At 44.1% G+C, this 57,671-nt stretch carries 53 protein-coding genes and 1 pseudogene (2 of these 54 cut by a window edge); 38 read left to right on the top strand and 16 right to left on the bottom strand.

The genetic code is table 11. The features are described from left to right. On the top strand, positions 1 to 762 hold the 3' portion of the coding sequence (locus M3180_RS15020) for a DUF421 domain-containing protein (RefSeq protein WP_251668927.1). It extends 54 nt beyond the left edge of the window; only the last 762 of its 816 coding nucleotides appear in the window; its start codon lies off the left edge, out of view; its stop codon occupies positions 760 to 762. A 38-nt stretch (positions 763 to 800) separates the two neighbouring features. Here the strand turns inward: M3180_RS15020 and M3180_RS15015 are convergent, their stop codons facing one another. Then, the gene (locus tag M3180_RS15015; RefSeq protein WP_251668925.1) at positions 801 to 1,520 is read right to left on the bottom strand and encodes a hypothetical protein; all 720 of its coding nucleotides are present in this window, start codon (positions 1,518 to 1,520) and stop codon (positions 801 to 803) included. 362 nt (positions 1,521 to 1,882) lie between these two features. On the opposite strand from M3180_RS15015, the gene coxB reads away from it, so the two are divergent. The 13 genes from coxB (at position 1,883) to M3180_RS14950 (ending at position 12,648) form a co-directional block, all read left to right on the top strand. After that, entirely contained in the window at positions 1,883 to 2,935 is a 1,053-nt protein-coding gene (gene coxB, locus M3180_RS15010) for a cytochrome c oxidase subunit II (RefSeq protein ID WP_251668923.1), read from the top strand. 77 nt (positions 2,936 to 3,012) lie between these two features. Continuing rightward, positions 3,013 to 4,848, top strand: a complete 1,836-nt coding sequence (gene ctaD, locus M3180_RS15005; protein ID WP_251669056.1) for a cytochrome c oxidase subunit I — start codon at positions 3,013 to 3,015, stop codon at positions 4,846 to 4,848. Beyond that, on the top strand, positions 4,845 to 5,462 hold the full coding sequence (locus tag M3180_RS15000) for a cytochrome (ubi)quinol oxidase subunit III (protein ID WP_251668921.1): 618 nt from the start codon (positions 4,845 to 4,847) through the stop codon (positions 5,460 to 5,462). The genes ctaD and M3180_RS15000 overlap by 4 nt, the downstream gene beginning before the upstream one ends. Before the next feature lie 4 nt (positions 5,463 to 5,466). Then, positions 5,467 to 5,787 (top strand): cytochrome C oxidase subunit IV family protein, encoded by a 321-nt coding sequence (locus tag M3180_RS14995; RefSeq protein WP_251668919.1) that lies wholly within the window; start codon positions 5,467 to 5,469, stop codon positions 5,785 to 5,787. Positions 5,788 to 5,910: 123 nt separating this feature from the next. Next, positions 5,911 to 6,825 carry a cytochrome c oxidase assembly factor CtaG gene (ctaG, locus tag M3180_RS14990; RefSeq protein ID WP_251668917.1) on the top strand — a complete coding sequence of 305 codons (915 nt, stop codon included), beginning with the start codon at positions 5,911 to 5,913 and terminating at the stop codon, positions 6,823 to 6,825. Between the two features lie 26 nt (positions 6,826 to 6,851). Further along, positions 6,852 to 7,322, top strand: coding sequence for a DUF420 domain-containing protein (locus M3180_RS14985; RefSeq protein ID WP_251668915.1), 471 nt, complete (start codon positions 6,852 to 6,854; stop codon positions 7,320 to 7,322). Positions 7,323 to 7,521: 199 nt separating this feature from the next. Beyond that, complete coding sequence (locus M3180_RS14980; RefSeq protein ID WP_251668913.1) at positions 7,522 to 8,247, top strand: hypothetical protein; 726 nt, start codon at positions 7,522 to 7,524, stop codon at positions 8,245 to 8,247. 14 nt (positions 8,248 to 8,261) lie between these two features. Continuing rightward, entirely contained in the window at positions 8,262 to 8,648 is a 387-nt protein-coding gene (locus M3180_RS14975) for a GntR family transcriptional regulator (RefSeq protein WP_251668911.1), read from the top strand. 12 nt (positions 8,649 to 8,660) lie between these two features. Beyond that, positions 8,661 to 9,566 (top strand): ABC transporter ATP-binding protein, encoded by a 906-nt coding sequence (locus M3180_RS14970; RefSeq protein ID WP_251668909.1) that lies wholly within the window; start codon positions 8,661 to 8,663, stop codon positions 9,564 to 9,566. Between the two features lie 19 nt (positions 9,567 to 9,585). Beyond that, complete coding sequence (locus M3180_RS14965; RefSeq protein ID WP_251668907.1) at positions 9,586 to 10,488, top strand: ABC transporter ATP-binding protein; 903 nt, start codon at positions 9,586 to 9,588, stop codon at positions 10,486 to 10,488. Continuing rightward, complete coding sequence (locus M3180_RS14960; RefSeq protein WP_251668905.1) at positions 10,481 to 11,794, top strand: ABC transporter permease; 1,314 nt, start codon at positions 10,481 to 10,483, stop codon at positions 11,792 to 11,794. The genes M3180_RS14965 and M3180_RS14960 overlap by 8 nt, the downstream gene beginning before the upstream one ends. A gap of 77 nt (positions 11,795 to 11,871) precedes the next feature. Next, the gene (locus tag M3180_RS14955) at positions 11,872 to 12,048 is read left to right on the top strand and encodes a glycine zipper domain-containing protein (protein ID WP_251668903.1); all 177 of its coding nucleotides are present in this window, start codon (positions 11,872 to 11,874) and stop codon (positions 12,046 to 12,048) included. Between the two features lie 114 nt (positions 12,049 to 12,162). Further along, positions 12,163 to 12,648 (top strand): small multi-drug export protein, encoded by a 486-nt coding sequence (locus tag M3180_RS14950; protein WP_251668901.1) that lies wholly within the window; start codon positions 12,163 to 12,165, stop codon positions 12,646 to 12,648. Positions 12,649 to 12,743: 95 nt separating this feature from the next. Here the strand turns inward: M3180_RS14950 and M3180_RS14945 are convergent, their stop codons facing one another. Beyond that, positions 12,744 to 13,022, bottom strand: a complete 279-nt coding sequence (locus tag M3180_RS14945) for a hypothetical protein (RefSeq protein WP_251668900.1) — start codon at positions 13,020 to 13,022, stop codon at positions 12,744 to 12,746. 269 nt (positions 13,023 to 13,291) lie between these two features. Here M3180_RS14945 and M3180_RS14940 point away from each other — a divergent pair, with 269 nt between their 5' ends. Next, positions 13,292 to 13,741 (top strand): hypothetical protein, encoded by a 450-nt coding sequence (locus M3180_RS14940; RefSeq protein ID WP_251668898.1) that lies wholly within the window; start codon positions 13,292 to 13,294, stop codon positions 13,739 to 13,741. A 41-nt stretch (positions 13,742 to 13,782) separates the two neighbouring features. Here the strand turns inward: M3180_RS14940 and M3180_RS14935 are convergent, their stop codons facing one another. Next, entirely contained in the window at positions 13,783 to 14,100 is a 318-nt protein-coding gene (locus tag M3180_RS14935; RefSeq protein WP_251668896.1) for a hypothetical protein, read from the bottom strand. Positions 14,101 to 14,313: 213 nt separating this feature from the next. Here M3180_RS14935 and M3180_RS14930 point away from each other — a divergent pair, with 213 nt between their 5' ends. Beyond that, positions 14,314 to 15,198, top strand: coding sequence for an alpha/beta fold hydrolase (locus M3180_RS14930; RefSeq protein WP_251668894.1), 885 nt, complete (start codon positions 14,314 to 14,316; stop codon positions 15,196 to 15,198). A gap of 85 nt (positions 15,199 to 15,283) precedes the next feature. Here the strand turns inward: M3180_RS14930 and M3180_RS14925 are convergent, their stop codons facing one another. Beyond that, complete coding sequence (locus M3180_RS14925) at positions 15,284 to 16,234, bottom strand: helix-turn-helix domain-containing protein (RefSeq protein ID WP_251669054.1); 951 nt, start codon at positions 16,232 to 16,234, stop codon at positions 15,284 to 15,286. A gap of 78 nt (positions 16,235 to 16,312) precedes the next feature. Here M3180_RS14925 and M3180_RS14920 point away from each other — a divergent pair, with 78 nt between their 5' ends. The 4 genes from M3180_RS14920 to M3180_RS14905 all read left to right on the top strand — a co-directional run bounded on the left by M3180_RS14920 (position 16,313) and on the right by M3180_RS14905 (position 20,301). Continuing rightward, a complete protein-coding gene (locus M3180_RS14920; RefSeq protein WP_251668892.1) occupies positions 16,313 to 18,412 on the top strand; it encodes an alpha-L-rhamnosidase-related protein in 2,100 nt (699 codons plus the stop codon). Positions 18,413 to 18,587: 175 nt separating this feature from the next. Then, complete coding sequence (gene hxlA / locus M3180_RS14915; protein WP_251668890.1) at positions 18,588 to 19,220, top strand: 3-hexulose-6-phosphate synthase; 633 nt, start codon at positions 18,588 to 18,590, stop codon at positions 19,218 to 19,220. Between the two features lie 5 nt (positions 19,221 to 19,225). Further along, the gene (gene hxlB, locus M3180_RS14910; RefSeq protein ID WP_251668888.1) at positions 19,226 to 19,789 is read left to right on the top strand and encodes a 6-phospho-3-hexuloisomerase; all 564 of its coding nucleotides are present in this window, start codon (positions 19,226 to 19,228) and stop codon (positions 19,787 to 19,789) included. A gap of 155 nt (positions 19,790 to 19,944) precedes the next feature. Continuing rightward, positions 19,945 to 20,301: a winged helix-turn-helix transcriptional regulator gene (locus tag M3180_RS14905; protein WP_251668886.1), complete on the top strand. Its 357-nt coding sequence runs from the start codon at positions 19,945 to 19,947 to the stop codon at positions 20,299 to 20,301. Between the two features lie 15 nt (positions 20,302 to 20,316). On the opposite strand, the gene M3180_RS14900 is transcribed toward M3180_RS14905, so the two are convergent. Beyond that, on the bottom strand, positions 20,317 to 21,177 hold the full coding sequence (locus tag M3180_RS14900) for a helix-turn-helix transcriptional regulator (RefSeq protein WP_251668884.1): 861 nt from the start codon (positions 21,175 to 21,177) through the stop codon (positions 20,317 to 20,319). A gap of 129 nt (positions 21,178 to 21,306) precedes the next feature. Here M3180_RS14900 and M3180_RS14895 point away from each other — a divergent pair, with 129 nt between their 5' ends. The 7 genes and pseudogenes from M3180_RS14895 to M3180_RS14865 form a co-directional block, all read left to right on the top strand. Then, positions 21,307 to 22,161 carry an amidohydrolase family protein gene (locus M3180_RS14895; protein ID WP_251668882.1) on the top strand — a complete coding sequence of 285 codons (855 nt, stop codon included), beginning with the start codon at positions 21,307 to 21,309 and terminating at the stop codon, positions 22,159 to 22,161. 101 nt (positions 22,162 to 22,262) lie between these two features. After that, positions 22,263 to 23,195: an aldo/keto reductase gene (locus tag M3180_RS14890; protein ID WP_251668865.1), complete on the top strand. Its 933-nt coding sequence runs from the start codon at positions 22,263 to 22,265 to the stop codon at positions 23,193 to 23,195. 33 nt (positions 23,196 to 23,228) lie between these two features. Continuing rightward, a complete protein-coding gene (locus M3180_RS14885; RefSeq protein ID WP_251668863.1) occupies positions 23,229 to 24,275 on the top strand; it encodes a zinc-binding alcohol dehydrogenase family protein in 1,047 nt (348 codons plus the stop codon). Between the two features lie 29 nt (positions 24,276 to 24,304). Then, positions 24,305 to 26,695 carry a glycoside hydrolase family 95 protein gene (locus M3180_RS14880; protein WP_251668861.1) on the top strand — a complete coding sequence of 797 codons (2,391 nt, stop codon included), beginning with the start codon at positions 24,305 to 24,307 and terminating at the stop codon, positions 26,693 to 26,695. Positions 26,696 to 26,907: 212 nt separating this feature from the next. Beyond that, positions 26,908 to 29,214, top strand: a complete 2,307-nt coding sequence (locus M3180_RS14875; protein WP_251668859.1) for an AraC family transcriptional regulator — start codon at positions 26,908 to 26,910, stop codon at positions 29,212 to 29,214. A gap of 324 nt (positions 29,215 to 29,538) precedes the next feature. Further along, positions 29,539 to 30,540, top strand: a complete 1,002-nt coding sequence (locus M3180_RS14870) for an S-layer homology domain-containing protein (RefSeq protein ID WP_251668858.1) — start codon at positions 29,539 to 29,541, stop codon at positions 30,538 to 30,540. 33 nt (positions 30,541 to 30,573) lie between these two features. Beyond that, positions 30,574 to 35,433 (top strand): annotated as a pseudogene (locus M3180_RS14865) (rhamnogalacturonan lyase family protein); the annotation flags it as partial. Between the two features lie 125 nt (positions 35,434 to 35,558). Here M3180_RS14865 and M3180_RS23140 read toward each other — a convergent pair. Further along, positions 35,559 to 36,041, bottom strand: a complete 483-nt coding sequence (locus M3180_RS23140) for a hypothetical protein (RefSeq protein ID WP_490715381.1) — start codon at positions 36,039 to 36,041, stop codon at positions 35,559 to 35,561. Here M3180_RS23140 and M3180_RS23135 point away from each other — a divergent pair. Then, positions 36,040 to 36,906 (top strand): cohesin domain-containing protein, encoded by an 867-nt coding sequence (locus M3180_RS23135; protein WP_490715380.1) that lies wholly within the window; start codon positions 36,040 to 36,042, stop codon positions 36,904 to 36,906. The two genes, M3180_RS23140 and M3180_RS23135, sit on opposite strands and share 2 nt — an antisense overlap. Positions 36,907 to 37,017: 111 nt before the next feature. Here the strand turns inward: M3180_RS23135 and M3180_RS14860 are convergent, their stop codons facing one another. Beyond that, entirely contained in the window at positions 37,018 to 37,854 is an 837-nt protein-coding gene (locus M3180_RS14860) for a helix-turn-helix domain-containing protein (RefSeq protein ID WP_251668854.1), read from the bottom strand. Between the two features lie 118 nt (positions 37,855 to 37,972). Here M3180_RS14860 and M3180_RS14855 point away from each other — a divergent pair, with 118 nt between their 5' ends. Both M3180_RS14855 and M3180_RS14850 read left to right on the top strand, forming a co-directional pair. Then, on the top strand, positions 37,973 to 40,027 hold the full coding sequence (locus M3180_RS14855; protein ID WP_251668852.1) for a beta-galactosidase: 2,055 nt from the start codon (positions 37,973 to 37,975) through the stop codon (positions 40,025 to 40,027). 157 nt (positions 40,028 to 40,184) lie between these two features. Beyond that, complete coding sequence (locus M3180_RS14850; RefSeq protein ID WP_251668850.1) at positions 40,185 to 40,808, top strand: SGNH/GDSL hydrolase family protein; 624 nt, start codon at positions 40,185 to 40,187, stop codon at positions 40,806 to 40,808. 78 nt (positions 40,809 to 40,886) lie between these two features. Here the strand turns inward: M3180_RS14850 and M3180_RS14845 are convergent, their stop codons facing one another. Further along, positions 40,887 to 42,152: a copper amine oxidase N-terminal domain-containing protein gene (locus M3180_RS14845; RefSeq protein WP_251668848.1), complete on the bottom strand. Its 1,266-nt coding sequence runs from the start codon at positions 42,150 to 42,152 to the stop codon at positions 40,887 to 40,889. Between the two features lie 709 nt (positions 42,153 to 42,861). Here M3180_RS14845 and M3180_RS14840 point away from each other — a divergent pair. Together M3180_RS14840 and M3180_RS14835 are read left to right on the top strand one after the other, a co-directional pair. Then, complete coding sequence (locus M3180_RS14840; protein WP_251668846.1) at positions 42,862 to 43,575, top strand: hypothetical protein; 714 nt, start codon at positions 42,862 to 42,864, stop codon at positions 43,573 to 43,575. A 295-nt stretch (positions 43,576 to 43,870) separates the two neighbouring features. Continuing rightward, positions 43,871 to 44,671, top strand: coding sequence for a polysaccharide deacetylase family protein (locus M3180_RS14835; RefSeq protein WP_251668844.1), 801 nt, complete (start codon positions 43,871 to 43,873; stop codon positions 44,669 to 44,671). Positions 44,672 to 44,765: 94 nt separating this feature from the next. Here M3180_RS14835 and M3180_RS14830 read toward each other — a convergent pair whose 3' ends face one another. The 3 genes from M3180_RS14830 to M3180_RS14820 all read right to left on the bottom strand — a co-directional run bounded on the left by M3180_RS14830 (position 44,766) and on the right by M3180_RS14820 (position 46,972). Continuing rightward, positions 44,766 to 45,263: a hypothetical protein gene (locus M3180_RS14830; protein WP_251668842.1), complete on the bottom strand. Its 498-nt coding sequence runs from the start codon at positions 45,261 to 45,263 to the stop codon at positions 44,766 to 44,768. Between the two features lie 78 nt (positions 45,264 to 45,341). Then, the gene (locus tag M3180_RS14825; RefSeq protein ID WP_251668840.1) at positions 45,342 to 46,064 is read right to left on the bottom strand and encodes a rhamnogalacturonan acetylesterase; all 723 of its coding nucleotides are present in this window, start codon (positions 46,062 to 46,064) and stop codon (positions 45,342 to 45,344) included. Then, positions 46,061 to 46,972, bottom strand: coding sequence for an AraC family transcriptional regulator (locus tag M3180_RS14820; protein ID WP_251668838.1), 912 nt, complete (start codon positions 46,970 to 46,972; stop codon positions 46,061 to 46,063). Before M3180_RS14820 ends, M3180_RS14825 begins: the two co-directional genes overlap by 4 nt. 279 nt (positions 46,973 to 47,251) lie before the next feature. On the opposite strand from M3180_RS14820, the gene M3180_RS14815 reads away from it, so the two are divergent. The 6 genes from M3180_RS14815 to recD2 all read left to right on the top strand — a co-directional run bounded on the left by M3180_RS14815 (position 47,252) and on the right by recD2 (position 53,999). Further along, positions 47,252 to 47,572, top strand: a complete 321-nt coding sequence (locus tag M3180_RS14815) for a UxaA family hydrolase (RefSeq protein ID WP_251668836.1) — start codon at positions 47,252 to 47,254, stop codon at positions 47,570 to 47,572. Positions 47,573 to 47,576: 4 nt separating this feature from the next. After that, positions 47,577 to 48,746: a UxaA family hydrolase gene (locus tag M3180_RS14810; RefSeq protein WP_251668834.1), complete on the top strand. Its 1,170-nt coding sequence runs from the start codon at positions 47,577 to 47,579 to the stop codon at positions 48,744 to 48,746. 22 nt (positions 48,747 to 48,768) lie between these two features. After that, positions 48,769 to 49,560: an SDR family NAD(P)-dependent oxidoreductase gene (locus M3180_RS14805; protein ID WP_251668832.1), complete on the top strand. Its 792-nt coding sequence runs from the start codon at positions 48,769 to 48,771 to the stop codon at positions 49,558 to 49,560. Between the two features lie 35 nt (positions 49,561 to 49,595). Next, positions 49,596 to 50,369: an SDR family NAD(P)-dependent oxidoreductase gene (locus M3180_RS14800; protein ID WP_251668830.1), complete on the top strand. Its 774-nt coding sequence runs from the start codon at positions 49,596 to 49,598 to the stop codon at positions 50,367 to 50,369. A gap of 87 nt (positions 50,370 to 50,456) precedes the next feature. Continuing rightward, positions 50,457 to 51,389, top strand: coding sequence for a fumarylacetoacetate hydrolase family protein (locus M3180_RS14795; protein ID WP_251668828.1), 933 nt, complete (start codon positions 50,457 to 50,459; stop codon positions 51,387 to 51,389). Between the two features lie 243 nt (positions 51,390 to 51,632). Further along, positions 51,633 to 53,999 carry an SF1B family DNA helicase RecD2 gene (gene recD2, locus M3180_RS14790; protein ID WP_251668826.1) on the top strand — a complete coding sequence of 789 codons (2,367 nt, stop codon included), beginning with the start codon at positions 51,633 to 51,635 and terminating at the stop codon, positions 53,997 to 53,999. Between the two features lie 49 nt (positions 54,000 to 54,048). Here the strand turns inward: recD2 and M3180_RS14785 are convergent, their stop codons facing one another. The 5 genes from M3180_RS14785 to M3180_RS14765 all read right to left on the bottom strand — a co-directional run. Further along, positions 54,049 to 54,978, bottom strand: a complete 930-nt coding sequence (locus tag M3180_RS14785) for a metallophosphoesterase family protein (RefSeq protein ID WP_251668823.1) — start codon at positions 54,976 to 54,978, stop codon at positions 54,049 to 54,051. A 97-nt stretch (positions 54,979 to 55,075) separates the two neighbouring features. Then, positions 55,076 to 55,399 (bottom strand): DMT family transporter, encoded by a 324-nt coding sequence (locus tag M3180_RS14780; RefSeq protein ID WP_251668821.1) that lies wholly within the window; start codon positions 55,397 to 55,399, stop codon positions 55,076 to 55,078. 27 nt (positions 55,400 to 55,426) lie between these two features. Next, positions 55,427 to 56,197: an HAD family hydrolase gene (locus M3180_RS14775; RefSeq protein ID WP_251668819.1), complete on the bottom strand. Its 771-nt coding sequence runs from the start codon at positions 56,195 to 56,197 to the stop codon at positions 55,427 to 55,429. Between the two features lie 22 nt (positions 56,198 to 56,219). After that, complete coding sequence (locus M3180_RS14770; RefSeq protein WP_251668818.1) at positions 56,220 to 57,575, bottom strand: ABC transporter substrate-binding protein; 1,356 nt, start codon at positions 57,573 to 57,575, stop codon at positions 56,220 to 56,222. Positions 57,576 to 57,669: 94 nt separating this feature from the next. Then, positions 57,670 to 57,671 carry a 2-nt sliver of a carbohydrate ABC transporter permease gene (locus tag M3180_RS14765; protein ID WP_251668816.1) on the bottom strand. Its footprint extends 841 nt past the window's final position, so a 2-nt sliver of its 843-nt coding sequence is all that appears in the window; its start codon lies off the right edge, out of view; its stop codon straddles the right edge of the window (only 2 of its three bases are visible, at positions 57,670 to 57,671).

The following is a 57,671-nucleotide window of genomic DNA, read 5'->3' as shown; positions in this document are numbered from 1 at the left end:
CTTATGTTTTTTTTGACAAAGCTGCTAGGAAAAAGGCAATTATCTGAGATGTCGTTGTTCGGTTACATATCGGGGATTAGTGTCGGGAATATCGCAGCTTATATTGCACTTGAGAAGAATGAAATGTGGCTGCTTGCATCCGTTTCGCTCTGCATATGGGTCCTTATCGTTATTATTCTGGAGAAATTCACGCTAAAAAGTAAAAAGATGCGTAAAGTCGTTGATGGTGATCGACGCATTCTAATCTCAAATGGAAACGTCATAAAGGAAGCATTGAGAAAAGAGAATATGACGGTAGAAGAATTACTTGAGAAACTGCGAGATAAGGATGTATTTCGAATTGCAGACGTCGAAATGGTTTCAATGGAGCCGAACGGGGAGATCAGCATATTTCTGAAGGCTGAGCACAATCCGTTAACTCCATCGATGATTGGCTATCCGATTGAAAAGGAAGAAGAACCGATAACTATTATCATTGATGGCTCCTATGAGTTTGATGCCATGAAAAATAACGGATTAGACCAGAACTGGGTTGAAAAGCAGCTTGCAAAGGTTAGTGTCGCTCCGAATCAAGTATTTATCGCACAGTATACGAAGGACAAAAGCTTGTCTATCCATACGATGGATCAACGCACACTCGAGGTAAACCTAGAAAAGCAGCAAAATAATGCTTTGAATAAGACAGAGATGGAGCAGATCAAAAAAAGCTTATTGCAGGCGATCGCAATCATCGAGCAGCAAACGAATAAACCATCAGGATAGTCGTATACATTTATATAGTAGAAATACTATCGCAATCATTAACGATTGCGATAGTATTTTAAGGATGTGGGCATCACTTTTCCATCAAAGAATTGGTGGTTAATAAGAATATTGAATTGATCCATATACGGATCTAAGGACTCTCCACCCCATACGACCTGTGCGAATTCATCGAGATAATACATGAACTCCTTGTTTGCGGAGAGATGCACCTCACGAATGGCGTGCTGTTGATTTCTAACCGTATCGATAACGGTTTGTACAAAAACTGGAGAGAGCTGCGAGTTATCGTTTACCGTCAAGTAGCTTTGAAAAGGATTGTTGTGTATGGACATTGGCGCTTGAATCGGTTCATTAAATACGGATGAGTCTCGCTCACCACTCGGCTTTGAACGAATAAGTCCTTGAGCAGTATTGTCGAGAACTACACCAATAAAAGCGGTATAATCCGAGATAAACACTCTCGCATCCGCTACTCCACCAATAGAGCTGACAGCATCAGCTAGACTCGGGCTGTACGAAACCGTACCTTTAGCATACTGTCTAGGTTCCCGATTCGTTTGCTCCAGCGCCCTCAGCTCTTGCTGCTTATTATTTCTAGCCTGTAAACTACCGTAATCCGTAGAACGCAGTGGCTTCGTATACCTCTCCATTTCGGTTTGAGCTCCCTTGCTGCATCCTGTTAACGCCAGCATACTTGAACTTAAGAGCAGCATAGCCAGCACGAAAGCACCATACTTTGCATTAGGCTTTATCATAACTTCACTCCTCAAGGAATTGTTACTATTCATCGTCTGAAAAATGTGGACAAAATATGCATGGTAAAACGATACAGGCGCATCCTAAGGTAAGAAAAGTAGTATTTCTGGAATGAAGAAGCAACGTTAGTAAAAACTATGAGAAGAAGTAAAGCAATACCGTCAAGATTCATTTGATTTTGACAGCTTTGAGAACAATTTGTGAACTTCCTGTGGAACATTGACAAAAGGTTGTCACAACTTTATATTTAATAAAGTGATTTGATGCAGGATTTGTAAAATCATCATCTTTGTTACACGCAGCAGGCTGTTGGCCACAGAGATGGCTGCTGTGAAAACGTCAAAAGTGGGGTTGATTATTAATGAAACGGTGGCAATTTGTGAAACGCTTTGCGCCTTTAATGGCCCTTCTGGTGCTTGTGCTGTCAGCTTGCGGAAGAGAAGATTTGTCAGCGCTTAATCCACAAGGTCCTGTAGCGCAAGAACAACGAGACTTGATGCTTATTTCCATTCTTATCATGTCGATCGTTGTTGTTAGTGTGTTTGCGATTTCAATTTACGTATTGATCAAATTCCGCAGACGCAAAGGGGACAATAGCATCCCTAAGCAAGTGGAAGGAAGTCATAAGCTAGAGGTTATCTGGACTGTCATTCCGATTATTTTGCTAGTTGTTTTAGCAGTTCCGACACTAAAATCAGTATTCTCTTTAGCGAAGGATTACACGGAAGACCCGGAAGCTTTGCAGGTAATTGTAACTGCGCATCAATATTGGTGGGAGTTTGAATATCCTGAGTTAGGTATTAAAACTGCGCAAGAGCTAGTCATTCCTACTGGTAAAACGATTTCTATCCAAGCAAAAACAGCAGACGTCATTCACTCTTTCTGGATTCCGTCATTAGCTGGTAAGACGGATACGAACCCGGATGGCAACGTTAACAAAATGTATTTCTCTGCACCAAAAGCAGGTGTTTATCAAGGTAAATGTGCTGAGCTTTGTGGACCTTCACATGGTTTGATGGATTTCAAGGTTAAAGCGGTCGAGCCATCCTCCTTCGAGCGTTGGCAAATAGCGATGCTTGATACGGTTCAGCTACCGAGCGATTCAGAAATCGCGAGCGCTTTTGAAAGCCAATGCCTAACTTGCCATGCAGTAGGTGATTATGGCGGTGGTGCATTCCCTAACTTAACGGGTATTGGATCTCGTGAAAGCGTAGCGGGCATACTTATTAACGTTGAAGAAGGCGAGATTGAGTATAAGCATGAGGATACAGTATACAACAATCTGTACAAATGGATTAAAGATCCTGAAGCTGTAAAACCAGGCAACCATATGACAGGTGCGTATCAACTGACAGATGAAGAGGTTGCTGGCATTGCTGAGTACTTATCCAATCTAACGCTTGACTTTGAATAATCACTATCAACAGTGTAAAGGAGGTAGCTATCTTGGCACATGCACATGCGCATGCGGTTAAGCGTCGTACAGGAATTATGGACTGGTTAACGACGGTTGACCACAAAAAAATAGGGATTATGTATTTGCTTGCAGGAGGATTTTTCTTCCTTATTGGTGGCCTAGAAGCAATCTTAATTCGATTACAGTTAATGTTCCCTCAGTCCGACGTCGTATCGGCACAGTTTTACAATGAATTGATTACGATGCATGGTACAACGATGATTTTTCTTGCAGCCATGCCGATCATATTCGGGTTTATGAATGCTATTATTCCACTACAGATCGGGGCACGTGACGTTGCGTATCCGTTTGTCAACGCATTGGGCTTCTGGACATTCTTCTTTGGTGGACTTTTACTTAACATCAGTTTTATCGCTGGTACGGTACCTGATGCAGGGTGGACGATGTATGCGCCACTTTCGGGAACTACATACACAGAACATCATGGTACGGATTACTATGTCATCGGTCTGCAGATCTCTGGTATCGGTACGCTGATAGGTGGTATCAACTTCCTAGTTACCATTATCAACATGCGTGCTCCAGGCATGACCTTCATGCGTATGCCGATGTTTACATGGGCATCGTTCATTACATCAGCGCTTATCCTTTTCGCATTCCCTGCGTTAACCGTTGGACTTGCAGCGCTAATGTTTGACCGGATATTTAACGGTAATTTCTTTAACCCAAGTGCCGGCGGTAACGTCGTACTATGGGAGCATATTTTCTGGATCTTCGGACACCCTGAGGTATACATCTTGATCCTACCGGCATTCGGTATTATCTCAGAAGTTGTATCGACCTTCTCACGTAAACGTCTGTTTGGTTACAGCTCCATGGTCTTCGCGACGGTGTTGATCGGTTTCCTAGGCTTCATGGTTTGGGCTCACCATATGTTTACGACAGGACTTGGGGCCATTGCCAACGCATTGTTCTCGATTGCTACGATGCTAATCGCCGTACCAACGGGGATTAAAATATTCAACTGGCTATTTACGATGTGGGGCGGCTCAATACGCTTTACCGTTGCGAACATGTTCGCGGTCGGTTTTGTTCCAACCTTCGTAATGGGTGGAGTTACCGGGGTAATGCTTGCTGTTGCACCAGCTGACTATCAATATCATGATACGTACTTCGTTGTAGCGCATTTCCACTACGTTATCGTAGGTGGTCTAGTCATGGGTATCTTTGCTGGAATGCATTATTGGTGGCCAAAAATGTTCGGCCGCATGCTAAGTGAAAAGCTTGGTATATGGACGTTCTGGATGTTCTACATCGGCTTCCATCTAACATTCTTCGTACAGCATTTCCTTGGACTATTAGGTATGCCTCGTCGTATATGGCAATACCTAGATGGTATGGGCTTGAACAACTTGAACTTCATTAGTACGATTGGTGCACTGATGATGGGTGTTGGTACGATTATGTTCCTTATCAATGTTGTCATTACGATGCGTAAACCAAAAAATCTTTCTAATGACCCGTGGGAGGATGGACGTACTTTAGAGTGGACGATTCCATCACCTGCACCAGAATACAACTTTGCTCAAACACCACTTGTACGTGGTTATGATGCATGGTGGCACGAAAAGATGGAAGGCAATACAAAAATGACGCCAGTAGAGCCAATCGGCCCTATTCATATGCCGTCACCGAGTATTTTACCGTTCTTCATGGCGGTTGGCCTATTTATCGCAGGCTTTGGCTTCATGTACTCGAAGCCAGCTGATTGGGGTACTACTGGTCTAATCATTGGAGCTGCCGGCTTGCTTATTACATTTGGATGTATGGCGCTTCGTTCTTGGTTTGATGACCATGGCTTCCATATCGAAGAAGAAGAAATTCTTAAAGATCAGGGGGTTAAGGCATGAGTTCACATTCACATGTAGAAGGGCAACTGCCGCATGAACCAGAACGTGCTACCCTAGAGGGTCGCAATAAAATCACTGGTTTTTGGTTATTCCTTGGTGGAGAAACGGTATTGTTCGGTACGCTATTCGCAGCGTACTTAACATTACGTGGACAAATCATGGATGGACCTGCTCCGAATGAGTTATTCGACTTTGCACTGGTTGCTGTTGCAACTGCACTGTTGTTAACATCAAGCTTAACAAGTGTATTTTCAATGCAGGCGATGCATCGTCATGATGTTAAAGGACTCATTGGCTGGCTTCTTGTAACGCTTGTTCTAGGAGCGGCGTTCCTCGGAGTTGAGATCTACGAGTTTAACCATTATGCGCATATGGGACATACGTTCTCCGCTAGTGCATTTTCAACCTCGTTCTATACATTGGTTGGATTCCATGGTGCGCACGTAGCCTTTGGATTGTTCTGGGTAATTCTATTGCTGTTCCAATTGAAGAAACGCGGATTAAATACGACAACGGCTCCTAAAGTGTATCTGTTCAGCTTATACTGGCACTTTATCGACGTTGTATGGGTATTCATCTTTACAGTCGTTTACTTGATGGGAAAGGTGGGTTAATACTATGGCAGGACATGAACAAACAACGCAACGCAGCGATGTCAAAACGACAAAGCAAGAAGGTTCAAAAAAGCATATTATCGCTTTTATATTCTCCATCCTATTAACTTTCATCGCATTCGCTCTAGTTATGGCTGGCGAGATCAATATTGATTTCGTATATATCCTGTTAGTCGTATTAGCGATTGTTCAAGTATTTGTGCAAATGGCTTTTTGGATGCATATGAAGGATCGCGGACATACATTTGCGATTATTGCAATATTAAGTGGAGTCATCGTTGTCTTCACTTGTGTGATCATGGCATTATTCTGGACGACTTGGTAATATAGACATGATCAATTTAGCAAGGGGGTCCTAGTGACCCCCTTCTTCTATTCACTTATACTGCGTAACCCTGTATGATGGATATAGACTTGTACTATGGATGCATGAGAAAGGAGCTTCAACATGTTTGGCTTGCAATATTTTAATTTTCAAGAGGTATGGAGTCCAATGTTTTTGTTTGCAACGATCGGGATCATCATCGGATATTTATATCTCGTTGGGCCGTGGCGCGAGAAGCATTTTCCACAGGAAGCACCGGTTTCTTTAGGAAGAAAGCTGCTATTTATTACTGCAGCCGTACTCTATTACTTAGCGTATGAGGGGCCGCTAGCTTTACTAGGACATATTATGTTCTCGTTCCATATGACAAATATGGCATTGTCCTATTTAATTGTACCTCCGATGGTGCTTGCGGCTGTTCCGGGCTTTATATGGAAGAAAGCTTTCTCTGCTTCGTTCTGGGGCAAGTTTAAATTTCTTATGCATCCGATAGTTACGCTTATTTTGTTTAATATGATGTTCTCGGTCTACCATATACCTGTTGTTCATGATTACGTCATGACCAATTTTGCTATCCATCGTTTATACTATCTAGTGATGCTAGTTGCTGCATTTATGATGTGGTGGCATGTGAATACGCCAATAAAGGAAATTCCGCATATGTCACACGTTAAGCGCATGGCATACATATTTGCGAATGGTGTTTTACTTACGCCTGCCTGTGCGCTTATCATTTTCTCGAATGAGCCGCTTTACGCTATCTACAACGATCCACAAGTATGGGTGAATGCTATGGGCTTCTGTATTCCAGGTGATACAAGCTATTTGCTTACGCAGTTTGGAGGGCCTCAGTTCTTCAATACGTTTACCACGCTCGAGGACCAACAAGCAGGTGGTATCGTTATGAAGCTGATCCAAGAAGTAACCTATGGTGTATTGCTCGCGTTTGTATTTCGTGAGTGGTTTACAAGAGAGCATAAGCAGGAGGCAGTTGACGAGCAGCTGATGCGCGATGCGATGGCAATTAAGCAGAAATAATTATTGATGGGGAGGACAAGCAGGACATGGAAGGTCATGAGTTTGAAATTTTTCCTGCAATCAGTACGTTTTTTATTGCGCTTAGTGCAATTCTAGTAGCAATCGGCTGGAAGCAGATTCTAAACAAGAAGCGAGAGCAGCATCAGAAAACGATGTTCTGGGCAGCGATTGCTGCAATTATCTTTTTTATTATTTATGCCTCTCGGACCATCTTTATTGGTAATACGACATGGGGTGGACCGGATAGTCTGAAGACGATTTATCTTATCTTTTTGTTTTTCCACATTGTACTGGCAACCGTAGCTGCGGTATTCGGTATCACGACCTTAACTTTAGGCTATAAGAAAAAATATGACAAGCATCGCAAGCTGGGACGGGTAACAGCCGTCATCTGGTTCATTACAGCGATTACTGGCGTCACAGTGTACTTTTTACTTTATATCTTCTACCCAGGTGGTCATACAGAGCCATTCATTGATGCTTTATTCCGACAGTAACATATGTACATCTAGCGCAAGCTGCAACCGCAGCTTGCGCTTTTTTATTAGGAGAGTGAATGCAAAAATCGTATACAAAAAATTAATGAAAATATTTCCTGGAAAATAGTTGACACGACATTATAGCGTGTATATACTGTGTATATAGATATATACAGTATATACAGCGCTGATGTTAATCATGCAAGGAGGATACTCGATGAAGTATTGGGAAGGGGTACACTATCTGCTATGGAATGATATCCGTAATGCGCGGTGGAAAAACCTTGTCTTACTAGTGTTTATCACTTATATATCCATTTTTACAAGTGATGGCATGGTTGAAATTATTGCAACGAATAGTTATGAGGATCAGTTTTTAATGGACTATCTTATTATTATGGTGTTATCCGTTGTAGGTCTAGTTACAACTCATCTCTATGGGTATGGCTGGAAAAAGGATTTGCTAGCAGAACGGTTAGCGTATTGGCGCTCGCTACCAATAAAAATTGACCAAATTGTATGGTCTAGACTTACCGGAGTTACATTATTTAGCTTTTTAGCGGTTGTCGCTTATTACGCCTTAACTGGATGGATTATGATAGCCAGTCGTGGAGTCTCAATTGAGCTTGGACCTTATATCATGCATGGATTAACAGTATTTGCAATCATTTACGTATTCAATTTATTTTATCTCTATATGGAGATGTGCTTTTCTTACAAGAAGTATACGGTTTACTGCTGGACCATTCCCTTTATCAAGCTCGCGGTCGTTATCGCTTATGTATTTATCTTTGATTTCTACTTATTAAAGGGAATATATGATGCTGTACAGAAATCACCGGTCTTGATGATCGCAGCAAGCATCATACTTATTATTGCAAGCTTTTTCCTTGCATTTCGCATAATTAATGAAAGAGTGAGAACTAGAAATATAACAGCATAAGAAGGTGATAAGTGATGAGGCTACCGATCGCGATTAGTGAGCAAAGTGCGGAGCCATTGTATTATCAGATAGAAGTCCAGCTTCGAGCACTTATCATTAGTGGATCGCTTCAAGCAGGAACCTTGCTGCCTTCGATCAGAGAGCTAGCCTCACAGCTGAAATGCAGTGTTATCACCATAAAGCGAGTCTATAGCGATTTGGAGGCGGAAGGCCTGCTTCGTACAAAGCAAGGCACTGGTACGTATGTATCCCATGTGGAGAAGGAGTCGCGTGAGGAGCAGAAGCACAGTGTTGTGAACGAAGCGATTGATCAGTTGCTTGAAGCAGCTGAGCGTGTACAGTGTACCAAGCAGGAGCTTGAAATGCTGCTAAAAGAAAAGCTGCAGCATTATGAACCGTAAAGGAGATTGAATATGGGAGAATATGCGATTGAACTGCAGGATGTGAAGCTTACTAGAGATCATTTCGCATTAGGGCCGGTCACACTTTCGATCCCTAAGGGCTATGTGACTGCGATCGTAGGACCTAATGGCTCAGGCAAAAGCACATTATTCCGAATGATCATGAACATTCTTAAGCCTCACCAGGGAAGCGTTACGGTACTCGATCAACAGCTTAATCATCATAACGATGATGAGCTAAAGCAGTTGATCGGTCATTTGCCAGAAGAGGCGACTTCATTTGATGATTTCTTGAAAGGCTATGCGAAGGCACAGTTTCATGCCAAATGGTTTCAAAATTGGAACAATGAAACGTATCAGCGTTTACTTTCTATTCTTACGACAAGAGACGATCTGCAGCTTAAAAAAATGTCAAAAGGAATGAGGCGTAAGTTCGATCTGTCGATCGCAATGGCTCACCATCCGAAGCTGCTTTTACTAGATGAGCCATCCTCTGGACTCGATCCGATCGCGTGGAAAACGATGATTGAGGTGCTACATCAATATATGGAGAATGAGGATCATACCATATTGATGGCAACGCATATCGTTGATGAAGTGAAGCGGCTTGCTGACTATATCGTATTCCTTGTAGATGGGCAGGTGCTTGGAACCTATGAAAAGGATGAGCTGCTGCAAAGCTGGTCAACGTACTTTATCGAGGCTCCATCTGGCGGTACATTTGATCCACATCTAATGCCGGGCTATTGCGAGCATAAAGTAGTTAGCAGTGGGTTTTACGAGATTGTTTGTTCGAATAGCTTTGAAGCTGAACGCTGGCTGGAAGGTCAGGAATTGACCGTGCGCAGCAAACAGATTTTAGAGCTTGATGAAATATTATTTCAGCATATGAAAAAGGCAAGACAATACGCAAAATAATGATAAGGTGGGGAATACTGTGAATCCATTAGTAGTGAATAATGTAGTAAAGCACTATGCAGACAAAACAGCAGTCAGCGGCGTCCAGTTTGAAGTGTCTAAAGGAGAAATTTATGGTCTATTAGGAGCTAACGGCGCAGGTAAAACGACAACGATGCGTATGATTCTAGGACTTATCTATCCAGACCAAGGCGAGATAAAATATAACGGGAAGCCGTACAGCAACGAATTGTTGAAAAACGTAGGTTATCTGCCAGAGGAGCGCGGGCTGTATCCTAAAATTCGCGTAAGTGAGCAATTAATCTATCTCGCTCAGCTTAAAGGCATGTCAGCGAAAGACGCAGATCGCAGTCTAAAGTATTGGCTTGAGCGCTTCGAGGTACCTGAAAATTACAATAAACGTGTCGAGGAGCTGTCCAAAGGGAATCAGCAAAAAATTCAATTTATTTCTGCAGTCATTCATAATCCGCAATTTATTATTATGGATGAAGCATTCAGTGGTCTTGACCCGGTAAACGTTGAGCTGTTGAAGGCAACGGTGAAGGAGCTGCGTGATAACGGTGCAAGCATCGTATTCTCTACTCACCGCATGGAGCATGTAGAGGAGCTATGCCGTAATATTACAATTCTTCATCGCTCGAAGGAAGTTGTTAAAGGTAGCGTTAAAGATATTAAAAGCAAATTCCCGAAAGAAAAAGTATGGCTGCAAACAAAGGAAGAGGTTGCAGGTTTAGAACAGCTTTCAGGAGTAAAAGCAGTACATCGCCATGAAAATGGACTAGAGATTGAAATTGCAGAAGAAAAAGTAGCTGCACAAATTCTTAATCATGCTTTATCTCAAACAGAAATCGAGCATTTCCAAGTGAAAGAGCCTACATTGAACGAAATCTTTATTAGAACGGTTGGTGATCGTAATGAATAATTTCTGGACAGTTGTACGTTTTACCGTAATGAATAAATTAAAAGCAAAAGCATTTATTATTTCTACTCTCGTATTTTTGCTTATTATTTCAGTTGTAGTCAACATTCCTTATATCATTATGCAATTCCAGGGTGGCGGCGAAGATAAGACGCAAACGGTTGGCTATATTCAAGATGGGCAATCCATTGGATCAGTTACTGGCCAGCAGTTAGAGCAGTATTTTGCTAATATTGAAGGCAGTAAGCTAACATTCAAAGGATTTGCAACGTCAGGCAATGCAGCTAGCGACGAAGAAACACTGAAGTCAGAGCTAGATGCAGGTGAGCTATACAGCTATTTGCAGTTTGGTGAAGCAACAGATAGTGGCTTCCCAGAAATTATCGTGAAAAGTGAGAAGCTGCTCGATTATTCCGTAGCGTCTCAGATTGAATCAGCATTACAAGTCATTCGTCACAATAACATTTTGTCAGAGGCAGGACTAACCGAACAGCAAATGAAGGAGCTTCAAGCACCAATTGTTGTCGATGCTGTACAAATTAAAGGATCATTGTCTGCTGGCGGCGAAGGTGAAGGTAAAACAGCTGAAGAGCAAGGCGTTAATATGGGCATTATCTACTTCATCATTATTTTCTTATTCATGGCGGTAATGATCTCTGGTCAAATGATCGCTTCCGAGGTAACAGCAGAAAAAAGCAGCCGTGTAATGGAAGTATTAATTACAAGCGTATCTCCGCTAACAAGCATGTTCGGTAAAATTACAGGTATGTTCCTGATCGTCATTATTCAGCTTGCATCTTATCTTGCAGTTGGTGCGATTAACCTGAGCCTACCACATAATGCTGAAATGCTGAAGGAGCTTAATATTGATCTGTCTGTAGTTGATCCAATGCTACTCGTATTCGCAGGCTTGTATTTCTTGGCGGGCTTCTTCCTATTCGCAACGCTATACGCAGCGCTTGGCTCAATTGTAAGCAGAACAGAGGATCTGGGTAATGCCGTAATGCCAATGACATTTATCTCATTAGCAGGCTTCTACATTGCGATCTTCAGTATCTCTACACCAGATAGCTTACTCGTAAAAATTTGCAGTCATATTCCATTGTTCTCACCATTCGTTATGGTGTTAAGACTTGGATTAACAGATATTGCGCTATGGGAAGTACTCGTATCGTTTGCAATTTTACTCGTTACAATCTACTTGGCGGTTGTACTCTCCGCGAAGATTTACCGCACAGGTGTATTGATGTACGGTAAGCGCCCAAGCATGAAAGAGCTTCGCAAGGCGATGAAGGCGTACAAAATCTAAGGATTGATGGAACTGTGGGCAATACGTAATGTCATTGAAAGAGGGGATTACTCATCTGAAGAGGGGAGGCGCTAGTCATGCGTCCATGTAAAGGCCCGAATCAAAAAAAGTCTGCTTCAGGTATGATAATGGGTATTGCAATAGGGATTGCTATCGGGGTGGCACTGGATAACATTGCCGTTGGTATGGCGATTGGCGTTGGAGTAGGTCTAGCATTCAGCTCTACAGCTTTCAGTTCACCCAAATGTAAGTGATTATTGGAGTTAAAAGAGAATATCTTTATATAAAAGGGCAACTGTGGGCAATACGTAATGTTGTCATACATTACGACTAGAAGACTTGCATACATCAAAAAAGGATGGTACAACATGCTAGAGCAATTTTTACAAGAGTTGCAAAACTCAAATCCGATATTACAATTCATTGGGGTTATGATTGTAGCAATGATCCCATTTATCGAAGGCTATTTTGCAGTACCTGTTGGGATTGCGATTGGATTCTCTCCAGTGATGACAATACTAGCTGCAATCGTTGGAAACTGGATCTCAGTTATGGTTGTTATCCTGGCTAGTGATCGTGTTAAGCAGTGGCTACAAAGTAGAAAAACATCTGAACGTAAACAAGAAAAGCAAAACAAACGACTAGAACGAGGACAGAAGCTATTCCATAAGTATGGCGTTCCCGGAGTATCACTCCTTGGTCCGTTGTTGATCGGTGACCATATCGCTGCTTTAATTTGTATTGCATCAGGTGCATCGAAAAGATACGTAATTATTTGGCAAACGATTGCTATTGTAGTATGGGCTGTTGGTACGGGGATTTTAGTGCTGTTGGGTATTAATCTTGTAAAGTAATATCGTCTCTAAAAAAGAATATTCAAATGAAAAAAGGGCAAATATCGGTCGCTAGACGACGGATATTTGCCCTTTTAAATTAATTAGACAAATTATTACTGTGTAAGCTCCTGATAGGCTTTCAAAGTTTCAGGCATAACATAATAGGTATTTCTCTCTAATAAAGCTTCCGCATCTTTTAATGCAGAAATGGGTAGCTCTCCTGAATTGACTTTATCAAAAATATCACGCATTTCTTCAAATTCACTAATAGAAATCTTACTGTCTATTGTTTTCTCAGTCGTCGATGAAGAATTAAGGTCGTAAGTAGCGAACACCGTAGAAGCAACCACTATTAGACTAACAGTGATACCTAATAATATTTTTTTATTCATCAATCTCACCTCTTCGTAAAAGAAACAATACGCTTGCTATGACCCGATTGTCTATTTGTAAACACCTCAAACAACATCCTAACAATCTTTTCATGAAAAGTCTATAAAATTTGTAAAATTTATACTATTATTAATTTGATCGTAAAACTTTGAAAAGGAGTTTATTACAATGGATAATACTTTACTTATAACGAGAAACGATTTACAAAGTTATGTGAAGATGGTTTTCGGTACAGGTTTTACAGTATCTAATGTGTCACAAATTGCAAATGCAGAAGTCCAAGACAGATTTACGTTATATCAGTAAATTTCTAGAAGATTTTAAGATTAATCATAACAAGCTACTGGAAAAATTGCAGGAACTGGAATCAAGGATTACATATAGAAATCGTTATGGCTTTATTCATGGGGAATTAGGTCCTGATCATTTCATTGTTAATAACAAATTAGTCCCCTATGTCATTGATATCGAAGGTGCTGAATTTTTTGATATTGAGTATGAGCATGCTTTTCTACACATTCGATTTGGAGATCACTATCATTTTTTTGATAACGATAAGCTAGATCCTTATAGAATGTTATTTTATCAATATTATCACCATATTTCGTTAACTGCTGGTTTTTTGAAGTTGCTTCATAGAGGGTTTCCTAATCAACAGTTTGCCGAAAGTATCATAAAGCATCAATCCGAAAATGCATTAAGCTTCATAAAAGGATAATTGAGTAAACAATGCTCCTTAATGTTCACTCCTCGAATTCTTCAAGTCTTACTGTTCCGATAAATGAGACAGCAGCAGTTACTAGACTGTTTTTTTGGAAGCGTAGCAGGATCAATTGGTCCACCACAGCTATACTCAATCGTTACCTTTCTCCCAAATGGGACCCATTGTACATTTTCTTTGGCACCACAATCTTTACAAATAATCCCGCATCCATCTTGAATAGAGCTGTTAAACTCAATAAAATGGTTAACTGCTAATGATCGCGCCGTTGAATCATTCAACCAAGGACTCCAATATGCAGTCACGATTAAGCTAATAGAAAGTAAAAAGAAAAATGCGAGTATATACCTTTTCATTCTTACACCATCCTATTTGAAATTTAATACGTAAGCTAAAGACGTTTTCGAGAATAGAAAAAAGTAGGAACATAGGAAAATATATGACACATTCTGAGCCTTGTGTTGTATTATTAAAATTAGGTCAGATGTCCTACTCGCAGTTCAAGATAAGTTTAATATAACAATAGAAACAGCTGAACCAAACGTTAATTAAAGGGGAACGAAATCGTCATGAATAATCAGTCTACCCTATTTAAGAGCTTGCAGCATGAAAAGAACTATATGAATGCTTATGAGAGTACGCTATCCCTATGGCCTGTACCCTATGAATCAATATATGTAGAAACGGATTACGGCACGACCCATGTCATAAGGTCTGGTCCAGCAAACGGTGAGCCAATCATATTACTGAATGGTTTCGGCTTTAGTGCTACGATGTGGTACCCAAACATTAAAACGCTCTCTGCTGACTATCAGGTATATGCTGTAGATGTAATGGGGGAATTTAACCGTAGTACGGTTAAAGCTCATTTCCGTGAGAAAAAAGATTATGTGAATTGGCTGAATCAGCTGTTAGATGGGCTGAATATCGAGCAGGCAATTTTTATTGGACATTCTAATGGAGGCTGGCACACATTGAACTTCACGATACATATGCAAAGTCGTGTCAAGAAGATCGTTCTGCTCGCTCCAGCTGCATCATTCACTTCATTCTCAAAACAATTTGGCATACGTTTATTAGCGGCAAACATTATCCGTACGCGACTCGTTATTATCGACTTCTGTGCCCGTTGGTTCATCGCGAAAGAAAACCATCATAGAGTGAGCGATAAACTGTTGGAGCAATTTTATTACGGAATTGTAGGGTTTGGCTGGAAGTATAAGATATTAGTGCCTTCCGTATTCAGTGATGATGAGCTTAAAAAGGTGAAAGTCCCCGCGCTGTTAATGATTGGGGATAAGGAGGTTATCTATAAGCCACAGCGTGCTTTTGACAGAGCCATACGCTTAATCCCCCATATTAAGACCCGCCATATTACTGGTGCAGGACACGCATTAAATATAGAAAACAGTGAAGAAGTTAACCATGAAGTGATACAATTTTTAGTAGATTAATATGTTGAAACACATATCATATTTTTGGTGACTTATTAGAACATAGAGATGATTAAAGCCAATCGCTCTTAACTATCTCTATGTTTTATTGATCGTACACTTTTTCTTTTTTTCGATATTCGCTCGGACTTGTTCCCAACCATTTACGAAATACCTGCCGGAAATGTGCTATATCACGATAGCCTACGTTATTTGCGATATGATCGATTTTATGATCGGTCTCGACTAGCAATCTGCATGCAAGCTCCATCCGTTTATGCTGTACATAATCAGAAAACCCCATTCCGGTCCACTTGCCGAATAAACGTATGAAATGCCGTTGGCTCATGCCGGATTTCTCAGCTATACTTTCAAGCGTCAAAGGGTCTGTTAGATGTTCATTGATATAATCTATTGCAAGCGACATATCAGTAGGCGTTGCACTATTGCCAACCATGTTGTTATCGATATTTTCTAATTGCTCCAGTTGTCGGGCTATATGTACTATCAGCTGAAGCAGAATGGACATCATGCTCGCCTCATATCCTGGTTTCATCTCCTCATATTCTTGATGAAGCTGTTCGAATGCACTCCCGAGCCGCATTGCTTTATCTACGATCCGAATGTAGCTCCCTGGCACGCCATCGAAAATTGACCATAATATATGATTCGAACTCGTGCTGTATGAAGCTAACCAACTCTTTAGCTCACTGATAAACTCAGGACGGATACAGAGATTGTAGACGACTAGTTTATGCTTTCCAGATGCATCACTGGGACGTAATATATGTGAGGTGCCTAGTGGCAATAGGTACATATATCCTTTAGCGGTGCGTTCCATGCTCTCACCGACATAATGGTAGCCCTCTCCTGACGTAATATATACCAGTTCCAAGAATTCGTGATCATGCTCACGTAGGTCGAAACCCTCATGATAACGATTAACAAACAGTGGAAAAGATCCTCGAAATAGCTCAGATACCGATGAATGATGGATTTGTGCCTTTTTTGCTTTGTTCGTCTCTTTTTTAATCGATATGTCATGACTACCAACCATATTTGTCACAATACCCTTTCTCCGCTTAGTTGCAAATAGTATACAATCATACCCATAAAAGGAAAAGGGGAAAGTGTAATGGATCAAAGCTCAAGCAATCAAACTGCGTTCTGGATTTGGTATCCCGGAGATTTTGAGATAAGGCTGCACGAGAAGCTGTCAGTCAAACGGAGGTCACGAGGGGTCATGTATCCTGCCTTTTGGCGGCTTGATCGTCACTATTCAAACATAATCTTTAGATATACGTATGACCTTCCACAGGAGGAACAAATCAAAATTACTTCCGATGGGACGTTCTCACTTATTCTTGACGGGAAAGACAATGCCCGTTTTAATGATTCGGTTGTTACGCTTCCAGCCGGACACCATGAAATTCTAGTCTGTGTGTTTAATGATGTAGAGGCTCCTGCGTTATTCATTGAAGGATCACATATTCGGACAGACTCTAGCTGGGAAGTAAGCTCCTATCAGAACGATTGGCTGCCGGCAGCATCTTGGACGTTTGACTCACCAGAAAATCGTCCATCACAGTTCCGTTTAGACGTTACGCCAAAGGAGCCTGCTTCGGAAGAGCTTAGGGACGACCATCCGTTTCTTGACTTTGGTCGTGAGACATTCGGATATTTGCAATTTCATAATTTGAAGGGCGCTGGGTCCGTGAATATTTATTACGGTGAATCGATTGCAGAGGCCATATCGCCTGGGGAATGCTACAGCTTGGATCAATTCGATGCTACAGAAGCAGGTTCGCGTGCTAAGGATGGTATCTATACGCTAGAAGACGCGAATGCATTTCGTTATGTATGGATTCATGCAGATGCTGGTGTGAGCTGGGATCGCATATCGATGCTGTATGAATATGTACCGCTTACCTATCAAGGCTCGTTCGAATGCTCAGATCCTAAGCTGAATGAGATATATGAGATGGGGCTGTATACGCTGCATTTGAATACGAGGGAATTTTTTCTCGATGGCATTAAAAGAGACTTCTGGGTATGGTCAGGTGATGCATACCAGGCATTTCTGATGAATTACTATAGCTTTTTCGATTTGGATGTAACGCGCAGGACGCTTATCGCTCTTAGGGGCAAAGATCCGCTAGTGAGACATATGAATACAATTCTAGATTATTCTTTATATTGGTTTATTTCACTTCAAGATTATTATCTTTACACGGGTGATTTGGAATTTATTAAGCAATATTACGACCGAGCAGTGAGCATGATGGAATTCTGTCTAAAGCAGCGCAATGAGGAAGGCTTCCTGGAGGGAAGGCCACAGGATTGGGTGTTTGTGGATTGGGCGGATCTTAACAATACGGGTGCGGTAAGTACGATTCAATTGCTGCTCGTACGAAGCTTAGAGGCGATGAGAACGTTCGCCAGACTGCTGGGTGATCAGACGGCCACTGATTCCTATGAAAAACTTGCCCAAGAGATCAAAGCAAAAACGTTCGAACTGTTCTGGGACGAGGAGAAAGGAGGACTGCTGCATCACCGAATCGACGGCGTCACGCAGCCTATGCTGACGAAGCACGCTAGCATGTTCGCCATGAGCTACAATTATCTCACGCCCGAGCAGCGCGATAGCGTCGTCCGACAAGTTCTGTTGAATCCAGATGTACCCAAAATTCGCACGCCATATATGCGCTTCCACGAGATGGGGGTGCTGTGCGAAGCGGGGCAGCATCGCCAAGTGCTGCAAGAGATTCTTTCTTATTGGGGTGGCATGATCTCGCTCGGTGCAACGACTTTTTGGGAGGAGTATGATCCATCGCTTACGGATGATGCCCATTACAGCATGTACGGGGTCGCCTTCGGCAAAAGCTTATGTCATGCATGGGGTGCAGGGCCAGTATATCTTTTTGGTAAATATTTTCTAGGCGTAACTCCTACTTCACCGGGCTATGAAACCTATCAAATTCGACCGAATCTCGGTGGGTTAGAGCATATGAAGGGAACGGTGCCTACAGGAAAGGGATTAATTAGTGTCGAGGTAGACCTCACTACTATTCGTGTTCACAGCACGCACGGAAAAGGGAGTTTTGTTATTGAAAGCAGCGAATTACCTGAATGCACCAATGGCATTGTTCGCTCGATCGGTAGTGATTGCTATGAACTAACGATTGAAGCAGGTGAAAGCTATGTTATTTCTTACAAAGCTAATAGCTTAATATGAATCTCAAGCTGAATGTCCTATGGAGATAGCCTATAGGCACCCATAAGAAATAGCTTCCTAACACTCCAATAGTATACTGCAAGTAACTATCCCACTTATAAGTGCGTACTTCCGCTGTTGTATGTTCAGTTCTATAATGATGAAGCAGAATTGAACAAGAAGGAGAGTATGTATAATGAAATTACAATTGGCATTGGACCTTGTAAATATCCCTGACGGAATCGCACTTGTTAAAGAGGTAGAACAATACGTAGACATCGTTGAGATCGGTACGCCGATCGTTATTAACGAGGGGCTTCATGCAGTTAAAGCAATGAAGGAAGCATTCCCTCATCTGGAAGTACTCGCAGACCTCAAGGTTATGGATGCAGGCGGCTATGAAATTATGAAAGCTTCTGAAGCAGGAGCAGACCTAGTTACAGTGCTTGGCGTAGCGAATGACAAGACGATTCAAGGTGCTGTAGAGGAAGCGAAAAAACTTAATAAGCAAGTGCTAGTAGATATGATTAACGTGGCGGATCTTGAGCAGCGTGCACGTGAAGTCGATGCTCTTGGCGCAGATTATATTTGTGTGCATACGGGCTATGATCAGCAAGCTGCTGGCGAGAATCCATTCGAGGATTTGTTAACAATCAAGCGTGTCGTAACTAACGCGAAAACAGCAGTTGCAGGTGGCATCAAGCTTGAGACACTACCAGAAGTTATTAAGGCTCAGCCGGATCTTGTTATTGTCGGTGGCGGAATTACTGGCGTGAATGACAAAGCTGCAGTTGCATCTGAAATCCAGCGCTTGATTAAGCAAGGTTAAGCAGCATGAGCAGTAATCAATACGTAAACGATATTCTGAATGAGCTGCAGCATACGCTTAGCCAGATCGACGATTCGGAAATGCAAAGCATGGCGGAGCATATCCTTCGATCGAATAAAATATTCGTTGCAGGAGCTGGTCGATCTGGCCTTATGGGTAAAGCATTTGCGATGCGCTTAATGCATCTCGGCTTACAGGTATATGTGGTTGGAGAGACCGTTACACCAGGCATTGGACAGGGTGATATGCTGCTGCTCTGCTCAGGTTCAGGTGAGACAGGAAGCCTAAAGCTAATGGCTCAGAAGGCGGCAGGTGCAGGAGCAACGATTGGTCTCGTTACAATCAAGCCGGAATCCACGATTGGTCAAGTCGCAGAATCCGTTGTACGAATACCTGCATCGGCGAAGGAGGAGACAGCTTCAGCTGGTGCTGCCGTCACCAGCCAGCCGATGGGCTCACTCTTTGAGCAGGGGTTATTGCTAGTCATGGATGCTCTAGTATTGTTACTAATGAATAAACAAGAGATCACGGGAGCGGATATGTTCGGCAGACACGCTAACCTAGAATAATGACATAAGGATCGGAATCTGCTAGCAAGAGCAGATTCTGGTCCTTTTTCCTTATCATTGAGTCCAGAGCATGCTTTGCATCTGCAATGCCCCTCTAGTAGAATAAACATAATGATGTTGTTTCTAGTATGAATGGAAGATGGGAGGCTCGTCTCATGGCCACTGAAGTGAAAGATAGAATTAATTTGCAGGAAATTAACTGTGAAAAAGAGCTGACACTTGCCGTTATTGGAGGTAAGTGGAAGTTAATTATATTATGGAATCTTGGGCTCGAAGGCACGAAGCGGTTTAGTGAGCTGAAGCGTCAGATTCCACATATCACACAAAAGATGCTCACAAATCAGCTGCGTGAGCTAGAGGAAGATCAACTAGTCGAACGCAAGGTGTTCGCTGAAGTACCGCCTCGTGTGGAGTATTCCCTCAGTGAATACGGGAAGACCTTAATGCCTTTATTGCACGCGATGTACGATTGGGGAAAAAACTATGGAGAAAATGTCATCTGGAAATCGTAAAATCTTTTTATGATTTCACTTGTCCTTGCGGCGATAGCTTTTTGGGGTTTCGCCAGTCAGCTTCTTGAACGTTTCGTAAAAATGCCTCATGCCTTGAAAGCCGCAGCCTTGGGCGATCGTTTCGATCGTATCATCTGACGACAGAAGCAACTCCTTTGCTTTGGCGATCCGCTTTGCATTTACGTAGTCGGTAACGTTCATGCCTGTTAGCTGTTTAAAGACACGCGAGAAGTGTCCTGCACTGACGCAGGCTTTCTCTGACAATTCCGCAAGTCCACCGCATTGCACAGGATCGAGATTAATGTCATGCAAAGCGCTTTGCATCCATTGAGGAACGAGCCCTGCTGCAGCTAACGTGTCCGTTTTCATCATTGGATGTCGGAATAATTCAAGCAGTATCTGCTGCAATTGCAGCCAAAGTGCTTGGCGATATCCCTCATTTTTCTCTTGTAATTCATGACCCATATGTTCAATCGTTGCTTCGATCCTTAGTTGGACGGACTTAGGTAAAGTCAGCTTGTAGTTCCTCGTCTTTCTAGCAATGTCAAAGCCCTTAAAGGGGTCATATTCATTGCCTAGAACAAAGGTTTGGACGAGTGACGGTGCAAAAAATATAGCAGTAGAAACGATCGGTTCATCAGCAGACGGAAATGAACGATGAATCGTATTGCCCGGTATGAGATATAAATCACCGGGCTTTTTTTCGTACAAGGAATGATCGATAAAAAACGTGCCACTGCCTTCGTGGATATAGACGATTTCATATAGATCATGCAAATGATCAGGCAGCTCATTTCCCGTATCTCTAAGCCCTTTATAGACAACCTCAAGCGGAAATATTGGATCAACATAAAAAGGTTTACGAATCGGTTCCATTCGGATTGTCTCCTCTTTTGTCCCATGGGATGAATAGATCATAATCGGACATAAATTTGTAAAAATATGATATTTATATTCCCTATTATACGTGTACAATCATAATCATCAAGAGGGGAGAGGATTTATATGCGTATTGATGCTCATCAGCATTATTGGTCGATGACACGAACGGATTATGGTTGGATTACGCCGGACTTGCTGGCGCTGTACAGAGACTTTATGCCTGAAGATCTCGACATCCATCTACAGAAGCACCATATCGACGGTACGATTGTTGTGCAAGCAGCTCCTACGATAGAAGAGACAGAGTATTTATTGTCATTAGCTGATCGCTCCGATTCTATTCTTGGTGTCGTTGGATATCTCGATTTATTCAATCCCGCTCACCGAACACATTACGAACAGTTTCGGAAGCACCCGAAATTCGTCGGCTTTCGTCTCATGATACAAGAGATGTCAGATGCAAGCCGTGTACTTGAACGCAGCTTTGTGGAAGCGCTTCAAGAGTATGCAAGAGAGGATATTCCCGTCGATCTTCTCGTCACATCGAATCAGCTGGAAGTGCTGAATGAGCTGCTAGATGCAGTACCTGGCCTGAGAGGCGTCATTGATCATATTGGCAAGCCGAGAATCGCGGAGCAAGCATTCGAGCCTTGGGCAGCACAGCTGGAGCGGGCAGCAAAACATCCGAAACTATACTGCAAGCTTTCTGGCATGGTGACTGAGGCTGATCACCAAGCATGGAAGCCTGAGCAATTTAGACGTTATATCGAGCATGCACTCCATGCTTTTGGCACGGATCGCGTCATGTTCGGAACAGATTGGCCCGTTTGCCTCCTTGCGGCAAGCTACGATGAGGTGGTAGGGGTATTAGAAGGGAACCTACCGGACATGTGGAATGAGCATGAGCGAGCGAAGCTGTTTGGTGAAAACGCTAGAGCTTTCTATAAGCTAAATGAGCTAAATTCAATGCCTCAATAATAATGAACACCCCGGTTACACAGGAAAGCACATGTGATAAAGGTATTAGCTGTAATGGTTAGTGAAGAGGATAATATTCAAAGGTTAATTGGAGGTTGGGCATGAAGTATCGTCTATTAGGAAGTACAGGACTAGAGGTTTCAACACTTAGCTTTGGCGCGTCCTCACTCGGTTCCGTGTTTCGAGAAACGGATGACAGAGAAGGAATTCGCACCATGCATGCAGCGCTTGATGCGGGAATTAATCTCATCGATGTCTCACCATATTATGGGGCGACGAAGGCAGAGACCGTTTTAGGTGAAGCGATTAGTCAGACCTCACGGGATCGCTTTTATTTAAGCACCAAAGCGGGCAGATACGGGATCGATACGTTCGACTATTCGAGGGCTACCATCATATCCAGTCTAGAAGAGAGTCTTCGCAGACTTAAAACTGACTATGTGGACTTTTTATTTTTGCATGATATTGAATTTGTTCAACCCGATATCATTATAGAAGAAGCAATCCCTGCGTTGAACTCGCTAAAGGAACAAGGCAAAATCCGCTTCTCCGGCATTTGCGGCTTGCCGCTTGCGCTTTTTGAGCATATGCTTCCGAAGGTTCAAGTGGATGCCATTATCTCTTATTGTCATTATTCTCTGAATGATCATTCCTTGCTCAAGCTGCTACCACTCCTGGAGAAGCATCAGGTTGGTCTAATTAATGCTTCACCGCTCTCAATGGGACTCTTAAGCACTCGAGGAGCGCCTGATTGGCACCCAGCTCCAGAGATGGTGAAGGAAGCATGCATGCGTGCTGCAAAACTAGCTGAGGTAAGAGGAGCTGACATTGCTAAGCTGGCGGTTCAGTTTTCAACAAGTCACCCAAGCATACCTACTACGCTCGTCAGTACGGCCAATCCTGATAACATCATAAGAAATGCTGCATGGATTGAAGAACCGATTGATGAAGAGCTGTTGAATGAGATCTTACAAATTCTACAGCCAATTCATAACGTTACGTGGGAAAGCGGAATACCGCTTTATAACAAATAAAGGAACGAAGCAATTGTAGAAAAGAGGTGACGTATGAAGGGGATTGTATGTGAAGAGGTTGGTGTATTCCGAATGCTGGACAGTATGCCTGAGCCCAAGTTAACAGAAGAGCATGCGATCGTATCGATTCGTAGAATTGGGATATGCGGTACCGATTACCATGCGTTCAAGGGCAATCAACCGTTCTTCCAATATCCAAGAATTTTGGGCCATGAGCTGAGTGGTGTCATCGAGCAGATTGGTGAGAATACTGCTGGTCTAGCAGCTGGAGATAAAGTAGCTATTATTCCCTATCTGCATTGCGGGCAGTGTATTGCCTGCCGCAGAGGAACAACAAACTGCTGCATGAATATGCAGGTGCTTGGTGTTCATGTAGATGGGGGAATGCGAGAGCGAATTGCAGTGCCTGTGTCACATCTTATTCAAGCGGATGGGCTAACCCTGGATGAAGCCGCGATGATTGAGCCTCTTGCGATAGGTGCACATGCTGTAAGACGGGCAGATATTGGGCCGCACGACACAGTGCTTGTTATTGGCTCAGGTCCGATCGGCCTTGCTGTAATGGCCTTTGCAAAGCATACGGGAGCTAAGGTTATTGCAATGGATATTAATGAGGAACGACTTGCTTTTTGCAGAGCATGGGCTAAAGCAGATGAGACGATTAATGCATTAGCGATGGAGCTTACGAATAATGGAGAGCAAATTGATGTGAAGCAGCGACTTGCCAAGCTAACGAATGGAGAATTTCCGACAGCCGTGTTCGATGCTACAGGTAACGCCTCATCAATGAAGGATTCATTCGAGCTCGTTGCACATGGAGGACAGCTGATCTTTGTAGGTCTTGTAAAAGGAGAAATCTCATTCTCTGACCCAGAATTCCATAAGCGTGAGCTGACACTGATGGGCAGTCGTAATGCAACAGCTGCTGACTTCCGTCATGTAGCTGCGGTGCTACGCAGTGGAAGCTTGGATATTAACCAATATATTACGCATCGTTCGCCCTTTGATCAGATGATAGACGAATTCGAGATTTGGCTTAATCCAACAAGCAAAGTCATAAAAGCGATTGTAGAGGTTTAGCACTAATCTTAATTCAAGGAGGATATAGGATGAAGCTTACATATCAGAAGCCAGCGATTGAATGGACAGAGGCACTGCCGATTGGTAACGGGAGACTCGGTGCAATGATTTTCGGCGGAGTTGGTACAGAGACCATTCAGCTAAATGAGGATACGCTTTGGTCAGGAGGACCGCGTGATTGGAATAATCCGCGCGCCCTAGAGGTTCTACCCGAGGTGAGAAGGCTCATTGAGGAAGGAGAATACGTAAAGGCTGACCAGCTGTGCAAGGAGATGCAGGGCGTCTTTACACAATCGTATTTGCCGTTTGGTGATCTTTCTATTATTTTCGAGCATGGCGATCAAGCAGATTCGTACGCTAGAGAGCTGGATCTGCAGCAAGGCATCTCCCGTGTTCAATACAAGGTGGGCGATGTTCAATATTCACGAGAAATCTTTGCATCGCATCCGGATCAGGTCATCGTCATCCGTCTACAGTCGAGTAGTGCAGGCATGCTGAGCTTTACAGCTCGGCTCGACAGCAGCTTGCAGGCTCAGTCGTTACATGATGATGAACATTGGATTGTGCGAGGTAAAGCGCCCGTATACGTGGCACCTAACTATCATCGTGTAGAGCAGCCCATTGTGTTCGAAGAGGAGGGGCAAGGCAATGCGATGACGTTCGAGGGCAGACTAGCGGCAGTTACAGGTGATGGAAGCATCTCGGTGGATCAGGACGGGCTACATGTACGGCAGGCTACCGAGGTGACCTTATATATTAGTGCAGCAACAAGCTTTAACGGATTCGACCGTTCACCTGGCAGAGAGGGGAAGGAGCCAGGGAAGCTTGCTCAGGCCTATATAACAAAGGTGCTAGATTCTCCATACGAATCACTTCGCAGCGCGCATATCGAAGACTATAAGAGTTTATTCGATCGCGTGAATATCCATCTTGGAGAAAGAACTAGCCCAGCTCATATGTCCACGGATGACAGAATTCAGAAGTATGGAGCATCTGATCCGAGCTTGGTTGAGCTGCTATTCCAGTACGGTCGGTACTTGATGATCTCGAGCTCTCGCCCAGGCACTCAGCCTGCTAATTTACAGGGGATCTGGAATAAAGAGATACGTCCGCCTTGGAGCAGTAATTATACGCTTAACATCAATGCAGAAATGAACTACTGGCCAGCTGAGATCTGTAACTTGTCTGAATGTCATGAGCCGCTGCTTGAGTTTATTGGAAACTTGGCCGTGACAGGCAAGAAGACGGCGGAGATCAATTACGGTGCTCGCGGCTGGACGGCTCATCATAATTCGGATCTATGGGCACAAAGCTCGCCTGTTGGGGACTTTGGGCAAGGTGACCCGATATGGGCTTTCTGGCCAATGGCTGGCGCATGGCTTAGTCAGCATCTATGGGAGCATTATGCCTTCGGCAGAGATGAAGCTTATCTACGCAATCAGGCCTATCCGGTTATGAAGGAAGCTGCGCTGTTTTGCTTGGACTGGCTAATTAAAGATCAGAATGGACATCTGATTACGTCTCCATCAACATCTCCTGAGCATAAGTTCAGAACAGAGGATGGCAGTCTTGCAGCGGTAAGTGCTGCCTCAACGATGGATTTGTCAATGATTTGGGATTTGTTTACGAACTGTATCGAAGCTGCAGAAGTACTAGACATGGATGAGGCCTTTAGAGCCGAGCTGGAACAAGCGAGAAGCTCCTTGCTTCCGCTGCAAATCGGTAAGCACGGTCAGCTGCAGGAATGGAGTCAGGATTTCGAGGACGAGGATGTTTATCATCGCCATGTATCGCATTTATTCGGCGTTTATCCAGGACGCGAGCTTACGAAGGAGCGCGCACCAGAGCTATTCACTGCAGCTCGGAAGTCGTTGGAGCGCCGCGGGGATGGTGGTACAGGCTGGAGTCTTGGCTGGAAGATTAATCTATGGGCTCGCTTCCAGGATGGCGAACGTGCCATGAATTTGATCTCGAACCTGCTTCATCTTGTTGATGCGAATGCAAGAGGGGAGAGAGGCGGCGTATACGCAAATCTTTTCGATGCCCATCCTCCTTTCCAGATCGATGGAAACTTTGCTGCAACCGCAGGTATTGCAGAGTTGCTCCTTCAGTCTCATCAAGGCTTAATCAGCCTTCTGCCAGCATTGCCGAAAGCTTGGCCTACTGGTAGTATAACTGGCCTGCGGGCACGTGGAGGATTTGAGGTTAATTTGCAATGGAGCAATAGTGCACTGAGTGAAGCGGAGATCACATCACTGAATGGGGAGACATGCACGGTTTTTGCAAGTGTGCCGCTTGAGGTGAAGGATCAGCATGGACGAGAGGTTAAGCTGCTTGATGCCGCTGAAGCTGGCTGTATTTCCTTTGCAACGGAAGTAGGAGTTAAGTATGAGCTGACACCGAAGCTTGGTGTCGAGTAATCGTTCGATATTCATATGTAAAGCAGATGCGCTAATTCTTTTATAGGATTAGCGCATTATTTTTTTTATGTTCGTGAAAGTTCGACAGCTTTACCGTTGACAGTTTATGGACCATCAAGTATTCTAAGGCATATTTATTACATAAAAATGTAAGCGCATACATATTATCTTCCTTTTGGTATCGTTAATCGTTGTAGAAAGGAGAGGTAACGATGAAAAACCTTCCATTGCTGCTCAAGCATACGGTGATCCTTATGGGAGTAATGTTAATTTCCGTAGCTATCTTAGTTTGGTACAGTGTGACACATATGATGAACTATTCAGAGCGTGAGATTGCAGAATCATCCTTAGCTGAGACGAAAGCGAATCAAGAGCTAACGGACAAAGTTATGGAGAACATCGTTGACCATAGTGTGCGAATAGCATCTTCTGCGTTATTGAATAGCATGCAGGAGACTCGTTCCATAGCGAGTATGACGTATGATACATCAAATGTGAACAGTGCTGCTACGATACTAAAGGAACTATATGAGCTAAACAAAATCAATCCGAGCATCTATTCATCGTTTATTTATATGGAGGATGCGGATTATATTATCTCTACCGATAAAGGTATTACTGCCTTGCATAATTACGAATCGATTCATTGGATGAACACAGCATTAGAGAAAAGCGAAGGCGTGCAAGGTGTATGGTTTAGTCGCTGGGATCAGACAGATGAAAAGTCTATCCTCTCCTACGTTTTACCATTACGTAGCTTGACTAATACAGTAAAAGGCAGCTTAGTGGTGAATATTCTAGAAACAGAGTTTACGCAATATTTATCCTCTAACCAAACAGGCTTTAATGAATATATATTGATAAATGAGAATGGGTTTATTATATCTCATGTCGATCAAGCGATGCTCTTTAAGAACATTGTCCACGAGCCGTTCTTCAATCATCTGTTTAATGAGCGTCAGGAGGCAGGGTATACCTATAGGGAGCAGGATCGTGCACGGCAGCTAGTTACGTGGAGTCGTTCCGTATCTACTGGCTGGTTGAATGTTAATATATACGAGGTTAGTAAGCAGATGGCTGCCATCTACCGACTGCAAAAAAGCATTTATATATTAGCGTTTATTATGATTATATTCGGCTCCTTGTTCTCCTTAATTGTAACGAAAAGATTATCTGTTCCGATCAAAAAATTAGTTATGATGGTAAACCATCGCCTACATTACGGTGATCAACCTAAAAATGAGCTTAACTTCCTTGAAGAAGCATTTGAAAGAATGCAGGATGAGGCCGAAGAGCTGCAGCAGCTGTTGAATGAAAGTAAACAGGCCACCAATGATATCGCTTTGCAGCAGTTAATACGAGGTGAAGTAACCGAGCAAGCTCGTACACTATTAAAACGGAGAAATTTTATAGTTGCCATTCTATCGATTGATGCCTATCGCCAATACATGATTAAGCATGGCAGCGAGGCTAGAAGCTATCATCGCTATAAATGGATTGCAGCGATTGACCGGTTAAGTATGGAGCATACAAAACTGAAGTGTGTAGATCAGGGAGACGGCTATTATGTGATATTCATCAACAGTGATAACGTAGCACGATTAATGGATCAGGAGGAATTGTCTGAGCTGATAAAAGCATTGCAGCTTAAGGCAGTAGAGATATTTCATCAATCAATAACGATAAGTGTAAGTGATCTATTTTATTCGATTCATGACGTGCAATCTCATTATATATCTGCATTAGAGGGCTTGAAAAGAAGATTACTGCAAGGCTACGGTCATATATATTATGGCTCGAGTACAAGTGCAGCGGACGACGAGCAGAATCATTTCTATCCGAATGCAAGTGAGAAGAAAATGTTAAGCTATATCGACCAATGTGATTTTGATAGTGCGAAGCAGGAGATTGCCAACGTATGGCAAGATTTTAGCAACCAACAGCATATTGCTCCAGATCAAGTGCTCTACATCTGTCATCAGCTTGTCGGCGTGACGCTTACGCATTTGAGAGAGAAGAATGTGAATGTCCAGCATTTATTCTCAAGTCATCGAAATATATATACGCAGCTCGCAATATCTGAAACCTTAGATGACGTAGAAGCTGCACTTGTAAGCTTTTATGAGGATATCATCAGTCATTTGCTTGAGCTTACCGCAGGTGAAGGAACTCAGTACGGACATAAAATCATTCATTACTTAGACAATAATTATCGTAAGGATATTGTATTCGAAGAGATGGCTGAAGAAATTGGTATTAGCTATTCCTATATGCGAAAAATTATTACGCAAGTGACAGGCATGACCTTGGGCGATTATGTTCATGCACAACGCATTAAGCAGGCCAAGAAATTACTGCGATCGAGCGAGTTAACGATTAAACAAATAGCAGAGGAAGTAGGCTATAACAATATAAGAAGCTTTAACCGCTTCTTCCAGAAGGTCGAACATATGACACCAAGCGTATATCGATCTCAGCAGCATCAAACAATGAATAGAAATAAGCATGTGTTGAATTGAATACGTATATTTCTCTCCCCTCTTAATGGAAGGATGCTTCCGTTAAGAGGTTTTTTATTGGTTAAGGAGCTGGAATGTTTTGTTCATTTATGGACGGTTTTGATCATCCGTTACTTAAGGAGGAGCAGTTAAGCACGAAATCATATCAAAACAGCCCTTCTGTATCAAATCTGATGATTTTCAAGTCAATCTTTAACGGGTAACATACATTTTGCGCGGACTAACTGTTAAAGTGCTATGCTCCAGGACTAACTAGATAGCGCTTCCATTGCGTAATCGGAGAGGTTACTGGAGGACAAATCAAAAGGAGGAATGGACTACGTTATGACTAACCTGAAGAAGCAATTATGTTTATTCTTAACAAGTGCTTTATTAGCGATGCTCGTTATTCCTGTCACTGCAGTGGCAGCATCATCGCCTACGTTTAGCGCTAAGTCAACGCAGGATGGAAGCAATATTGTGTTAGAGCTTACGGGTGAGCAGCTTGATGATGTATACGCCTATGAATTTCGTGTGGCATTTGATCCAGAGCAAGTGAAGTTTGTCAGTGGAAAAAGCCCTCAGGAAGGATTTACAGCTGACCCTATGGTTAGCGAAGGCAGTGTGCTGTTTGCTCATACCAAAACAGGTCAGGCTAAAGGAATGGATGGTGAAGCAATACTAGCTAGCCTTACATTCGAGAAGCTTCATCCAGCAGATCATGTGAGCTTTACCATCTCCTCGATTAAGCTAGTCCATTCATCATTAGAGCTTACTGCAGTTTCGGAGGAATTAACGGTAATGGCATCTGGAGCTTTGTTTACTGACATTGCTGGGCACTGGGCCGAAGCAGCGATTAGCAAGGCTAGTCAGCTAGGCTGGGTTTCAGGCTATGCTGATGATACGTTCCGTCCGCAGGCTAATATTACCCGCGGTGAGTTTGTCACCATATTAGTAAGGGCACTCGGTCTAACAGCGGATGCTTCAGCATCGCTGAGCTTTAAGGATGTGGATGCTATTCCAGCATGGAGTAAAGGTGCCATTGCTGCTGCTGTAAAGGCAGGTTTAGTGGAAGGCTATAACGACGGAACGTTTCAAGCGGATAAATTAGTGACGCGTGCTGAAATGGCTGCAATGATCGTTCGATCACAAAGCATTGCCATTGATGATGGGGCTAGTGTTACATTTGCCGATGCAGAGGCTATACCGAGCTGGGCAATTCCTTATGTATCGGCTGCAGCAGACAGAGGCTGGATTCACGGGGTAGGCAACAATACATTTGCACCATTAAAGCATGCAACTAGAGCAGAAGCGACTCAAATGCTAATCAATTTAACTGCAGAATAACACGTATTGCACGTTGTAGCTAATGTTATGTAAATGAGCATAGAAGGAGGCGTCATGCAAGTGGGAAGAAAACAATCCTTTTCGAAAAAATCGATGGTTGCGTTGCTTCTAGCAATCATTCTGGCATTTCCAATCGTTTTGGCTCCTAATGTGACACAAGCGAGCACAGCTGAATCAACAGCTGCTGTAAAAGAGATGGAATTCTTGAAGCGCGGACTTGTGGCGATTCTGACTGAACATGGTGTGTTTCTGAGCTGGAGATATTTGAATACGGATCCGGAGCATATTGCATTTAACGTATATAAAAATGGCATGAAGGTTAATAACGAGCCAATTATTAATGGAACGAACTATGTGGACACCTCAGGCTCAGATAGCTCACATTATCAGATTTCTACCATCATTAATGGCGTAGAAACGATTGATCCTGATCGTGTGGCAACATGGCATAACAACTATTTGCCTATTCGACTAGATAAGCCAGCAGATGGCAGAACGAAGCTCGGAGATCATTACAGCTACTACGCTGGTGATGCAACGGTAGCTGACGTTGACGGGGATGGTGAGCTCGAGATTGTATTCCTCTGGAGTCCGAGCAACTCCAAGGATAATTCACAAAGCGGCTACACTGGCAACGTATATATTGATGCGATTGAGCTAGACGGAAGCAAGCTATGGAGAATGGATCTAGGTGTTAATATTAGGGCGGGTGCGCACTATACCCAGCTCATGGTGTATGACTTGAATAGCGATGGAAAAGCCGAAGTCGTCGTGAAAACTGCGGATGGAACCATTGATGGTCAAGGCGTCGTTATTGGTGATGCATCTGCGGATCATCGCAATGATGGAGGTTATATTTTAACCGGTCCAGAGTATTTAACCTTGTTCGACGGTGCAACGGGTGCTGCCATTTCGACCGTTGACTATCATCCACCTAGAGGCAATGTAGCGGATTGGGGAGACGGATACGGCAACCGAGTTGATCGTTTCTTAGCAGCAATTGCATATTTAGATGGTGAAAAACCAAGCGTCATCGTCAGCAGAGGCTATTACACTCGAACGGTTATTGCCGCCTATGATGTGATCGATCATTCGTTAGCTCAACGTTGGGTATTCGATACAGATGTTGATGGTCAGCAGTATATGGGTCAGGGCAATCATGGCTTAAGCGTTATCGATGCTGACGGAGACGGCAAAGACGAGATTATGTTTGGAGCACTGGCGATTGATGATGATGGTACTGTGATGTACAGCACTGACCTCGGTCATGGTGATGCCATGCATGCAGGCAAGCTAGATCCCAATCGTGCAGGCTACCAAGTATTTAGTGTTCATGAAAACCGCAGCGCAGAATATGGAATTGAGATGCGTGACGCAGCAACAGGAGAGATACTGTGGGGAGAATATACTGGTGTAGATACAGGACGAGGGATGTCCGCAGATATCGATCCTAACTATCCGGGCTATGAATCATGGGCGACGGGCATTACAGATGGAGCGGCAGTACCTATTGCTAATCTATACGCCGCTGATGGCACAATTGTTGCATCTAATGAAGATGTACCGAAAACGGCTAACTTTGCGATATGGTGGGATGGCGATCTTCAGCGAGAGCTATTCGACCATCAATGGGATAACAGCACAGCGAAAGGAATCCCGCTCATTTACAAATGGGACTATGAGAATAAGAAGCTAAATGAAATTTTTAGAGCTGAAGGAGCACTTACTAACAATCATACAAAAGGGACTCCAGCTATTCAGGCCGATATCATCGGCGATTGGCGTGAAGAGTTTTTAGTGCGCAATGAGGATAGTACGGAATATCGACTATACAGCACGATGATACCTACAGATTATCGCATTCCAACATTAATGCAGGACCCAACCTATCGTCTTGCCGTTGCGTGGCAAAACGTAGCCTACAATCAGCCGCCACATACTGGTTTTTATCTTGGAACAGAAGCAACAGATTTCCCTAAGGCCAATATCTCGTTCCCAGCTTCACCGCAAAGCTTAGAGGAAATGTTCCGTTTTAGCTTTGGCTCCCAGCAGATTGAAGGAGCTACCCAAGTGGAGAGCACAGAGTTCAGTGACGCCACCGGCTATGGCTTTAATCATATTGCAGGAGTAACGGTAGGTGAACAGCAGGTTACCGCTACAGAGGGCAGTGCGTTCCAGGTTAATGTGCCTAATGCGAATTATCGAGTAACGGTAACGCTTGGTCACGCGACTGAGGAAAGTCATATAGGGCTGAAGTCAGAGTACGTTCAAAAGCTTGCAAATACGTCTATAGCAGCAGGTGAAGGCTACACTCGTACATTTGACATAGCGGTAGTAGATAATCAGCTAGAGTTTACATTTACCGGTACAGCGAACAGCATTAAAGAAATGGTGATCGAGAAGTATCCAGCTAAATCAGCCGGCTCAGCAGTTACCATCTATATGGCTGGGGATTCAACGATGCAATCCTATAGTGATATGTTTGCCCCACAGCAAGGCTGGGGTGAGCAGTTTGGGCGTTACTTCTCTTCCGAGGTTGTCGTGAAAAACCATGCGATTGGCGGTAGAAGCAGTAAGTCGTTTTTATTCGATGGTCGATTAGACAACATCTTGCATGAGATTAAGCCAGGAGATTACTTCTTTATCTCATTTGGCCACAACGATGCATCTGCAGGCATTCCAGATCGTTATGCATCGCCAGAGGATTATAAAATGTATCTCAAGCGCTATATAGATGGGGCAAAACAACGAGGTGCAACACCTATTGTGTTAACTCCGGTTGGACGCAGAGACTTTAATACTGTTACACAGCAGTTCAATGTGAGCTTCCCTGAGTATGTAAATGCCGCGAGAGAGGTTGCCGAGCAAAACGATGTTCAACTTATTGATCTGAGCAGTCTTAGCATTGCATTCTATGATGAAGTAGGGCTTGCTGCAACAGAGAAAATCTTCCTGCATACCAATCCAGGAGAGTATCCTCGTTATCCGGATGGTGTAAGTGATAATACGCATTTTAGCCAGCTGGGAGCACAAGCCATTGCCAAGATAGTGGCAGAAGCAGTTGAAGAATTGGAGCTCACGATATCGCCATATGTCATTGATCCTGAGTTTGTTATGCCAGAGCCGGAGCCTGAAGCACAAGTGTTCGAAGAGGATTTTGAGCCGGATGGTTCAGTAGATGCCTATTCTATCGTGAATGCAACGGGGTATGGCGGGCAACTTGCACCATTTATTGAGGAATATGACGGGTCAACGGTATTGAGATTTACTGGTGGAGGCAGCGGGCCGCGTGCAAGAGTATTCCGTCTGTTCGACCCTATTGGCGGCAACCTCATCAAGATGAATTTTGATTGGCATCCAGGTACGATTGGAATAACACCAAATGAAGGTACGATCTCGATACAAGACAGCAATGAAAATATTCTTCTAACGTTATATGCCAAATCAGATTCAAACCCAACGGCTATCGACTATGCCATTGGTCCAAACGGTGATGATCGCGCATCAAGTACTGTAATGAATAAACAGTGGGTGAACGTAGATCTTACGATCAATTATCAAGCGAAAACGATGGATCTGACGCTAACAAGCAGAGCAGACAGCAATCAAACGAGCACGATTACAGGTATTGAGATTCCTTCTGGAATCAGCTATCAGGAAAATGTTCGTGCGATTCGTTTCCTTGGAACAAGAGCATCTGGTAGAAATCTAGATTGGACGACGTATTTGGACAATGTGAAGATTATGGGTGAATTTTTACCACCGATTGAAGGGGATAAATCATTGTTAGTTGAGCTTTATAATGAGATAAGCACAATGGATACTTCTAGCTATACTGAACAATCGAAAGCAGTGCTAGCTCATGCTCTCGCTGAAGTCGGAGCTGTGATCGAGGATAATTTGACAGCGGAGCAGATTAAGCATTTATTGAATGTTTTGACGGTAGCGCGGGATTCATTAACGACAGAAGCAGCTGCTCCTGTTACCGAGGTTAAATTCGACTTTGGATCAGGTAATGCAGAAGAAGGCTACATTAAGGTCGACGCAACGAGAGCTTATATTCCAGGCAATCATTATGGCTTCTTAGATACATCACTGCTCGTTGAGGAAAACAGAGAAACTGGCAACGCACTGAATGAGGACTTCATACGTACAGGTGCGAATACCTTCTTTGTTGAGATGGAGCCTGCAAATTATCACGTACAGATGGTTATCGGTGATAGCGCAGAAGCAACGAATGTAGCAGTGGTTACAGAGCAAATGAGTAAAGTTGCATCGACGACAATTCCAGCTAACGAACATAGCGTCATTGAGTACGATATTGCTTTAATTGATGGTGTGTTTAACTTTGATATTTCGGGAACCTCTGCAAAAATTAATGCACTGACCATTACGAAGCTGGACAGCAATGGAGTAGCTGAGAAGCCGACGATCTATCTAGCAAGTGATTCTACTGTAGCTAATTACGCTGAGGGCTATCGTCCACAAGCAGGATGGGGTGAAAGATTACAGGACTATCTCAACGTGGATGATGTTACCGTCGATAACCGAGCAATAGGTGGATTAAGCAGTAAAACGTTCTTAGTAGGCGGTCATCTGAATGAGATTCTGCTAGATATTCATCAGGGCGACTACTTGTTCATGCAGTGGTCACATAACGATTCCACACCATCTAGACCTGAACGTTACCTAACACCTGAAGAGTTCAAAGTGTACTTAAAAACATATATTGATGGCGTTAACCAAAGAGGAGCAACTCCTGTTCTAGTATCTCCTGTAAATAGAAGAGATTTTACAGGTGATGTATTGAATAAGAGTTTCCCTGAATATGTAGCAGCGATGAAGGAAGTTGCTGTGGAAACAGGAACGACGCTGCTTGATCTTAATCACGTGAGCTGGGAGAAGTTCCAGGAGCTTGGACCTGAAGGCACGAAGGATGTATTTATGTGGGTGGGTGCAACAGAGGATAATACGCATTTGCAAATGAATGGTGCCAATATGGTAGCTGGCATGGTCGCTCAGTTGTTACAAGCGTCAGAGCTACCGATTGCTGCAGCAGTTATTGTGACGGAGCCTGAACCAGAACCAACACCAGAGCCAACACCAGAGCCAACACCAGAGCCGACACCGACACCGGAACCAGAGCCAACACCGACACCAGAGCCGACTCCGACACCGGAGCCGACACCAGAGCCAACGCCAGAACCGACACCAACACCAGAGCCAACACCAGAACCGACTCCGACACCGGAGCCGACACCAGAGCCAACGCCAGAACCGACACCAGAACCAACGCCAGAACCAACACCGGAACCAACGCCGGAACCAACACCAGAACCGACTCCGACACCGGAGCCGACACCAGAGCCAACGCCAGAACCGACACCAACACCAGAGCCAACACCAGAACCAACACCAGAACCGACTCCGACACCGGAACCGACACCAGAACCGACACCAGAGCCAACACCGGAGCCAACTCCATGGGGTGCTGGGGAGATGAGTGGACCAGCAACGGTTAGCTCAGGTCACTTTGTTTCACTAAATATTAATGTAGCTGAAGTTGAGACCGCATTTAGTGCGATTGATATTGAGTTTGAATATGATCCGTCAAAAGTAGATTTTAGAATGGTTCAAGATGATGAAGGAGCTTATGAATTAGATGCTGGTGCAATTACTAATCTAGATGAGCGGCTACAGGTTATTCGTGCAACAGTACAACCAGCTAGCGGAAAGGTAAGAGTAATCATATTGGTGACAGAAGAAGATAGCATAATTGAAACGGCTACAGATTTGTTCACCTTGAATGGTATCGTCAAATCAGGCCAGCCAAGTGGTAAAACAAGTATTCAGATTACAAAGTTTGAAGTGGCAGCAGAGGGCAAGCTCGGCTATATCAAGCTAGAGGAAGCTGAGCACACGTTTACTATCCTTGCAGTACCAAGCTCAGTTATCACACCACCTCCAGCTGTAGATAACGACAGCACGAAGCTTGAACAAGAGATCACTGCTGCAACAACGATATTAGAGCGTGCAGTAGAAGGTGAAAAGGTAGGACAATACAAAGCAGGAGCAATAGCTAAGCTAAAGCAAGCGCTTGATGCAGCAAAAAATAACGGTCATACAGCTTCAGCCTTGTCCGCCCTTCAGGAAGCGATCGAAGCCTTTAGCAATGAACGTGTTACATTAACAGGCTCCGGTCCGATCTCCATTGCTGATTTGTCACTGTTAGTGAAGTATTATGGTGTCACTGCTGATGATGAATCATGGTCTGAGATTGAAACGGCTGATGTATTGGAAGCTAAAGTAATTAACATCCAAACTCTTGCAGCAATTGCACAGTTGATTGCTGAGGAACAGTCGTAACGAGGATATTAGCATAAGCAATTGCAGAGAAGAGGGACCGTTCCATAAGGAGCGGTCCCTCTTTTATTACGCTACATCATTACAACAACTATTGAAGGTTTCGTAGAGCTTTTACTCTGGTACCATTCCGTATAACCTGCGATAGGTCTCAGGAGTCATTCCGACCTTTGACCGAAATGTTGCTACAAAGTGACTCGCATCTCGGAAACCGACCGCTTCACCAATTTTACGAATGGTCCATTCTGGCCTTGAGGGTAGCAATTCCTTTGCTTTGCGAATACGCAGCTGTATTAAATATTGATAGGCCGTTTGACCGAATAGCTCACGAAATTTTTCATTTAGCTGTCGTTCACCTATCCCTAGCTGCTTTGCCATTTGTGCTAAACCGACCTCTGGATTAGCGTACTCATTTTCTAGCCAATCAAGCAGTATTTGAACACGCTGCAGGCGCTTGGATATGGATGGTTGGCTTTCTGTTCGAGCCTCCGTTCGAAGCAATGTGATGAATTGGTACAGCAGTGAGGAGGAATGCCACCCTGAAGGATCGCCTCCAGCATCATTGATCTCCATAATTTGAATGAAAATTTTAGATATTGTATCATTTTCTGCTTCCCATTGAAAACGTTCAATCGTATTCCAGCCTAAAGCTTGGACGATATGCTCCGCAAGGCTGCCATGAAAGGTAATGTATCCCGTTTGCCAGAGACTGCTTTTCGCTTCATATCGATGTGGCGTATCTGGGGCGAGCAGTATTCCAGAGCGTTCGGTCAACTTCCAGCTTTTGTTTTTTGTAACAAGCTCGCCTTCTCCTCTCAATGTCTGAAGCCAGTGGAAATAAGGATAGCCGGATGGCCGCTCGATTAACTCCTGTTCCGTATTAATTCCGATCGTTTCTAGCTGAAGGGGCAGTAATTCTGCAAGTGTGGCAGGGACGATGCGACGGTTCATAAAAAACCTCCATATTCTTATATGGTATCTCGTTTATTTTATATAGGAACTAATGATTATTGCGCTTACAATGAAGGAGTATACTGCAGTTTTATCATATAAGTTAAGGAGTGACAAGATGATTAACTCAAAGAAAAATAAAATATGGTATGGCGGAGATTACAATCCTGATCAATGGGAGAAAGAGGTTTGGGACGAAGATTTACGCATGTTCAAGCTTGCTGGTATAGATGTAGCGACATTAAACGTATTCGGCTGGTCGAAAAATCAGCCAGATGAAGATACTTATGATTTTGGCTGGCTTGATGAGATGATGGATAAGCTGCATGCAGATGGAGTTGGTGTTTGTCTTGGAACTAGCACAGCGGCACATCCTGCTTGGATGGCGCGTAAATATCCGGATGTGCTTCAGGTTGACTTTTATGGCCGTAAGCGTAAATTCGGAGGTCGCCACAATTCCTGTCCGAACAGTCCGACGTTCCGCAAGTATTCCGTGCTTATGGCAGAGAAGCTGGCAGAACGCTATAAGGATCATCCAGCATTACTGATCTGGCATATTAACAATGAGTATGGCGGAGCGGGAAATTGCTACTGTGATAACTGTGAAGCAGCTTTTCGTGAATGGTTAAAAGAGCGTTACGGTACGCTAGAAGCGCTAAACCGTGCGTGGAACACAGGCTTCTGGGGACATATCTTCCACAGCTGGGAGGATATTGTGCTGCCTAGTGGACTAAGTGAGGAGTGGCCTGGGGCGAATGGACGTACGGAAACGAATTTCCAAGGGATATCACTTGATTACATGCGCTTCCATTCAGATAGTTTACTAGAATGCTATAAGCTCGAGTACGAAGCAGTTAAAAAGCATACGCCAGATATTCCAGTTACGACGAATATGATGGGAGCATTTAAGAAGCTGGACTATCATAAATGGGCAAAATTCATAGATGTGATATCGTGGGACAGCTACCCGAGATTCGATACACCTCACAGCTACACGGGCATGATGCACGATCTTATGCGCGGATTGAAGGATGGGCAGCCGTTTATGCTGATGGAGCAAACTCCAAGCCAGCAAAACTGGCAGCCATACAATTCACTGAAGCGCCCAGGTGTAATGAGACTGTGGAGCTATCAAGCAGTTGCGCGTGGTGCAGATACGGTTATGTTCTTCCAGCTACGCAGATCAATCGGTGCCTGTGAAAAGTATCACGGCGCTGTCATTGAGCATGTTGGTCATGAGCATACACGTGTGTTCCGCGAATGTGCGCAGCTCGGTGCTGAGCTGAACAAGCTTGGTGATTCACTCATTGATTCTCGTTTTAAGGCGAAGGTCGCGATTGTCTTCGACTGGGAAAACTGGTGGGCGATTGAGATGTCCAGCGGTCCAACGATAGACCTTCGTTACGTTGATGAGGCGCATAAATACTACAAGGCACTATATGAGCTAGGCGTTGCAGTTGATGTAGTAAGTGTAGAGGCAGATCTTAGCGGCTACGATCTTGTTATTGCACCAGTGATGTATATGGTGAAGCAAGGTGTTGCACAAAAGCTTGAGCAGTACGTTCAGGCTGGCGGCTCACTCATCTCTACCTTCTTCAGCGGTATCGTTAATGAAAGTGATCTTGTAAAGGTCGGTGGATACCCTGGCGAGCTAAGAAAGCTGTTTGGCATCTGGGCTGAAGAAATTGATGCACTGCTGCCAAGCCAGCGTAACCGCATGATATTATCTGAAGGTGCTTCTGGTATGAAGGAGGAGTACGAGTGCGGACTGCTATGTGACCTTATCCATAGTGAGGGTGCCGAGGTGAAGGCGGTATACGGCGATGACTTCTACAAGGGTATGCCTGCGTTAACCGTCAACAAATTTGGGGAAGGTGAAGCGTGGTACTTAGCAACGAGTCCAGAGCAAGCGTTTCTAAAGGATTGGTTGGCACAGCTATGCGTTTCCCACGGCATTGAGCCTTTCATTCACTCGCTTCCTGAAGGAGTTGAAACAACGATTCGCTATAAGGATGATCAGCAGTATTTGTTCGTGCTGAATCACAATGATGAGACGGTTCAGATTGATCTAGGTGAAACAACGGGAATTGACCTGTTAACCGATCGTTCATTGGATGGCGGTAAGCATGAGCTCTCCAGTCACGATGTTATGATCATTAAGCTAAAATCATAAGCTTAAACAAGCAGGCTGAAACAGCTGAGCTATAGTCTTACGTATTCACGTTTCTAGATAATATCAAGGCACTGCTGTAAGCAGTCGCCTTGATATTTTTTTGCTAGTTTGATTAGATATAGCTTAAAGGAACGATGAATGTGTAAGGGGGACTCGGATGCGCAGTCTATTTATTGTTGGGGATAGTATCTCGATTCAATATGGACCGTACTTGAAAAGGTTTGTTGTAGGCAGCTATCAGTATGATCGGAAAAGAGGGGAAGCTGAAGCACTAGAGGATTTGGACAAGCCGGTTGGCGCTAACGGAGGCGATAGCGATATGGTTCTAGCGTATTTGACAAGTGAGCATAGAAAAGGTGTGCGCTACGATGTTTTACTCGTCAATTGCGGCTTGCATGATATTAAAACGGACCCGCAGACAGGCGCGAAACAAATTCCACTGGAAAGATATCGCACTAATCTTGAAGAGATCGTAACTATATCGAAGAAGATGGCGAAGAATTTAATTTGGATTTGTACGACGGATGCTGTCGAGCAGGTACATAATCGGGAGGACTCGACCTTTTTGCGCTTTCATGACGATGTTGTGACTTACAATGCTACAGCAGATGAGGTTATGAGGAGCCACAGCGTTTCGATGATCGATCTATACACCTTTACACGAAGGTTTGGCATTCAAGCATATTGCGATCATGTGCACTATACAGAAGAGGTTAGACAGCTCCAGGCTGCTTATATCACTGGCTGCTTGGATAGTCTAATTGAGCAAGGACATTTCTAGAAGAAGTCAGTAATTAAAAAGAACAGTACACTGCTCTGGTGCTCTAATGAGCGAGGGGCAGTATACTGTTCTTATTGTTTATTTGGTTGTGATCGTTACGGTGCTTGTTTTGCCATCCCACATTACGTTAGCTCCTAGCGCTTCACTAATGAAACGAAGAGGAACCATGGTGTGGTTGTTTTTTGTTTGAGCAGCTACATCTAGCTTAACATTCTCACCATTTTTGCTTGCCATATTGCTTCCAATGGCTAATTGGATCGTTGTGTTTCCTTTCGTAGCTTTTACAGATCGTTGGGCTTGATTCCACTCAACGTTGGCACCTAAGCGCTCAAAAATCGCTCGCATCGGAACAAGCGTAGTGCCATTTACGACAAATGGAGGCTGTTCAAATTGCTGCAGCTCACCGTCAATGATGACCTTAATCGAATCAAAGCTAATAACAAGTGCCTTCGCTTCAATTCCGCTACCAAACAATCTTTCTCTTAGATCGCTTATATCCTCTAAACTATCGCTACGTTGTTTAAGGATTTTGCGAACTGTCTCATTACGTAGATCAACGATATCATTCATTGTACGCTCTCTCAGCTTCTTGATGCTGTTCATAGCTGAGTCGCGTTCTGCTTGAAGATCCTCTTTACCCGTTTTTAGAATGCTATCCATGCTTTTCTTGGCTTGTTCTTGAGTAATATTTCCTTGCTTATATTTCCACATTGTACTCGTTGAGTAGTTAGGATTGCTTTCATTGCGCAGCTTCCACATGATACTTGTAGAATAGCTTGAATTGACCGTATTCGCATATTTCCACATCGTGCTCGTAGAATAGCTAGGGTTGATCTCATTTTTATATTTCCACATCATACTCGTGCTATAATTCGGATTAATTTGATTGTTGAACTTCCAATGCAAGCTAGTTGAATAGTTCTTATCGATTTCCTTGCTGTACTTCCATAGTGCACCTGTTGAGTAGCTAGGGTTAATTTGATTCTTGTATTGCGTTAGCTTCGAATTGTAGGATCGATCATCGCCATACTGATTGACGAGCGCTTTATAATCTTTATCAAGCAAATCATCTAGATATTCTAGATCTTCATCCAGCAACTTCTCTAGCTTCTTCTGCTCATCAGCTGTCTTTTCTAGAAACAGCTCATAATGATTCGTTTCCGTCTTCAAATCAGCTTTGTATTGCTTTGTAAACTCATCCTCTAATGCTTCGTACTTTTCTGCAATGTCATTGATAAATGTTGTGCTTGCTGCATGTGACGTACCGACTGGTAAAGCGAATGAACTAATTAAAATAAATGCAATCAAAGCTAGAATATTAATTCTGATCGCTTTTTCTCTCATTGTGTTATTCCTCCATTTTTTAAACATATTGTAGATATATCGTGATCCAACCTGTACCATTCGTCTTTTAGTTAAAAACCCCTGCTCAATTACCGTAAATTGGAACTTTGCACCTATGATAAATAGGAAATTTGTAGCAACGGCCCCGTACTTTTGTAGCACTATGTGTTGCTCCGTACATGTTGAGGCTCCGATTGCTGTTGTCCTCTGGTTTCAGCGCTCCGTAAATGTTGAGGCTCCAATTGCTGTTGTCCACTGATTTCTAGAAGTATATTTAATGTAGAAATCAGTGGACAAAGGCAACCGCTTCGCTTTTCCACTCTCAACATTTTCTCCGCTGGAGCTCTTCGTAGGTGTTGCTTCGATGTGAGCACTTCAGCAATTACTTCGCTGGGGTGGTTTGTGGGTGGATCTTCGATGTGAGAACTTCGATATGCTTTGAGGTTATAGCACCCGCTTCGCTTCTACGCTCTCACCATTACTCCGCTGGGGCTCTTCGAGGGCATTCGCTTCGTAGTGAAACCTCAGCATTTACTTCGCTGTGGTGGCTTGTAGGTATTGCTACGATGTGGCACCTCAGCATTTCCTTCGCTTTAGCGGGTTGTGTAGGCTGCGCTACGATGTGGGCACCTGAGCATTTACTTTGTTAGGTGAGAGTACCGCAACATTATGCTATTTATTTCGTTATTGCTAGAAAGGGGGAATTGGGATGTATCGGGTGATGGCTACTTTACTGATTGCTCTTATGTTTTTAACAGGATGTACGAAGCCGACAGATTCCATCGAGGGACCAATCGAGGACATTTCGGATAGCAGCTTTGTTATTAATTGTTCAGATGAAGTGAATCGCGGAAAGAAAGGTCCGATCAATGGTATTGGGTATAGATGCTCTGTGGAATTTACAGATCAGACGGTTTTTCGCGATATGCATGGAAACTCATTAACTGTCAATGAAGTTATTTCAGGCTCAACCGTCAAAGTTACTCTTTCAGAACCAGTAGATCTTAGAAAAAGAATGGAAAGCGATAAACCGTTAGGGCTTGTTGCCAACGATGTTATACTGCTCACTCGTGAACAAGTCTCCTCAAAGGAGGTCATTATTAAGGAGCTAGAAAAACAAGGACTAGACGTTATAGAAGGTGTTAGAGATCCCCAGAGCTCTTTTCAAATAAGCCTGGGAGGTATTGAGCCACAGGTTTATTCTGTAAATGGTGAAGAAGTAATGTTGTATCAATTTCCATCGGAGCAAGAAGAGCTTGAAGGCTGGGCACAATTTCTCGAGAAATCGAAAACTATGGATATAGGAGCATTTAAGAATTACAATTTGGATTCATTTTTGCTCATCCTCAAGTACGGAGAAGATATTAACACGCAAACGGATAAGAAGATACAGCGAGCAATCGATGAATTAGCAAGCTATTGAATATGGTATAAAGGTAGAAGGGACGGATGAACCATTAAGCAATCTATGAAGAGATTATTAAAGCTTTGTGCGGTCGTTATCATATCGATTTTTATCCTCGTATGCTTATTCGGCGTCATTTTCTTTGGAGGGCTATGGTTTAAGGATATATTCACATTATTGTAATGAACAGCATGTCCTCCTCGTAACGAATTGAAATTGAACGCCATATCATTTCGGTGCAGGAGATTACACCGTAATGCTAGAACACATTAGTGAGCTAGAATTCTACCAGTGATCAGGAGGCATTTTTCATATGAATATTCGCTTTGATCGTTTTCCGAATGGAGTAAATAAGGCAGTAACACTTAGCTTTGATGATGGACGAGAATATGATCGCAGACTCGTACAATTATTTAATCAATATGGCTTAAAAGGAACGTTTCATCTTAATAGCGCGTTCTTTGGCAGAGAAAGCTATATTGAAGCAAGCGAGGTTGCGGAGCTTTTTAAAGGACATGAAGTATCGATCCATACGACGCATCACCCATTTCTAGAGCAATCTCCGCAGGAGCAGGTTGTCTTCCAGGTTGTGCAGGATCGCCATGCACTGGAATCGCTAGTTCGCTATCCTATTCGTGGGATGAGTTATCCGTTCGGTACATACAATGAGAGCGTGATCGAGCAGCTTCGTTCTATCGGGATTGAATATGCCCGTACGGTGAGCAGTCATGGCTCCTTCCATATGCCAGAACAATGGCTTGCTTGGCATCCGACCTGTCATCATAAAAATATGCTAGAAGCGGCAGATCAATTTTTAACACTGCAGCATCGACATTCAAGGATGAGCCTACTGTACGTATGGGGACATAGCTACGAGTTCGAGAATGATCAGAACTGGGAGCTCGTTGAGCAGTTCGGCGAGAAGATTAGTGGCCGTAACGATATTTGGTATGCTACGAATGCTGAGATTGTTGCTTATATGAATGCGCTTCAAGCTCTACGATTCACAATGGATGGAACTGTTATTCACAATCCAACCGCAATGGATGTATGGATTAGTGTGAATGATCGTGCTGTAGAAGTGAAGGCTGGAAATTTAATGGATTTGGCATAAGCTAAGTCAATCACCTTAAAATATTGCTTGTACGAGTAAAGCCTGCTCCAAGATGACCGAAAATGTCGTGGAGCAGGCTTTTGCTTATCTAAATTTAGTTGAGCTTTTTAAGCTCTCTTGCAAGGCGAGAGCTGCGAAGCTTCTTATGGAGCAACCAATCATTAATCTCTTCCGATGTTTGATAGGATAGTCGTATATGATAATAATTGATGTATTCTCCGATTGCAAAAAGGTACAAAAACAAGAAAAAGTAAAAGTTCGCTGGGAAGCTGCTCAGCTGAACAATGATTAATGGAACGCCGAGAACTATAAGAACAACATTAATTAACTTGCATGCCTTGAACAAACGGAGCCAACGATCAGGCAGCGCGCCTAGGTCGCCAAGCTTTATCTGATTGTATTTCAAATACCAATAGTACGTGCCCTGAAGCAGAATAAATTCTAGTAAACTAAACGCATACGCCGTATATCCGGTAACGCTTGCCCACTCATACTTTTGTAAATAAACGAGCCATACGAATATAAATACAATCGTTGCTGTGAGCTCGCCTGTATATAGATGGAGTAGCTTTTTCTTGACTTTGTTATGCATTGTTTCCTCCTAATGAAGCCTATCCAATAAAACAGCCGCATCTCCTTTATAAAGAAATACGGCTGTTTTGTCTATAGATTAATCTAAATTGATTACATATTCCGAGATCGGTAAGGGTAACTGCTGAACAGCTCCAGCTACAATACGTGCTATGTGCATCGCACCGTGCTCCTGAAAGTGCGTATCATCTGCTTTACCATCGGGAAAGGCTTCATAGATGCCTGGTTCAACATGTAAAAATACAGATCGAGTAGCCTCTAAGCCAATCTCATTGTAATAATTCAAGCTAAGCGCATTAAGATCAATGAGCAGAACCTCAAGCTCATCGGCAACTTCCTTCATCCCTCGTACATATTCTGGAAAGCTCATTTGAAAGACACCTGCAGCCTCATCAAAAATTCGACGGCCAACTGGTGTAACGAGAATAGGTTCTGCTCCTGCCTTGCGAGCCTCATTTACATAAACCTTTAAATAGTCCTTATACTCTGGGATGGTCGTATAGCGCTCTGGAACGCTGATGGTAGCATCGTTGTGACCAAACTGTATCAACAAAAAATCGCCTGGATGAATCTCTTCTATGATATTTTGCAGTCTGCCTTCCGTTAGAAACGTTTTACTGCTTCGACCACCGATGGCATGATTGCTAATACGAACGTCATCTGTGAAGAAGTGACCTATCATTTGCCCCCAGCCAGCCTCCGGCTTCCAGTACTCCTCAAAGGTTTGGACAGTAGAATCGCCAGCAAGATAGATCGTTGGACGAGCATTTAGCTGTTGATCGCTGTTATTAAGCTGCTTCATTCTATAATTCCCTCCATTTCGTTAAGTTTAGGTCGTTTAATATGGTGCATATGACGATAGGTCGCAGGTGTGTAGGAAGTCATACTTTTAAAGCAACGGTAAAAGTGGGGAATGCTGTCAAAGCCGCACTTTTCGGCAATGAGTGAAAGCTTATCATCGGTTTCAGTGAGCAGCTGCTTAGCAGCAATAATACGCTTCATCATTAGGTACTGCGTAACATTCATCCCCGTCAGCTGCTTGAACACTCGACTAAAATGCGAGGAGCTTACATTGGCGCTCCGAGCTAGCTGTGCTAAATTCCAGCCCAGTGAATCGGTTCCCTCAAGCTGCTTAAGAATCTCCTCCATCCAGCGAGGAGCGAGTGTATAGGTTGGTACTGTCTCTATAGCTGGATTGCTCTGTTGTACTACACGGCTAAGCATGATGAGAATAAGCTGAAGCGTGTATAGTGCTGCACTTTTGTATCCGATTTGCCGAGACGATACCTCCTCTTGGATGCTTTCAAGCTGTTGTTCAATCGTCCGCTGCTGCTCCTCATTAAGTACGATTCGGTAAGTAGAAGATTGCCTTGCGGTATGTAAGAGGTGGAGCGCATGATAGGCATCATCCTGAAGCTCCTTTAATGAAAGCCCTCCATGAAAAAATATCGCTGTCACCGTAATAGAGGAATGCTGCTCTAAGATCGCTCGGTGAATCGTATTCGCTGGAATCACAAACACATTTCCTTGCTCCATATCGTAAAATTTATGATCGATAAAGAAGCTGCCTTTTCCTTTATAAACATAGACGAGCTCAAACCAATCCTGTATATGATCAGGGAGCTCATTATCCGGCCCTCTTTGCTGCTTATAGTCGATGATGAATGGTAGTAGATCTTGCTTACTGAGGTGTTTTTTGATCGGCTGCATGAATAGATGTCCTCCTTTACTATATATGGGGAATATCATAAAAGAGTATATCGTTGCACGTTTACGCAATTTTTATCGCTAAATCGGATGATATAATAAAGGTAAGTCGATTGGAAGAATAAGTTATTTTTACATGAAAACCATCAGCATAATGGAAGGCAAGATAACATAAATTTTAACTCATACTGAAAGCGTTATCAACAAATTGTGGACGAACTAGCTTTATGAATCTGAGATAGAAGATAACGTTTCGAAAAGAAGAAAAGGGGCTGATCGACGATGAAGGAGCGTGTGGAACAGGGAGCTGCATCAATCGTTATGCATGAAAGTGATGATGTTGCAACAGCGCTTGAGTCCTTACAAGCAGAGCAGCAAGTGGTGGTTAGGATTGGAGAGGCGTCCATTCTAATGAAGCTAAAGCAACCTATTCCGTTTGGTCATAAATTTGCTATTCGTGCGCTGCCAGCGGGTACAGAGGTACGGAAGTATGGAGAGGTCATTGGGCGCGCGTCTAAGGCTATTGCGCTAGGCGAGCATGTTCACGTTCATAATCTAGAAGGAATTCGTGGTCGTGGCGACCAAGCGAGCAAGGGAGGGTGAGAAGTTGACTACCATTCAGATGTACAAGAGAAGTAATGGAGAGTTTGGCATTCGTAATCATTTACTTATTATTCCTACCGTCATATGTGCGAATCAGGTAGCGAATCGTGTCATGCAGCTTGTCCCCGATTCTGTTGCGATTCCTCACCAGCACGGCTGCAGCCAGATCGGAGCAGATAAACAGCGTACCTTTGATGTGCTGGCTGGAACAGGTAAAAATCCTAACGTTGGCGCAGTGCTTATTATTAGCTTGGGCTGCGAGGTGATCGATCCTGCGGAGCTAGCCAGAGAAATAAGCAGGACTGGAAAGCGCGTGGAATGGTTCGATATTCAATCCGTAGGAGGCTCGATTAAGGCGATCCAGCACGGGACACAGCTTGCGAAGGAGATGCGTGCAGAGCTTGATCGAATGGAGCAGGTAGCAGCCCCGCTAGCTGCATTGAAGATAGGCGTGAAATGCGGCGGCTCCGATGCTACGAGCGGGTTATGCTCCAACCCTGCTCTGGGCGCAGCGGTGGATCAGCTGATCGCAAGCGGCGGCAGCGCAGTAATCGGAGAGACGACTGAGATTATCGGTGCAGAGCATGTGCTGGCACAGCGAGCTGCGGATGAACCAACAAAGCAACGGTTATATGATATCGTTGCAGCCTTCGAGGCCGAGGTTACTCGCATGGGCGAGGATATGCGAGGAGGCAATCCAAGTCCCGGCAATATTGCTGGCGGGCTGACGACAATTGAGGAGAAATCTCTTGGCTGTATTAGCAAGGGCGGTACAACACCTATAAAGGGTGTTATTGAATATGCCGAGGCATTGCCACAAGACGGGCAAGGCGGGCTGTACTTTATGGATTCGCCAGGCAACGATATCGAGTGTGTGTCAGGTATGGCAGCCGGGGGCGTGCATCTTGTTTGCTTTACGACGGGACGCGGAACACCTACAGGCTCAGCGGTTGTTCCCGTCATTAAAATTACTGGCAATAAGCAAATGTATGAGCGAATGCAGGACAATATGGACGTTGATGTAAGTGATGTGCTGCAGGGCGGCCTGACGCTGCAGCAAGCGGGGGAAGCGATCTGGCAGGGGATTGTCGAAGTAGCTGGCGGCAAGCTGACGAAGGCAGAGCTGCTTGGACATACCGAATTTAGCATTAATCGGATTGGACCGAGCTTATAACGATAACGGGGAGGGCGGCACCATGAGGAGACTAGAGGGGAAGAAGGCATTAGTAACTGGCGGCAGCCGTGGAATTGGTGAAGCAATTGTTATTAGGCTGGCAGAAGAAGGCGCAACCGTGGCGATCAACTATACGTCGGAACGATCAGAGGAGCTGGCACGGAAAGTCCAGCTGAAGGTTGAGGCGCTTGGCGGCAAAGCATGTGTCGTACGGGCTGATGTTGGCAATAAGGAGCAGGTGGTAGAGATGTTCCAACAGGTAGAAGCTGAGATTGGGGAGATAGATATTCTAGTCAACAATGCTGGCATCGCTCCCTTCGAGCCATTTCTAGAGGTGTCGGAGGAAACGTGGGATCGTACCTATGATACCAATGTAAAATCCATCTTCCTGTGCTCTCAGCTTGCTGCGCCTCGGATGATAGCAAAAGGCTACGGCAAAATCATTAATGTGTTGTCGACAGCAAGCCTCGTTGTTACAAGTCCATTAATCCCGCACTATCAATCCTCAAAAGCAGCAGCACATATGCTTACCAAGGGGATGGCCATCGAGCTTGGCAAGTATGGTATCAATGTAAATGCTGTAGGTCCAAGCACAGTAGATACTGATATGTGCACGGATTACTTAGCAGATCCAGACATTTATCGCAAGGAAGTAGAGGCTAATCCAATGAAACGGCTTGGCACATCTAGGCAAATTGGCGATGCTGTTGTTTTTCTAGCGTCAGAAGAAGCCATGCAAATTAACGGGCATTTGCTCATGGTTGATGGCGGGTTAAGTGTCAAGGCAGCTCAGCCAGAGGATCATATCCATTAAGTAGAGTTAAGTAGAATAAGTGAGGAGGGACATTCTTGAAGCTTCAGCACAAAATCGCACTCATTACTGGAGCAGGCTCAGGGATTGGCAAAACGACTGCCATTCGCTTCGCTAAGGAAGGCGCGATTGTCATCGTCAATGATCGAGATACCGAGAAGGGGCAATCGGTCGTGCAGGAAATTAAAGAGCTGGGCGGCACAGCGACCTTCTTATGCGCGGATGTAACGTCTGCAGAATCCGTGCTGTATATGATTGAGCAAGCAATTGCAGCCTATGGTCATATCGATATTCTATTCAACAATGCCGGCATTAGTGGAATTGGTCTGCTGCATGAAATAGAGCCAGATGCATGGCAAGCGGTGATGGACGTGAATATTAAAGGGGTGTATCTTACGAGCAAATACGTGCTGCCCTATATGATGGCAAAGCGAAGTGGTTCAATTATCAATATGTCCTCGTGTATTGCAGAGATAGGACTCGCGAATCGAGCAAGCTATGCAGCGTCCAAAGGAGCGATCCTTGCATTAACGAAATCCATGCAGGTCGACTATGCGCCTTATAACATTCGTGTCAATGCACTGCTGCCTGGCACCATATTAACCCCATTCGTTGAGCAGTATTTGCGTACCTCCTACGATGATCCGGAGCAAGCGATGGCTACGCTAAAAACAAGACAGCTAAGCGGTGACCTGGGCACACCAGAGGATGTAGCGAGTGCAGCATTGTTTCTAGCCTCAGATGAATCGAAATTTATGATGGGGTCGCCGCTATATATTGATGGCGGGGTAGTATTTGGTAAAAATGCGTAATGTTGTTGATAATGAAGAAGGATCAAATTATAGTGAGAACATAGCATCTGAATATACAATCCATTCATAGAAAGGAAGAATAGTAGGATGAAATTATTAAGCTTTTATAACGATGATAAGCTCCATTTAGGTGTTTTGTTAGAGCAAGGGGTTCTCGATGTACATAAAGCAGTTCAAAAGCTAGCTCCTGGACCCGATCAATCGCTAGCCGTAACGATGGAGGAAGCCGTTTATGGTGGAACAGCAGCGCTTAATCAGCTGGGAGACTTTATCGAAGCGAATAATAATGAGCTTACAGCGGATAAAGAGCTATGGCTTGACGAGAAGGAGCTCGCATTTGGCCCATGCGTGCCAGCGCCAAGCAAAATAATATGTGTAGGCACGAATTATCGCAAGCACGCTGAGGAATCCAATATGCCGATTCCAACGGTGCCTATTCTGTTCAATAAATTCGCCAATACGATTGCTGCACATAAGGAGGTTATCCCACTACCGTTCAATTCGACTCAGGTCGATTATGAAGCAGAGCTTGGTATCGTCATCGGCAAGGAAGCGAAGCGGGTTTCGAAGGAAGATGCACTAGATTATGTGCTTGGCTATTGCAATGTGAATGATTTGTCCGCACGAGAGCTGCAATTCCGCACTCAGCAATGGCTGCTAGGAAAGAGCTGCGATAAATTCAGTCCTGTTGGACCTTACCTTGTTAGCGCAGATGAAGTGGGCAACCCGAATGATCTAACGATTCGCTGCATCGTTAACGGAGAGGTTCGTCAGCACTCCAATACGTCCGATATGATCTTCGACTGCAGTGAGATCATTAGCTATATTTCGGAGCATATGACACTCGTACCAGGTGACCTTATACTGACTGGAACACCGGAAGGTGTCGTTTTTAATGGATTTGACGGGAAGGTATGTCATAGCAAGCCGCATCTTGAATGGCTGAAGGAAGGCGATATCGTCACGATCGAGATCGAGAAGCTTGGCTCCTTAACGAATCGAATGATGCAGGAAGTGTAACGGATAAGAGATACTGCTTAATAGAATTAGTAGCTAGCTTAACTTTCATAAATTCATCCTTTTAGGAAGCAGCAGTCAGTTAGATTGGCACAAGAACGTGCAGTCTAGCTGACTGCTGCTTTCTCTATCTTTAGCTTTATCTAAGAGCTTGATTAAAAAGAATACTACAATGCTGAATTGCGAACGGCTGTTCCATTCCTATGTATGAAGCCGTATAATGTAAGCATAAAAGTAGGTGATAGGATGAACTGGAATAATGGATTAAGCAAGCAGCGGCTTCCCCAGTGGCTTGATGCACTAGAGGAGAAGCAGCGTGTGAAGCGTCAGGTAACCGTAGCGGAGCTGCTGTTCGAGAATGAGGATTCAGGGTTTGCTGCATATGCTTGCGTAGAGGATAAACGGACGAGCTTCCGTATCGCAGGTGTATTTCCATTTACATTAAAACAGGATCAAAGCTACTGGATTGAAGGTAGAGTAGCTTACTATAAAGATACGAAGCAGATAGCGGTGGATTCCGTTTACTTAGCACGCCCAGTCACAGCCGATGGCATCATCTTGCTGCTGCAAAGCTTGGACGGACTGGATAAACGTGCCTATGCATTGCTGGAGCATTTCGGTGAACAGGTGCTAGATATAATGCTGGAGAATCCAAAGCGCGTAGCTGAAGAAGTATCTGGCATTAGTGAAAGGCAAGCCGAAGCATGGAGTATGCAGCTAAAGCTGCTTGGCGGCAACTTTGATTTGCTTGCTAAGCTGCAAGGGTGGGGGCTTAGCTTGAATCAGGCGAAAAAGCTAATCGCCGAGCTAGGGCAGCAGGTGGATGCACAGATAGAAAGCAACCCATATATGCTTGCAAAAAGAGTAAGAGGCTTCGGTTTTAGACGCTGTGATGCTATTGCTCAGGAGCTTGGCTTCGATATGCGTTCGCGAAGTCGTATCGTTGCTGCGATACGTTATGTGCTGCGCGAAGCCTCGTATGAGGGACACTGCTTTTTAAGACGCCCAGAGCTTGTAGATAAAGTGAAGCAGACGCTAGATCTGCCACCTAGTGAGCTGCACAGCCGAGGTATTAGCTTCGAGAAGCGGGCGATCGAGGCTTTGCTTGAGCCGCTACTAGAACGTGGGAAGCTTATTGAGGATGCGGGTAGAGTGTATTTGTCTGAGCTTTACTACGCTGAACTGAAGGTAGCAGCCTCCATATTACGTCTACTGCTGCATCAGGGGATAGCGTTCCCTAACGCTGAGACTGAGCTGCAAGCTTATATGCAGGATAAGGGGCTGCACCTTGAGCAGAAGCAGATTGAGGCGGCGCTTCAATTTACAGAGCAAACGGGAGGCATGTACATCTTAAACGGAAGTGCAGGCTGCGGAAAAACATTTACACTGAACATTATTCTTGATCTGCTGGAGCGCCAGTATGAACGGATGAGCTTGCCGTTTGAGGTAAAGGTATTTGCGCCTACAGGTAAAGCTGCCAAGGTTGCCGCCAAGGCAACCGGGAGACCATGTACGACAATTCATCGAGGGCTCAAGTACAATCCAGAGCGAGGCTTTGAGTATAATGAGCAGTCGCCGCTGCCTATCGATTGTTTGGTGCTGGATGAAAGCTCGATGCTGGATATCGCGCTGGCTAAGCATCTGTTCAGTGCTATCCCGCCACATTGCAAGGTTATATTCATGGGCGATACGAAGCAGCTGCCAAGCGTCGGTGCAGGTAATGTGCTGCATGATCTTATTGCTAGTGAGGTTATCCCAGTTGTCACGCTAGATGTGGTAAAGCGTCAAGGCAAGGATTCGGGAATTGTTGCCAATGCGACTCGTATTATTCAAGGCAAAACGATTGCGCCTCAAGCTGCAGAAGGCGATGCGTTCGTCATCGCTCAGTCAGATGCAGCACGTATGCAGATGACAATGCTACGCTCCATCGCTCGATTAATGGAGACGAAGGACTATTCATTAGAGGATATACAGGTGCTTTGCCCGCAGCGTAAAGGGGAAGCGGGCACGTACGTGATGAACTGGCTTATTCAGCAAGCCTTCAATGACCAACGAGAAGGGCTGAAGGTTGAAAACTGTAAGTTTAGTAAAGTGAACGATGCCGATGGCGAAGCAGAGCAGCTTACCCTATACTTTATGCCGGGTGATAAGGTTATTCATACGGCCAACAACTATGCGATGAAGTGGTATAGCAGAAGCGACACGGGTGAATATGTTGAAAATGCTGATGTGCTTGGCATAACAAATGGAGAATGCGGCATCATTGAGGAAATAAAGCTAGTTCAGAGCGATGAGGAGCATGAAGAAGCGGTTGTCATCGTGCGCTATGAAGATGGCTATGTCATGTATACGAATGGCCTAGATGAGCTGGATCACTGCTATGCGATGACCGTACACAAATCGCAGGGCTCACAGTGGCCAGCCGTACTTTTGGTCGTCATGCAGGAGCATTATCATATGCTCGACAACAGCATTTTTTATACAGGCTATACGCGTGCTAAGCAATTCGTATGTGTGATTGGGCAGCAGCGGGCGATCGACTATGCGATAGGGTCCTTTAAGCATACAGCGCGCAATAGCAGCTTGAATGAGAAATTTTTGGCTACCTCGTAAGTGTAGAATAAGAAGGGTGCATGCGGAGATCGCATACACCCTTCGAGCATTATTTATACTTGATTGTGAAGTGAGCTTCATTAACCCACGACTGATTGACAAAATTACGACCTCGAACAACAACCTTGCTGTTATACACATCAACATAGTAACCTTGACTGCCGTATTTGAATTCATCCTCATCTGTCCATAGATAGGCTACCGACGCTGCATTGAACATCGCCGGAGCAGAATCGTTATAGGTGTAAGGTGCCCCAAGCTCCCAGTGCGAGTGCCCAGAAAACATTACGACCTGGGGATAATCGCTTAGAATAAGTTTAAGCTCTTCATCCTCGGTAACACCATACCAGTTCTGATGCTCCAGCGAGCCAGCAACCGTATTTTTCAGAGGCTGATGCAGAAAGAGAAAGATGGGCTTTTCGGGAGTGGCTTCCTCAGCAAGGCGCTGCTTAAGCCATTCTAGTTGTATCGAAGACAGAGAGCAGTATATTGGAAGTCCCTGCTCCGTGCTTAGGAAGATAAAATGATAGCCGTTAATCCAATGGTCATGATAGAGTGCGGAATTGCCGAGTCGTTCAAGAAATCTTCCAGATCGATCCTCCCAGCTCCCAATCTCAAGTTCCGGTTTGCTATTGGATAGATTATGAGCCGGAAACTTATTCTTAAACTGCTCCCATAATTGCTGAAGCTGCTCTTCGCTTTCGGGAAGCCCGACATCATGATTGCCTGTCGTTATATAAAGCGGAGGAAGCTTCTTCTTATGCTGGTTCCATATGCGCTGAAACTGATCGTATTCTTCATGGAATCCATGATCGGTTACGTCACCTATATGCATAATTCCTTTGCTTTCCGGGCATTGAGCGATAATATCTCGTAATGCTAGATCTAGATGCTTATTATACTGATGCGCGGGATCAATCGTAATATGCGTGTCTGTAATGACTTGAAAGGAAAAGATTAATCGTTCATTGCTAATCAATGCTTCTGCTCCTTTCTCCTTTTAATAGATTGTGCACTCAAGTATTCCTTCTGCTTAACGCTTTTTCGATTTGTAATGTGATCGATCGTTTGTGTTACTAGTGTGCTTTGCTGCTCATATTCAATCCGATGACGCCGATAATAATGACAGCCATCCATAATAGAGAGGCTACATTCAGCTGATCCTTAAATACGCTGTAGCCGATTATTGTAATGAGCACAATACCAACGCCTGACCATATGGCGTACGCAGTGCTGACATTCATATACTGTAAAGCGAAGTTAAGTGAAGTAAAGCTAGCACCGTAAAACATAAACATAAGTACAGAAGGGACGATATGCTTAAAGCCAGCTGATAGCTTCATCGATATCGTTCCTAAAACCTCTAATACAATGGCAAGAAACAACCATATCCAACCCATGCTGCTCAACCTTTCCTTCGCCTACATTTAAGAGAAGGCAATGTCTGTATAGCTATAAATAAGATGATCCGCATCAGGATAATCGCTTGCATGCAGTGACGAATCGGATAAATACGCGATGGAGGCTATTGTGCCTGAGGATCGGGCCATCATCATATCGCCATTTGTATCGCCAATCATGACAACCTCTGAAGGAGCTAGACTCAGCTGCCTGCACACTAGCTCAATCATGTCCGGGTAGGGCTTGCCCCTGGCAACACTATCATGTCCAATGATCGTATCGAACATTGAATCGATCCCTAACCAGTTAAGCTGCTGTCTGGCGGGAAGTGTATCGTCGGCTGTTGCAACGGCTAGCTTAAGCTGATGCTGCTTGCATTGCTGCAGCAGCTCCACGACATGTGGAATTGTCTTGATGCGCTGTTCATCCTCCAGCTGCTTGCTTGCAGCCTGCTGACATTGCACAGCAAGCAGTCGAGCTTGCGCCCAGGTTAACCCGCGATGATAGCCCTGCAGTGCAAAGATGGTAAGCAGGTCGTTCAAGCTACCGACAGATAGCGGTCCTTGACGGTCATAGTCGACAACGCCTTGCCCATAGCGATGAGTAACGCCAAGTAAAACATACGAATCACTTGATAAAGGGGCAAGCTTAAGCCTTTTTAGCTCGCTAGAAAAACGGTCGAGCATAAGCTCGACCCAATAGCCCCATGTATGAAGAAAATCCACAAGTGTCCCATCCTTATCAAAAACGATGCCTTTAATCGGGATTGTCCGATTGTCCACATGCAGCAATGCCAATTTGCTTCACCTACATTATTAATTATTTTTTGTTGATCAAATCAAGCTCACGTTGTGCCGTTTCCTTCGCTTCCTTCAACGCTTCTGCAGCTGGTACATTGGCAATTTGCACCTTGTCTGCAGCGATGGATAACGCATCGTTAATTTTTCCGCCTGTCGGATCAAGGAATGGAGAAGAAGCATGCGACGCCTGCATCAATGGCACAGTGCTTTGCGGATTTTGCTCGGCATAGGCTTTAAATTCCTCTGTATCCAGTGCGGATTCACGAACTGCAATGTAGCCTGTGTTCATGGACCAGAAGGCTGTGTTTTCAGCGCTCATGAAGAAACTGAACCATTTGTAAGCGGCCTTCTGCTCTTCAGGACTCGCATTCGCAGGAATACCTGCCATAATCGCTTCTGCTACTGGAGCTCCTACACCCATGCCTTCCCAGCCAGGCTGCTCCATCGCGCCTATAATAGAAAAGTCAAGATCGCCTTGATCGCCGCTAGAACCAGTATAGCCTGCAGCTCTGCCTTGCATTACGTCGTCAATCGTTTTATACCAATATTCCCATCCTTGACCGCCAGAGTGGATGCGCATAATGCCATCCTCATGAATCCATTTGCGGAATAGTTCCCATGTTGTAACCCATTCCTCTGAATCAATCGTTACCGTTTTGCCGTCCTCGCTTAAGATGGATCCACCTTTACTGAATACAGCATCCATCATATTTTCTCTGCCCCACATTGGCTCCCAGCCATAAAATGTTGTTTGATTGCCGTCTGTTTCAGTCATTTTTGCAGCAGCCTCAGCAAGTGCTTCCCATGTTGTCAGGCTAGCAGGGTCAATCTGATGCTTTTCCAATGCATCCTTGCGGTAGTACATGACTTGTGTTGTGCCGTACATTGGAAGGAAATATTGCTTGCCATCAACCTGTCCTTGCTCGAGGAAGGTTTGGATGACATCCTCTGTGTTGAAGTCTGGATCGCCTGCAATTAATTCGTCTAAAGAAGCGAAGTAGCCTTTCTTTGCCCAGTCTACATTAGATGCAAGAACCGCAGCTGGCGCAGTATTCGTAGCAATAGCTGCTTGCAGCTTTTGAACGGTCTCAGAATAGTCACCCTGCACGACCGGCTTTACAATGACTTCTGATTGTGATTCATTGAATTTGGTTATGAGCGTTTGCATATTCTCACCAAGCTTGCCGCCTAGTCCATACCAGAATTCAATTTCTATGGGGTTGCTGCTAGTAGAGGTACTGCTAACGGCAGTCGAGCTGCTCGTTCCTGCATTGGAAGCGGTGTTGCTGCTAGAGCCTGCATTGCTGCCACATGCAGCAAGCACCATAAAGGAAAGTATGAGTAGACCTGACAAACTTCTTTTTACATTCAACATAAAGAGTCCTCCTTGTCGATAGAGCATGTATGATTAATCCTCTTAAAAACGTAATGAACTTGTGAGTGCTAGATTGCTTGTCTGTGTTGTCCTGCT

Origin of the sequence: Paenibacillus camelliae (assembly GCF_023715345.1) — a bacterium.
GTDB lineage: Bacteria > Bacillota > Bacilli > Paenibacillales > Paenibacillaceae > Pristimantibacillus > Pristimantibacillus camelliae.
The sequence above is the reverse complement of the archived record's forward strand: the minus strand, read 5'-3'. Positions and strand labels throughout refer to the sequence as shown.

Excerpts from the sequence above, each read along its gene's own strand:
- M3180_RS14830 (WP_251668842.1), bottom strand. The coding sequence starts at position 45,263 with ATGCATAACAAAGTCAAGAAAAAGCTACTCCATCTATATACAGGCGAG.
- M3180_RS14780 (WP_251668821.1), bottom strand. The coding sequence starts at position 55,399 with ATGGGTTGGATATGGTTGTTTCTTGCCATTGTATTAGAGGTTTTAGGA.
- hxlA (WP_251668890.1), top strand. The coding sequence starts at position 18,588 with ATGAAATTACAATTGGCATTGGACCTTGTAAATATCCCTGACGGAATC.
- M3180_RS14855 (WP_251668852.1), top strand. The coding sequence starts at position 37,973 with ATGATTAACTCAAAGAAAAATAAAATATGGTATGGCGGAGATTACAAT.
- M3180_RS14920 (WP_251668892.1), top strand. The coding sequence starts at position 16,313 with ATGGATCAAAGCTCAAGCAATCAAACTGCGTTCTGGATTTGGTATCCC.
- M3180_RS14985 (WP_251668915.1), top strand. The coding sequence starts at position 6,852 with ATGGAAGGTCATGAGTTTGAAATTTTTCCTGCAATCAGTACGTTTTTT.
- M3180_RS15000 (WP_251668921.1), top strand. The coding sequence starts at position 4,845 with ATGAGTTCACATTCACATGTAGAAGGGCAACTGCCGCATGAACCAGAA.
- M3180_RS15015 (WP_251668925.1), bottom strand. The coding sequence starts at position 1,520 with ATGATAAAGCCTAATGCAAAGTATGGTGCTTTCGTGCTGGCTATGCTG.
- M3180_RS14770 (WP_251668818.1), bottom strand. The coding sequence starts at position 57,575 with ATGTTGAATGTAAAAAGAAGTTTGTCAGGTCTACTCATACTTTCCTTT.
- M3180_RS14980 (WP_251668913.1), top strand. The coding sequence starts at position 7,522 with ATGAAGTATTGGGAAGGGGTACACTATCTGCTATGGAATGATATCCGT.
- M3180_RS14970 (WP_251668909.1), top strand. The coding sequence starts at position 8,661 with ATGGGAGAATATGCGATTGAACTGCAGGATGTGAAGCTTACTAGAGAT.
- recD2 (WP_251668826.1), top strand. The coding sequence starts at position 51,633 with ATGAACTGGAATAATGGATTAAGCAAGCAGCGGCTTCCCCAGTGGCTT.
- M3180_RS14940 (WP_251668898.1), top strand. The coding sequence starts at position 13,292 with ATGCAGAAGTCCAAGACAGATTTACGTTATATCAGTAAATTTCTAGAA.
- M3180_RS14795 (WP_251668828.1), top strand. The coding sequence starts at position 50,457 with ATGAAATTATTAAGCTTTTATAACGATGATAAGCTCCATTTAGGTGTT.
- M3180_RS14950 (WP_251668901.1), top strand. The coding sequence starts at position 12,163 with ATGCTAGAGCAATTTTTACAAGAGTTGCAAAACTCAAATCCGATATTA.
- M3180_RS14850 (WP_251668850.1), top strand. The coding sequence starts at position 40,185 with ATGCGCAGTCTATTTATTGTTGGGGATAGTATCTCGATTCAATATGGA.
- M3180_RS14815 (WP_251668836.1), top strand. The coding sequence starts at position 47,252 with ATGAAGGAGCGTGTGGAACAGGGAGCTGCATCAATCGTTATGCATGAA.
- M3180_RS23135 (WP_490715380.1), top strand. The coding sequence starts at position 36,040 with ATGAGTGGACCAGCAACGGTTAGCTCAGGTCACTTTGTTTCACTAAAT.
- M3180_RS14895 (WP_251668882.1), top strand. The coding sequence starts at position 21,307 with ATGCGTATTGATGCTCATCAGCATTATTGGTCGATGACACGAACGGAT.
- M3180_RS14805 (WP_251668832.1), top strand. The coding sequence starts at position 48,769 with ATGAGGAGACTAGAGGGGAAGAAGGCATTAGTAACTGGCGGCAGCCGT.
- M3180_RS14840 (WP_251668846.1), top strand. The coding sequence starts at position 42,862 with ATGTATCGGGTGATGGCTACTTTACTGATTGCTCTTATGTTTTTAACA.
- M3180_RS14825 (WP_251668840.1), bottom strand. The coding sequence starts at position 46,064 with ATGAAGCAGCTTAATAACAGCGATCAACAGCTAAATGCTCGTCCAACG.
- M3180_RS14890 (WP_251668865.1), top strand. The coding sequence starts at position 22,263 with ATGAAGTATCGTCTATTAGGAAGTACAGGACTAGAGGTTTCAACACTT.
- M3180_RS14880 (WP_251668861.1), top strand. The coding sequence starts at position 24,305 with ATGAAGCTTACATATCAGAAGCCAGCGATTGAATGGACAGAGGCACTG.
- M3180_RS14935 (WP_251668896.1), bottom strand. The coding sequence starts at position 14,100 with ATGAAAAGGTATATACTCGCATTTTTCTTTTTACTTTCTATTAGCTTA.
- M3180_RS14860 (WP_251668854.1), bottom strand. The coding sequence starts at position 37,854 with ATGAACCGTCGCATCGTCCCTGCCACACTTGCAGAATTACTGCCCCTT.
- M3180_RS14930 (WP_251668894.1), top strand. The coding sequence starts at position 14,314 with ATGAATAATCAGTCTACCCTATTTAAGAGCTTGCAGCATGAAAAGAAC.
- M3180_RS14900 (WP_251668884.1), bottom strand. The coding sequence starts at position 21,177 with ATGGAACCGATTCGTAAACCTTTTTATGTTGATCCAATATTTCCGCTT.
- M3180_RS14845 (WP_251668848.1), bottom strand. The coding sequence starts at position 42,152 with ATGAGAGAAAAAGCGATCAGAATTAATATTCTAGCTTTGATTGCATTT.
- M3180_RS14955 (WP_251668903.1), top strand. The coding sequence starts at position 11,872 with ATGCGTCCATGTAAAGGCCCGAATCAAAAAAAGTCTGCTTCAGGTATG.
- ctaD (WP_251669056.1), top strand. The coding sequence starts at position 3,013 with ATGGACTGGTTAACGACGGTTGACCACAAAAAAATAGGGATTATGTAT.
- M3180_RS14835 (WP_251668844.1), top strand. The coding sequence starts at position 43,871 with ATGAATATTCGCTTTGATCGTTTTCCGAATGGAGTAAATAAGGCAGTA.
- M3180_RS14875 (WP_251668859.1), top strand. The coding sequence starts at position 26,908 with ATGAAAAACCTTCCATTGCTGCTCAAGCATACGGTGATCCTTATGGGA.
- M3180_RS14945 (WP_251668900.1), bottom strand. The coding sequence starts at position 13,022 with ATGAATAAAAAAATATTATTAGGTATCACTGTTAGTCTAATAGTGGTT.
- M3180_RS14870 (WP_251668858.1), top strand. The coding sequence starts at position 29,539 with ATGACTAACCTGAAGAAGCAATTATGTTTATTCTTAACAAGTGCTTTA.
- M3180_RS14995 (WP_251668919.1), top strand. The coding sequence starts at position 5,467 with ATGGCAGGACATGAACAAACAACGCAACGCAGCGATGTCAAAACGACA.
- M3180_RS14960 (WP_251668905.1), top strand. The coding sequence starts at position 10,481 with ATGAATAATTTCTGGACAGTTGTACGTTTTACCGTAATGAATAAATTA.
- coxB (WP_251668923.1), top strand. The coding sequence starts at position 1,883 with ATGAAACGGTGGCAATTTGTGAAACGCTTTGCGCCTTTAATGGCCCTT.
- M3180_RS14820 (WP_251668838.1), bottom strand. The coding sequence starts at position 46,972 with ATGCAGCCGATCAAAAAACACCTCAGTAAGCAAGATCTACTACCATTC.
- M3180_RS14925 (WP_251669054.1), bottom strand. The coding sequence starts at position 16,234 with ATGGTTGGTAGTCATGACATATCGATTAAAAAAGAGACGAACAAAGCA.
- hxlB (WP_251668888.1), top strand. The coding sequence starts at position 19,226 with ATGAGCAGTAATCAATACGTAAACGATATTCTGAATGAGCTGCAGCAT.
- ctaG (WP_251668917.1), top strand. The coding sequence starts at position 5,911 with ATGTTTGGCTTGCAATATTTTAATTTTCAAGAGGTATGGAGTCCAATG.
- M3180_RS14975 (WP_251668911.1), top strand. The coding sequence starts at position 8,262 with ATGAGGCTACCGATCGCGATTAGTGAGCAAAGTGCGGAGCCATTGTAT.
- M3180_RS14905 (WP_251668886.1), top strand. The coding sequence starts at position 19,945 with ATGGCCACTGAAGTGAAAGATAGAATTAATTTGCAGGAAATTAACTGT.
- M3180_RS14885 (WP_251668863.1), top strand. The coding sequence starts at position 23,229 with ATGAAGGGGATTGTATGTGAAGAGGTTGGTGTATTCCGAATGCTGGAC.